Origin of the sequence: Gemmiger formicilis, assembly GCF_018784445.1 — a bacterium.
GTDB lineage: Bacteria > Bacillota > Clostridia > Oscillospirales > Ruminococcaceae > Gemmiger.
This window is the reverse complement of record NZ_WQOH01000100.1, coordinates 115,344-172,725: the sequence shown is the minus strand read 5'-3', so window position 1 is coordinate 172,725 and position 57,382 is coordinate 115,344. Positions and strand designations below refer to the sequence as shown.

The 57,382-nt window shown below is 47.4% G+C and carries 51 protein-coding genes and 4 pseudogenes; 50 read left to right on the top strand and 5 right to left on the bottom strand.

Annotation, left to right across the window (positions count from 1 at the left end; all coding sequences use genetic code 11):
- From GPK89_RS16115 to GPK89_RS15935, 38 genes and pseudogenes are all read left to right on the top strand, one after another.
- Window positions 1–485, top strand: a pseudogene (locus GPK89_RS16115) (virulence-associated E family protein); the annotation flags it as partial.
- Window positions 486–737: 252 nt separating this feature from the next.
- Complete coding sequence (locus GPK89_RS16110; RefSeq protein ID WP_195308984.1) at window positions 738–926, top strand: transposon-encoded TnpW family protein; 189 nt, start codon at window positions 738–740, stop codon at window positions 924–926.
- A gap of 30 nt (window positions 927–956) precedes the next feature.
- A pseudogene (locus tag GPK89_RS16105) lies at window positions 957–1,769 on the top strand (VirD4-like conjugal transfer protein, CD1115 family); the annotation flags it as partial.
- A 208-nt stretch (window positions 1,770–1,977) separates the two neighbouring features.
- Complete coding sequence (locus GPK89_RS16100; protein ID WP_002576404.1) at window positions 1,978–2,193, top strand: Maff2 family mobile element protein; 216 nt, start codon at window positions 1,978–1,980, stop codon at window positions 2,191–2,193.
- A gap of 306 nt (window positions 2,194–2,499) precedes the next feature.
- On the top strand, window positions 2,500–3,366 hold the full coding sequence (locus GPK89_RS16095) for a VirB6/TrbL-like conjugal transfer protein, CD1112 family (RefSeq protein ID WP_005929916.1): 867 nt from the start codon (window positions 2,500–2,502) through the stop codon (window positions 3,364–3,366).
- A 17-nt stretch (window positions 3,367–3,383) separates the two neighbouring features.
- The gene (locus GPK89_RS16090; protein WP_002576402.1) at window positions 3,384–3,776 is read left to right on the top strand and encodes a PrgI family protein; all 393 of its coding nucleotides are present in this window, start codon (window positions 3,384–3,386) and stop codon (window positions 3,774–3,776) included.
- 19 nt (window positions 3,777–3,795) lie between these two features.
- Window positions 3,796–6,183, top strand: a complete 2,388-nt coding sequence (locus GPK89_RS16085) for a VirB4-like conjugal transfer ATPase, CD1110 family (protein WP_117963970.1) — start codon at window positions 3,796–3,798, stop codon at window positions 6,181–6,183.
- A gap of 3 nt (window positions 6,184–6,186) precedes the next feature.
- Entirely contained in the window at window positions 6,187–7,956 is a 1,770-nt protein-coding gene (locus GPK89_RS16080) for a C40 family peptidase (RefSeq protein ID WP_215694682.1), read from the top strand.
- Between the two features lie 35 nt (window positions 7,957–7,991).
- Window positions 7,992–8,243 (top strand): DUF4315 family protein, encoded by a 252-nt coding sequence (locus tag GPK89_RS16075; RefSeq protein ID WP_013274293.1) that lies wholly within the window; start codon window positions 7,992–7,994, stop codon window positions 8,241–8,243.
- On the top strand, window positions 8,240–9,403 hold the full coding sequence (locus tag GPK89_RS16070) for a CD1107 family mobile element protein (RefSeq protein ID WP_215694681.1): 1,164 nt from the start codon (window positions 8,240–8,242) through the stop codon (window positions 9,401–9,403). The genes GPK89_RS16075 and GPK89_RS16070 overlap by 4 nt, the downstream gene beginning before the upstream one ends.
- A gap of 170 nt (window positions 9,404–9,573) precedes the next feature.
- Entirely contained in the window at window positions 9,574–9,735 is a 162-nt protein-coding gene (locus GPK89_RS16065) for a hypothetical protein (RefSeq protein WP_215694679.1), read from the top strand.
- A 56-nt stretch (window positions 9,736–9,791) separates the two neighbouring features.
- The gene (locus tag GPK89_RS16060) at window positions 9,792–10,004 is read left to right on the top strand and encodes a DUF6199 family natural product biosynthesis protein (RefSeq protein ID WP_215694677.1); all 213 of its coding nucleotides are present in this window, start codon (window positions 9,792–9,794) and stop codon (window positions 10,002–10,004) included.
- 102 nt (window positions 10,005–10,106) lie between these two features.
- Window positions 10,107–12,185, top strand: a complete 2,079-nt coding sequence (locus GPK89_RS16055) for a DNA topoisomerase 3 (protein WP_215694675.1) — start codon at window positions 10,107–10,109, stop codon at window positions 12,183–12,185.
- Window positions 12,182–13,069: an LPD16 domain-containing protein gene (locus GPK89_RS16050; protein WP_215694673.1), complete on the top strand. Its 888-nt coding sequence runs from the start codon at window positions 12,182–12,184 to the stop codon at window positions 13,067–13,069. The genes GPK89_RS16055 and GPK89_RS16050 overlap by 4 nt, the downstream gene beginning before the upstream one ends.
- The gene (locus tag GPK89_RS16045; RefSeq protein WP_008396497.1) at window positions 13,066–13,374 is read left to right on the top strand and encodes a hypothetical protein; all 309 of its coding nucleotides are present in this window, start codon (window positions 13,066–13,068) and stop codon (window positions 13,372–13,374) included. Before GPK89_RS16050 ends, GPK89_RS16045 begins: the two co-directional genes overlap by 4 nt.
- Window positions 13,361–13,954 carry a YodL domain-containing protein gene (locus GPK89_RS16040; RefSeq protein WP_117526373.1) on the top strand — a complete coding sequence of 198 codons (594 nt, stop codon included), beginning with the start codon at window positions 13,361–13,363 and terminating at the stop codon, window positions 13,952–13,954. The genes GPK89_RS16045 and GPK89_RS16040 overlap by 14 nt, the downstream gene beginning before the upstream one ends.
- A complete protein-coding gene (locus GPK89_RS16035) occupies window positions 13,955–14,161 on the top strand; it encodes a transposon-transfer assisting family protein (RefSeq protein ID WP_005929883.1) in 207 nt (68 codons plus the stop codon).
- 802 nt (window positions 14,162–14,963) lie between these two features.
- Window positions 14,964–15,308, top strand: coding sequence for a TnpV protein (locus tag GPK89_RS16440; RefSeq protein WP_252261728.1), 345 nt, complete (start codon window positions 14,964–14,966; stop codon window positions 15,306–15,308).
- Between the two features lie 5 nt (window positions 15,309–15,313).
- A pseudogene (locus tag GPK89_RS16030) lies at window positions 15,314–19,612 on the top strand (DEAD/DEAH box helicase family protein); the annotation flags it as partial.
- A 720-nt stretch (window positions 19,613–20,332) separates the two neighbouring features.
- Complete coding sequence (gene ltrA, locus GPK89_RS16025; protein ID WP_242960739.1) at window positions 20,333–22,249, top strand: group II intron reverse transcriptase/maturase; 1,917 nt, start codon at window positions 20,333–20,335, stop codon at window positions 22,247–22,249.
- A 209-nt stretch (window positions 22,250–22,458) separates the two neighbouring features.
- Window positions 22,459–24,393 (top strand): annotated as a pseudogene (locus tag GPK89_RS16020) (helicase-related protein); the annotation flags it as partial.
- On the top strand, window positions 24,390–24,722 hold the full coding sequence (locus tag GPK89_RS16015) for a plasmid mobilization protein (RefSeq protein WP_002576391.1): 333 nt from the start codon (window positions 24,390–24,392) through the stop codon (window positions 24,720–24,722). The pseudogene GPK89_RS16020 and the gene GPK89_RS16015, both read left to right, overlap by 4 nt.
- A gap of 154 nt (window positions 24,723–24,876) precedes the next feature.
- The gene (locus tag GPK89_RS16010) at window positions 24,877–25,182 is read left to right on the top strand and encodes a hypothetical protein (protein WP_112120970.1); all 306 of its coding nucleotides are present in this window, start codon (window positions 24,877–24,879) and stop codon (window positions 25,180–25,182) included.
- Window positions 25,183–25,198: 16 nt separating this feature from the next.
- Window positions 25,199–25,468, top strand: a complete 270-nt coding sequence (locus tag GPK89_RS16005) for a hypothetical protein (RefSeq protein WP_008396502.1) — start codon at window positions 25,199–25,201, stop codon at window positions 25,466–25,468.
- A gap of 59 nt (window positions 25,469–25,527) precedes the next feature.
- The gene (locus GPK89_RS16000; RefSeq protein WP_215694671.1) at window positions 25,528–26,994 is read left to right on the top strand and encodes a relaxase/mobilization nuclease domain-containing protein; all 1,467 of its coding nucleotides are present in this window, start codon (window positions 25,528–25,530) and stop codon (window positions 26,992–26,994) included.
- 309 nt (window positions 26,995–27,303) lie between these two features.
- On the top strand, window positions 27,304–27,540 hold the full coding sequence (locus GPK89_RS15995) for a helix-turn-helix domain-containing protein (protein WP_215694669.1): 237 nt from the start codon (window positions 27,304–27,306) through the stop codon (window positions 27,538–27,540).
- A 13-nt stretch (window positions 27,541–27,553) separates the two neighbouring features.
- Window positions 27,554–27,976: a BREX-3 system P-loop-containing protein BrxF gene (gene brxF / locus GPK89_RS15990; RefSeq protein WP_215694667.1), complete on the top strand. Its 423-nt coding sequence runs from the start codon at window positions 27,554–27,556 to the stop codon at window positions 27,974–27,976.
- Between the two features lie 13 nt (window positions 27,977–27,989).
- Complete coding sequence (locus tag GPK89_RS15985; RefSeq protein WP_215694665.1) at window positions 27,990–31,664, top strand: DUF6079 family protein; 3,675 nt, start codon at window positions 27,990–27,992, stop codon at window positions 31,662–31,664.
- 53 nt (window positions 31,665–31,717) lie between these two features.
- Entirely contained in the window at window positions 31,718–34,291 is a 2,574-nt protein-coding gene (locus GPK89_RS15980) for a DNA methyltransferase (protein WP_215694663.1), read from the top strand.
- 15 nt (window positions 34,292–34,306) lie between these two features.
- Window positions 34,307–35,296: a nucleotidyltransferase domain-containing protein gene (locus GPK89_RS15975; protein WP_215694661.1), complete on the top strand. Its 990-nt coding sequence runs from the start codon at window positions 34,307–34,309 to the stop codon at window positions 35,294–35,296.
- 14 nt (window positions 35,297–35,310) lie between these two features.
- Window positions 35,311–35,868, top strand: coding sequence for a hypothetical protein (locus GPK89_RS15970; protein ID WP_178669692.1), 558 nt, complete (start codon window positions 35,311–35,313; stop codon window positions 35,866–35,868).
- A gap of 4 nt (window positions 35,869–35,872) precedes the next feature.
- Window positions 35,873–38,545 carry a DEAD/DEAH box helicase gene (locus GPK89_RS15965; protein WP_215694659.1) on the top strand — a complete coding sequence of 891 codons (2,673 nt, stop codon included), beginning with the start codon at window positions 35,873–35,875 and terminating at the stop codon, window positions 38,543–38,545.
- Between the two features lie 3 nt (window positions 38,546–38,548).
- Window positions 38,549–40,009, top strand: a complete 1,461-nt coding sequence (locus GPK89_RS15960; RefSeq protein ID WP_215694657.1) for a PglZ domain-containing protein — start codon at window positions 38,549–38,551, stop codon at window positions 40,007–40,009.
- Window positions 40,002–40,706, top strand: coding sequence for a hypothetical protein (locus GPK89_RS15955; protein ID WP_178669689.1), 705 nt, complete (start codon window positions 40,002–40,004; stop codon window positions 40,704–40,706). The genes GPK89_RS15960 and GPK89_RS15955 overlap by 8 nt, the downstream gene beginning before the upstream one ends.
- A gap of 28 nt (window positions 40,707–40,734) precedes the next feature.
- A complete protein-coding gene (locus tag GPK89_RS15950; RefSeq protein ID WP_215694655.1) occupies window positions 40,735–41,073 on the top strand; it encodes a hypothetical protein in 339 nt (112 codons plus the stop codon).
- Window positions 41,074–41,104: 31 nt separating this feature from the next.
- Window positions 41,105–41,923 carry a hypothetical protein gene (locus GPK89_RS15945; protein WP_215694653.1) on the top strand — a complete coding sequence of 273 codons (819 nt, stop codon included), beginning with the start codon at window positions 41,105–41,107 and terminating at the stop codon, window positions 41,921–41,923.
- An 18-nt stretch (window positions 41,924–41,941) separates the two neighbouring features.
- The gene (locus GPK89_RS15940; protein ID WP_117964040.1) at window positions 41,942–42,370 is read left to right on the top strand and encodes an MmcQ/YjbR family DNA-binding protein; all 429 of its coding nucleotides are present in this window, start codon (window positions 41,942–41,944) and stop codon (window positions 42,368–42,370) included.
- Complete coding sequence (locus tag GPK89_RS15935; protein WP_117964039.1) at window positions 42,339–42,770, top strand: hypothetical protein; 432 nt, start codon at window positions 42,339–42,341, stop codon at window positions 42,768–42,770. The genes GPK89_RS15940 and GPK89_RS15935 overlap by 32 nt, the downstream gene beginning before the upstream one ends.
- Before the next feature lie 71 nt (window positions 42,771–42,841).
- On the opposite strand, the gene GPK89_RS15930 is transcribed toward GPK89_RS15935, so the two are convergent.
- Both GPK89_RS15930 and GPK89_RS15925 read right to left on the bottom strand, forming a co-directional pair.
- Complete coding sequence (locus GPK89_RS15930; RefSeq protein WP_257360077.1) at window positions 42,842–43,354, bottom strand: ImmA/IrrE family metallo-endopeptidase; 513 nt, start codon at window positions 43,352–43,354, stop codon at window positions 42,842–42,844.
- Between the two features lie 45 nt (window positions 43,355–43,399).
- The gene (locus tag GPK89_RS15925; protein WP_002576372.1) at window positions 43,400–43,816 is read right to left on the bottom strand and encodes a helix-turn-helix domain-containing protein; all 417 of its coding nucleotides are present in this window, start codon (window positions 43,814–43,816) and stop codon (window positions 43,400–43,402) included.
- Between the two features lie 201 nt (window positions 43,817–44,017).
- Here GPK89_RS15925 and GPK89_RS15920 point away from each other — a divergent pair, with 201 nt between their 5' ends.
- The 4 genes from GPK89_RS15920 to GPK89_RS15905 all read left to right on the top strand — a co-directional run bounded on the left by GPK89_RS15920 (window position 44,018) and on the right by GPK89_RS15905 (window position 47,087).
- On the top strand, window positions 44,018–45,253 hold the full coding sequence (locus GPK89_RS15920; protein ID WP_215694651.1) for a DNA polymerase Y family protein: 1,236 nt from the start codon (window positions 44,018–44,020) through the stop codon (window positions 45,251–45,253).
- A gap of 81 nt (window positions 45,254–45,334) precedes the next feature.
- The gene (locus GPK89_RS15915; RefSeq protein ID WP_013274265.1) at window positions 45,335–45,595 is read left to right on the top strand and encodes a hypothetical protein; all 261 of its coding nucleotides are present in this window, start codon (window positions 45,335–45,337) and stop codon (window positions 45,593–45,595) included.
- Window positions 45,592–46,323 (top strand): ImmA/IrrE family metallo-endopeptidase, encoded by a 732-nt coding sequence (locus GPK89_RS15910; protein ID WP_215694649.1) that lies wholly within the window; start codon window positions 45,592–45,594, stop codon window positions 46,321–46,323. Before GPK89_RS15915 ends, GPK89_RS15910 begins: the two co-directional genes overlap by 4 nt.
- Window positions 46,324–46,796: 473 nt before the next feature.
- Entirely contained in the window at window positions 46,797–47,087 is a 291-nt protein-coding gene (locus GPK89_RS15905) for a helix-turn-helix domain-containing protein (protein WP_002576367.1), read from the top strand.
- Window positions 47,088–47,351: 264 nt separating this feature from the next.
- Here the strand turns inward: GPK89_RS15905 and GPK89_RS15900 are convergent, their stop codons facing one another.
- A complete protein-coding gene (locus tag GPK89_RS15900; protein WP_430750614.1) occupies window positions 47,352–47,522 on the bottom strand; it encodes a hypothetical protein in 171 nt (56 codons plus the stop codon).
- Window positions 47,523–47,706: 184 nt separating this feature from the next.
- Between GPK89_RS15900 and GPK89_RS15895 the strand changes: the two genes are divergently transcribed.
- The 6 genes from GPK89_RS15895 to GPK89_RS15870 all read left to right on the top strand — a co-directional run bounded on the left by GPK89_RS15895 (window position 47,707) and on the right by GPK89_RS15870 (window position 53,321).
- Entirely contained in the window at window positions 47,707–48,858 is a 1,152-nt protein-coding gene (locus tag GPK89_RS15895; protein WP_147601752.1) for an AAA family ATPase, read from the top strand.
- 12 nt (window positions 48,859–48,870) lie between these two features.
- On the top strand, window positions 48,871–49,389 hold the full coding sequence (locus GPK89_RS15890) for a hypothetical protein (protein ID WP_002576365.1): 519 nt from the start codon (window positions 48,871–48,873) through the stop codon (window positions 49,387–49,389).
- A 648-nt stretch (window positions 49,390–50,037) separates the two neighbouring features.
- On the top strand, window positions 50,038–50,460 hold the full coding sequence (locus GPK89_RS15885; protein WP_002576364.1) for a type II toxin-antitoxin system PemK/MazF family toxin: 423 nt from the start codon (window positions 50,038–50,040) through the stop codon (window positions 50,458–50,460).
- Complete coding sequence (locus GPK89_RS15880) at window positions 50,453–50,683, top strand: hypothetical protein (RefSeq protein WP_002576363.1); 231 nt, start codon at window positions 50,453–50,455, stop codon at window positions 50,681–50,683. The genes GPK89_RS15885 and GPK89_RS15880 overlap by 8 nt, the downstream gene beginning before the upstream one ends.
- A 71-nt stretch (window positions 50,684–50,754) precedes the next feature.
- Window positions 50,755–51,963, top strand: coding sequence for a tyrosine-type recombinase/integrase (locus GPK89_RS15875; protein WP_002576362.1), 1,209 nt, complete (start codon window positions 50,755–50,757; stop codon window positions 51,961–51,963).
- 146 nt (window positions 51,964–52,109) lie between these two features.
- On the top strand, window positions 52,110–53,321 hold the full coding sequence (locus tag GPK89_RS15870) for a tyrosine-type recombinase/integrase (protein WP_215694647.1): 1,212 nt from the start codon (window positions 52,110–52,112) through the stop codon (window positions 53,319–53,321).
- A gap of 395 nt (window positions 53,322–53,716) precedes the next feature.
- On the opposite strand, the gene GPK89_RS15865 is transcribed toward GPK89_RS15870, so the two are convergent.
- Both GPK89_RS15865 and GPK89_RS15860 read right to left on the bottom strand, forming a co-directional pair.
- Entirely contained in the window at window positions 53,717–54,778 is a 1,062-nt protein-coding gene (locus GPK89_RS15865) for a tyrosine-type recombinase/integrase (RefSeq protein WP_215694645.1), read from the bottom strand.
- Window positions 54,779–54,843: 65 nt separating this feature from the next.
- Window positions 54,844–55,446, bottom strand: a complete 603-nt coding sequence (locus GPK89_RS15860; RefSeq protein WP_215694643.1) for a helix-turn-helix domain-containing protein — start codon at window positions 55,444–55,446, stop codon at window positions 54,844–54,846.
- 163 nt (window positions 55,447–55,609) lie between these two features.
- Between GPK89_RS15860 and GPK89_RS15855 the strand changes: the two genes are divergently transcribed.
- Together GPK89_RS15855 and GPK89_RS15850 are read left to right on the top strand one after the other, a co-directional pair.
- The gene (locus tag GPK89_RS15855; RefSeq protein WP_176858033.1) at window positions 55,610–55,849 is read left to right on the top strand and encodes a hypothetical protein; all 240 of its coding nucleotides are present in this window, start codon (window positions 55,610–55,612) and stop codon (window positions 55,847–55,849) included.
- Window positions 55,850–55,991: 142 nt separating this feature from the next.
- Window positions 55,992–56,954 carry an AAA family ATPase gene (locus GPK89_RS15850; protein ID WP_215694641.1) on the top strand — a complete coding sequence of 321 codons (963 nt, stop codon included), beginning with the start codon at window positions 55,992–55,994 and terminating at the stop codon, window positions 56,952–56,954.
- Window positions 56,955–57,382: the final 428 nt, after the last annotated feature.

Below are 57,382 nucleotides of genomic sequence, written 5' to 3'. Positions count from 1 at the left end.
TGCATATCCTCGACAATGAGGAAGAATCCAGAGCCTACATTCATCAGATGTGGGCAGAAGCAATGGCGATCTACCGAAGCGGAGACTTCAAGCTGCGGTTTAGCCCGACAATGAATGAGTATCTGAAAGCCCATCAAAGGGAGTTTATGCCGGAGGACACCAAAGCCGGACAGATACTTGATTATCTGGACAGCTACAAAGGAAATGCGGTCTGCTCCAAACAGCTTTACCGAGAAGCATTGGGGCATGAGTATGACGAGCCGAAGCAATGGGAACTGCGAGAGATAAACGACATTATGAACAATGTTGTCAAAGGTTGGAAGTCTTTCAGCAATCCGAGACACTTTCCGAAGCCGTATCTTCGTCAGAAAGGTTGGGAGCGTGAGTTGCCCGACAACGGAGAAGCTGACAACGGGGACGGAAAATTTATTCCTCTCTCCGATGCGGAGCTTAAACAGATGGAGCTGCCGGAGGGATGGCGATAGAAAATTGCTATCCTGTTGTCGGCTTGTTGCCGAGCCGGTTGTCAATCCCGTTGTCGGGCAAAATCCGAAAAAGCCTTGTCCAGACTGGACTTTTCTCTCTCTGACAACCATGACAACCAAGATTTCAAAGAAAAAGTAAATAGTAAGTAATAAGAGCCGCCCGATAAGATAAAAGGTTTTTCAATGTCCGTTGTCAGGACTTCGTTGTCAGCCTTTCCTTGTCGGGCATTTTTCATTCATAGGAGGTATTGAATGACAGAAAACAGAAACACAGCAGCACAGACCACCGCACAGCACACCGCACCCACCGTCAGAAAGCAGATAAACGGCACGACCTATATTGTCCGTGTCCACTTCAACGAGAACGCCAGAGAGACGATGGAGGACAAAATCAAGCGACTGCTTCGCAACGAGATTCAGCAAAATGTAACTTGTTTGTGAATTTGATGAAAAAGTCCTTGACTTTTCGTCTCTGGCAAGACCTTAAAGTCGATTCTGGTGAGCTGCGGTGCACGTCTGGCTCCCTTCGATATTGAGGAAGTCCGCGATATCACCATGTACGATGAGCTGTCGCTGGATACGGTGGGAGATAAGAAAACGGCTCTGTTCCTCATTATGAGCGATACAGACCCGACTTTTAATTTCCTGATTTCGATGATCTATACACAGCTGTTTAACCTGCTGTGCGAGAAAGCGGATGATATTTACGGGGGCAGATTGCCGGTGCATGTGCGCTGCCTGATTGATGAGTGTGCGAACATTGGTCAGATTCCAAATCTGGAAAAGCTGGTAGCCACCATCCGATCAAGAGAAATCTCGGCATGTCTGGTACTTCAGGCACAGAGCCAGTTGAAGGCAATCTACAAGGACAATGCCGATACCATCATCGGCAATATGGATTCTCGTATTTTCCTTGGCGGTTCGGAGCCGACTACGCTGAAAGAGCTGAATCAGGCATTGGGAAAAGAAACGATTGATCTGTACAACACTTCCGATACCAGAGGCAACAGCCCATCTTACGGCACCAATTACCAAAAGGTTGGGCATGACCTGGCTTCGGTGGATGAACTGGCTGTGCTGGATGGCGGAAAGTGCATTTTGCAGCTGCGCGGTGTCAGACCGTTCAAGTCAGATAAATACGATCTGACCCAGCATCCGAACTACAAGCTCACTGCCGGTGCTGATAAGAAAAACACGTTCAGCATCGAGACGTTTCTCGATCATCGGCTGAAGCTCAAGCCCGGTGATAAGTACGAAGTAGTTGATGCAGATCATGCCAAATAAGTTTGTTCCGGTGACGAAGATGTCATGGGTACGCTGCTGGTAACAGAATAAGATAAGGGGCGGCGAGCTGCCGCCTCTTTACATAGCCAGGTTTCTGATTGGGATTGGAGACCTGGCTATATGTTTGCCCATTTGCAGGTGCACATGCAGATGGAAAATCACTATTCATTAGCCCGCAAGGGCGCATCGTACAAGGAGGTACACATTTATGGCATTTTTCAACAGCGCAGTAACCGTTCTTCAGACTCTTGTCATCGCACTGGGTGCCGGTCTCGGCATCTGGGGAGCCATCAACCTGCTGGAGGGCTACGGCAACGACAACCCCGGTGCCAAATCCCAGGGTATGAAACAGCTGATGGCTGGCGGCGGCGTGGCACTGATCGGTACGACTCTGGTGCCGCTGCTTTCCGGTCTGTTCGGTTAAGCAAAAGCTGTCGGAGCGAAGATTCCGGCCGGGCGGCGAAAGCTGCCTGTTACATAGTCAGGTGCAGGCAATCTCCGCAGCTGGCTATTTTCTGCGCTCTCTGGCAGGTGCACATGTTGGAAGTATGGCGCAGAACCGCAGTTTAGAATCGCACCGGCGGATAGGCCGGACAAGTTACAGGAGGACAAATCTATGGCGTTTCTTACTACAACTGCATCGGCACTGTCTCTTTTCTCTCAGCTGTTCATGCTTCTGTCCCGGATGGCGAAGCTGTTCGGCGTGTTTGCGTAAGGAAGGAGGCGGCTCATGCAGAGTATCCTTGAACAGATCACAGATTGGCTCAAGAGCATGATCATCAGCGGTATCATGGGAAATCTTTCAGGGATGTTCGATTCGGTCAACCAGCAGGTTGGACAGATCGCAGGCGATGTGGGAACCACACCGGCGAACTTTTCACCTGCTGTTTTTTCTATGATCCGCAACATCTCGGAATCCGTGATCCTGCCCATTGCCGGAATGGTGCTGACTTTCATCGCCTGTTATGAGCTGATCCAGATGCTCATTGAGCATAACAATCTGGCAAATTTCGAGACATGGACATTTTTCAAATGGGTCTTTAAGACCTTTCTGGCAGTGACCCTGATCTCGAACACATTCAATATCACGATGGCTGTCTTTGATGTGGCGCAGCAAGTGATCTCCCGAAGCGGCGGGCTGATTTCCGGCAGTACGTCCGTCAGCGATGCGACCCTGACAGCAATGCAGGCCACGCTGGAAGGCATGGACTTAGGACCGCTGCTGGGACTGTATTTGCAGACCTTTGTGGTTCAGGTCACGATGCTGGCGTTGTCGGCTATCATCTTTGTCATCGTGTATGGCCGAATGGTGGAAATATATCTCATGGTGAGCCTTGCGCCGATTCCGTTCGCAACCTTTGGAAACCATGAGCAGAGCCATACCGGTCAAAACTATCTGCGCTCCCTGTTTGCACTGGGATTCCAGGGCTTTCTTATCATGATCTGTGTAGGCATCTATGCAGTTCTGATTCAGAACCTGTCCTTTTCGGATAACATCATCAGCAGCATTTGGGGCGTTTTGGGCTATACGGTTTTGCTGGCATTTACGCTGTTTAAGACGGGAAGCCTCGCGAAATCCGTGTTTGCAGCGCACTAAGAGAGGAGGAATGATTCATGGCATCTTATATTTCTGTGCCGCGAGACCTTTCAAAGGTCAAGACCAAGGTCTTTATGAACCTGACCAAACGGCAGATTCTCTGCTTCGGAGCCGGTGCGCTGATTGGCGTTCCGGTTTTCTTTTTGCTCAAATCCAGCGGAAATCTGAGCCTTGCTGCACTTGGCATGATGGCAGTGATGCTGCCGCTCTTCTTTCTTGCCATGTACGAGAAAGACGGTCAGCCGCTGGAAGTGGTGGCAAAGCATTTCTATGAGGCGAAGTTCAAGAGGCCGAAAACGCGGCCTTACAAAACGAAAAATTACTATGCACTGCTGGTTCAGCAGGCAGACGTGGAAATGGAGGTAAATCGCATTGTTCAAAATTCTCGAAAAGCTGACAGCGAAGAATAAAAAGCAGGATGACATCCGAATGCCGTCTCATCTGTCAGCCGCAGAGCAAAAACAGGTGCAGACGGTGATTGATCGTGCAAGGGGTGACCGCACGGTTCCGCACTCGGCACAGGAGAGCATTCCTTTTCAGCGGATGTTCCCGGACGGTATTTGCCGTGTGACGGACAATTACTACACCAAAACCATTCAGTTTCAGGACATCAATTACCAGCTGGCGCAGCAGGAAGATCAGACGGCTATCTTTGAGGAATGGTGCAGCTTCCTGAACTTCTTTGATTCCAGCATCCGCTTTGAGCTTTCTTTTATGAATATGGCTACGGATGCCTCGAATTTTGAGAAGATGGTGCGCATCCCGTACCAGAAGGATCATTTCAATCCGGTGCGCACGGAGTACAGCACCATGCTGCGTCGCCAGCTTGCCCAAGGTAACAACGGCCTGACCAAGACGAAGTATCTGACGTTTGGCATTGAGGCGGAATCCATGAAACAGGCAAAGCCGAGGCTTATCCACATCGAGATCGACCTGATGAACAACTTCAAACGCTTGGGTGTCCGGGCAAAATTGCTGAACGGCAAGGAACGGCTTCATCTGATGCACGATATGTTCCACATGGGTGACCATGACCGATTTAATTTCGATTGGAAGTGGTTGCCGGAGAGCGGACTGTCGGTAAAGGACTTTATTGCACCGACCGGGTTTGCCTTTCCGAAGAACCGCATTTTTCAGATGGGCGGGATGTATGGCTCCATGTCCTATCTCCAGATCACGGCTTCCGACCTGTCGGACCAGCTGCTGAAAGATTTTCTGGATATGGAATCCAGCCAGATTGTGACCATGCACATTCAGTCGGTAGACCAGAACAAAGCAATCAAGTCCATTAAGCACACCATTACGGAGCTGGATCGTTCCAAGATTGAGGAACAGAAGAAAGCTGTCCGTTCCGGTTACGATATGGACATCATTCCGTCAGATTTGGCAACTTACGGTAAGGACGCAAAGGCACTGCTGAAGGAGTTGCAGAGCCAGAATGAGCGTATGTTCCTGCTGACCTTTCTGGTGATGAACACCGGCGAGACGGAGCAGGAGCTGGAAACCAATGTGTTTCAGGCTTCCAGCATCGCACAGAAGTACAACTGCAACCTGCGCCGTCTGGACTTTCAGCAGGAGCAGGGGCTGATGAGCTGCCTGCCGCTGGCACAGAACCTGATTGAGATTCAGCGCAGCATGACTACCAGCAGCACGGCAATTTTCGTGCCGTTTACTACCCAGGAACTGTTTCAGACCGGGAAAGAAGCTCTGTACTATGGGCTGAATGCTTTGTCCAACAACCTGATTATGGTTGACCGGAAAAAGCTCAAGAATCCCAACGGGCTGATTCTGGGTACCCCCGGTTCCGGTAAATCCTTTTCTGCCAAGAGAGAAATCGCCAATGCGTTCCTGGTGACGGATGACGATGTAATCGTGTGCGATCCGGAAGCCGAGTATACGGCACTGGTGCAGAAATTTGAGGGGCAGGTCATTAAAATCAGCCCTTCCAGCACGCAGTATATCAATCCGATGGACATCAATGCGAATTATTCAGAAGAGGATAATCCGATTGCCCTGAAAGCAGATTTCATCCTGTCTCTGTGCGAGCTGATCGTGGGCGGCAAGGAAGGCTTGCAGCCGGTAGAAAAGACGGTCATCGACCGCTGCGTTCATCAGATTTACCAGACCTATTTTGAGAATCCGGTGCCGGAGAACATGCCGGTGTTGCAGGACTTGTACGAGGCACTGCTCCGGCAGGATGAAAAGGAAGCACACCATGTGGCAACGGCACTGGAAATCTATGTGACCGGTTCGCTGAACCTGTTTAACCACCGCACCAATGTAGATATCAATAACCGGCTGGTCTGCTATGACATCAAGGAGCTGGGCAAGCAGCTGAAAAAGATCGGGATGCTGGTGGTGCAGGATCAGGTCTGGGGGCGAGTGACCGCCAACCGTAATGCCGGTAAAGCCACCCGCTACTATATGGACGAGTTCCATCTACTTTTGAAAGAAGAGCAGACAGCGGCCTACAGCGTGGAAATCTGGAAGCGATTTCGTAAATGGGGCGGTATTCCCACCGGCATCACCCAGAATGTGAAAGACCTGCTTTCTTCCCGCGAAGTGACGAACATTTTTGAAAACAGCGACTTCATTTATATGCTGAATCAGGCAGCCGGTGACCGTCAGATTCTGGCGGATCAGCTGAATATCAGCCCGCACCAGCTGTCCTATGTGACCCACTCCGGCGAAGGTGAAGGACTGCTGTTCTACGGAAATGTGATTTTGCCGTTCGTTGATCGTTTCCCGACCGATCTGGAACTGTACCGGATTATGACGACAAAATTAACCGAAGTGCAGGAAGCGAAGGAGGCGTAAGCGATGGCTGGCAAGAAAAATCCGAATCTCGGAGACAAGCTGAGGCAGGAGCGCGAGGGTGCGGAGAACACCCTTCGCGATTCCAGAAACAAAACTGCCGATAGCAGTACGGGAGACAGCAGCAAGAAAAAAGCGGAACACCGCAGGCAGATTCGTCACGAGGCCGATCTTGTCAAGATGCGCAGTAAGAAGCTGAAATCGGAGCAGGATGTAAAGGCAAAGAGGAATGCAGCGGCTCCCAGGAAAAAAGGCGAAAAGCCAAAGAAGCCGGGGAATCTTGCGGCAGATGCACTTTCAGCCAAAGCGCATCAGAGTGTGCGCAATGCCGACCAGGATAATAATTCCGGCGTGGAGGCAGCGCATTTTACCGAAGGTTCAGCGGAAGGAGCAGCCCGCGCTGGTTCCCGGTTCCAATATGGTCGAAAGCTGCGGAAGTACAAAAAGCTGGAGCGGTTGGAGAAAAAGGCAGATAAAGATGCCGTAGATTCCATCTTTACGGAACGTATGAAGTCTGATCCGCAGGCTGCCTCCAATTTCTTTTCCAGATGGCGGCAGAAGCAGGCCATCAAAAAAGAGTATGCCGCTGCGAAGGCAGGTGCGGCCGCTGCGGAGAACACAGCAGCTGGCACAGCCAAAGCTGCGCAGGGTACTGCCAGCATGACGGAAAAGGCGTTTCAGTTTGTGCAGAGCCACTCGTATATCATCATCGGTATCGCGGCCGTGGGACTGCTTGTTTTGGTGATTGCCGGGTCGGTATCGTCCTGCTCTGTCTTGATCAATGGCGGCGGCAATGTGGTGCTGGGGACTTCCTACACAGCGGAAGATGAAGATTTGAAAGGCGTGGAGACGGATTATACCAAGCTGGAAGATAAACTTCGCAAACAAATCGACCGCATTGAAACCGACCATCCGGGCTATGACGAGTATCGCTACAATCTGGCAGAGATTGGTCACAATCCCTATGAGCTTGCTTCTCTGCTAACCGTAGAATTTGAAAACTACACGAGAAGCCAGGTGCAGGCGCGGCTCCAGAGTATTTTTGAAGCGCAGTATGAGCTGAAGCTGGAGGAAAAGGTGGAAATCCGGACGAGGAAAGAAACCCGTGTGGGCTATCGCTACAATCCGCTCACCGGAACCGGACACACCTACACCTATCAGGTAACGGTACAGTATGAGTATAAAATCCTCAATGTAACGCTGCTCAATCGGGGTGTGGACTATGTTGCCAGAAATTCCGGCCTTACAGATGACCAGCTGCAACGCTACGAAGTCACATTGGAGTGCCGAGGCAATCGGGATGACCTGTTTGCAGGCATTGCCTTTGCAACGCCGGATGGCGCAGGTTTCAGCGGAGAATATCAGGATTACGACATTCCGGGCGAAGCTCTGACGGATGAAAAATTCCGGAAGATGATTACCGAAGCAGAGAAATATCTCGGTTATCCCTATGTCTGGGGCGGCAGCTCGCCGAGTACCAGTTTTGACTGTTCCGGCTTTGTCAGCTGGGTCATCAACCACTGCGGAAATGGCTGGAATGTAGGCAGGCAGACGGCCAACGGTCTGATTGGGAAATGTGACATTATCCCGAAGAGTGAAGCAAAGCCCGGAGACCTGATCTTCTTCCAGAAAACCTACAACACCAGCGGAGCGTCCCATGTGGGCATTTATGTCGGCAACGGGATGATGATCCACTGCGGCAACCCAATTTCCTATGCTTCCATTGAGACGAGCTACTGGCGGCAGCACTATTACTGCATGGGAAGAATTCGATAAAAACAGGGCGTTTATTCGCCCGGAAAGGAAACGATATGAGCTTGAAACTGGAAAAGATTGCTGCGGAGCGGGAGAAAGCCCGCAGAAAACGCGATGAGTGGGAGGAGCGCAGAAAGGAATGGGACAGAAAGTACCACGAACAGGAAAACAGCGAAATCTGTGAAATGGTACATGCCCAGAGCCTGACCCCGGAACAGCTGGCAGTCATCATTCAGATGGCGCAGGCTGCGGTTCCCAACCCGGAGAACCTGAAACTGGATGAGAAAGAAACGGAGGATATGGAATGAAAAAGATGATGGCAATGCTGCTTGCCAGCGTGATGGCGGCAGGAACCTTTACGACTACTGCGTTTGCCTATACGGGCGATGATGTGCAGAAGAACACATCTGTCAGTACCGCTGCGCAGGAAGCGGATGCAGCAGAAAGCGCAAATGCAGGGAAAACGGACAATACCGACAGCATCGAAATCGACCCGGACATGCAGGTGCTGCCGGATGGCTATGAGGTCTCTACGGATGCGAATGGGAACCTGATCGTTACGGTGGGCGGCAAGGAATACAACATCGGCAGCGAAAAGTCCCAAAAGCAGATGGGTACGGTGGTGCCGGGTATCACCAGCCTGCATTTCCGTTCCGGTCCCGGCATGGATCAGGAGATTATCGGATATCTGCATTCCGGCGATACGGTGGAGATTGTCGAAAAATGCGGTGACTGGTATAAGGTGAACTTCAACGGCAAAACCGGGTATGCACATGGAAAGTACCTGAATGTCACGGATTCCGCAAAAGACAGCAGCATGTTCAGTGAAGATGCTCTGAAGCTGTTTCTGGATCTGATGCAGGGCGGAATGTCATCCGAGGATGAGAAGGAATCCAGTGCAGCTTTGACTCCGGAAGGTAATATGACGCTGGTGGATGATATCGGTGAGGAAGAAGATAAATCCAGCCAGCAGTTCATCACGCTGGTGACAAAGGCGGGCAACACCTTCTATCTGATTATCGACCGCGATAAAGACGGCAACCAGAATGTGCATTTCCTGAATATGGTGGATGAGGCCGATCTGCTTGCTCTGATGGATGAAGAGGAAGCCGCCAAGTATCAGGAGAAGGAACCGGAAGTCACGGAACCTGCGGAAACCGAAAAGCCGCAGGAGACGGAACCTGCACCGGAAGAGCAAAAAACAGAGGGCGAGCAGAAGAAAGCTTCCCCGCTCCCGATGATTATGCTGCTTCTGTTTGTGATCGGTGCAGCCGGTGTCGGCGGTTATCTTTATGTTAAGATGAAGGGCGTAAAGCCTGCGTCCAAGAAAAATCAGTCGGACCCGGATGCGGATTATCACGATGAGGATGAAGACGTACTCCAGCTGCCGGAGGATGATGGTGACGAGGGCGAAGAAGTGGATGTCAACGAGGATTACGAAGCAGAATCGGACGATGAACCTGTCTGATTAACGCAGCGTTGACCGGTGGGGCGGCTGAGAAGCCGTCCCTTTTACATAGCCAAATGGTTTGTGGATGAACTATTTTGAGCCATGAAGCTATGGAATCTGTAGGCGATATCTGATAAAATAGAAAGTAAAAACAGCTCAACAACTCGGAATTTATGGAGGTATATATTATGAGAGTAAACATCTCAATCATTCTAATGGTAATTGCAGCGTTGGTCGGTTTTTTCTTTGGTGCTGGAATGAACGAAGCAATGCGTGGAGCAATACTACTTTCAATGATTACAGGTTTTGCTTGCACTATTAATGCTATTGAAAAGAACAAGAAGGACTGACAACTCCCTGTTTTGAGAATTTATAAAATCGAGATTTGATAAAGGAGATGGCAAATATGTGGTGGTCTATTGGTGGTGGAATCATAATCTTTGCGTTAGGTATGTTTATCTTCTTAAAGCCGGGCTTAATATGGAAATTAACAGAAGAATGGAAATCTTATCGTGCAGATGAACCATCTGAGTTCTATTTGAAAGCCACAAAAATCAGTGGTGCTTTATTTGCCCTATTTGGAATTATTATGATTATGCTTCCATTTATTTTGGAGTGACAATTTCAAGTTTGTAGACCTAAAACAGAATACCGTTCCTTACATAGCAGTCATGTGCTTCGGTGCCTGGCTGCTAATTTTTTGCGAAAGGAGCAGTATCGAATGAAGCTTGTATTAGCGGAAAAGCCCTCAGTTGCCATGAGCCTCTCGAAGGTGATCGGATCAAATCAGCGCGGGAACGGTTATATGGAGGGCAATGGTTACCTTGTCAGCTGGTGTGTGGGGCATCTGGTGGAACTTTCCCAGCCGGAAGCCTATGATGAAAAATATGCTAAGTGGAGATATGATGATCTTCCAATTTTGCCGGAACATTGGCAGTATCAGGTGTCCGCCAGCACGAAAAAGCAGTTTGGAATCCTGAAAAAGCTCATGCAGAGGAAAGATGTGGAGAGCCTGATCTGTGCAACTGACGCAGGGCGTGAGGGAGAACTGATTTTCCGATTGGTTTACCATCAGTGCGGCTGCAAAAAGCCGGTAGAACGCCTGTGGATTTCCTCAATGGAGGACAGTGCTATCCGGGAAGGCTTTCAGAAGCTCAGACCGGGAACAGAATATGATGCCTTATATGAGGCGGCTTTATGCCGGGAGCGTGCCGACTGGATTGTCGGAATCAACGCAACCCGGCTTTTTTCATGCCTGTATGGGCAGACCCTGAATGTGGGGCGCGTGATGACACCAACGCTTGCGATGGTGGTTATGCGGGATGCAGCTATTCGGGCGTTCAAGCCGGAACCATTCTACTCGGCAGAATTGAAATTCCGGGATTTTCAAGCGGGTGGTGAGCGGATGAAAGCAAAAGCAGATGCAGAAAAACTGGTGGCAGAGTGCTGTCAGGCGGGTAGTGCCATCATTACCAAGGTGGAGCAGAAAGAAAAATCAGAGAAGCCCCCGGCCTTGTTTGATCTGACATCGCTTCAGAGAGAAGCAAACCGGCAGCTGGGATTCACTGCCCAGCAGACCTTGGATTACACGCAGGCTCTGTACGAGAAGAAACTCGTGACCTATCCCCGTACCGACAGCCGGTATCTGACGGATGATATGGCACCGCTTGTGCCGGAACTTGTTTCCGTGATTCAGCAGAGCTTTCAGATTCAGCCGGATGCACCGGCACCGGTGAATACAGCACAGGTCATCAATACCAAGAAAGTTACCGATCACCATGCTATTATCCCTACAAAAACAGCGGCGGGTTATGACATTTCCTCTCTTCCCAGTGGAGAACAGGCGATTCTTACCATGCTGACGGTGCGGCTGATTTGCGCGGTAGGCACTCCCTGCCGCTATGCAGAGACCATAGTAGAAGCCGAGTGCGCCGGTCAGAAGTTCCGCACGAAAGGCAAAACAGTCACGGATATGGGCTGGAGGCAATATGCAGGAAAGGCAGTTGAAGATGCTGAGAAGAATGCAGAGGCAGGTGAACTTCCGATACTTTCGGAAGGCATGACACTGGAACTTGCCGGTGTCGATCTGAAAGAGGGCAAGACCAGCCCGCCTAAGAGATTTACCGAAGATCTTCTGCTTTCAGCGATGGAGAGTGCCAGCTCGGATGAATTTCCGGCTGGTGTAGAGCGAAAAGGCATCGGCACACCAGCTACACGCGCTGCCATCATCGAAAAACTGGTGCAGAAAGGCTTTATCGAGCGTAGGGGTGATAAGAAAATGAAATACCTTTGCTCTACGGACAAGGGAAATGCGCTGGTGACGGTGGTGCCGGAACAGATTCAGTCTCCATCCATGACGGCAGACTGGGAGGAAAAACTGCTGAAAATAGAACACGGCGAGTATGACAGCGATGCCTTTATGGGCGAAATCAGCAGCATGGTTAGCGGACTTGTTAAAACCTACGAGGATGTAAAAGGAGCCGATGTGCTGATGCAGCCGGAACGCAAGGTCATTGGTTCCTGTCCCGCCTGCGGCAGTGATGTCTGCGAAACGGCAAAAGGATGGTTTTGCAGGGATAAGAGCTGTAAATTTGCGCTCTGGAAGGAAAACAGGTTTTTTCAGACACTGGGAAAGCAGATGACAGAGGAACTGGCAAAGCAACTGGTAAATCGTGGAAAAGCACGGCTTACCCATTGCTATTCCAGGAAGTCCAATCGTTACTATGACACAACCGTTCATGTAGAGACCGGCGAGGACGGTGCAGCAGCATTTAAGCTGGAGTTTGGAGGTAAAAAATGAGCATGAAAATGATGAATGCAGCTTATCTGGTGGATAATGTCGCTCTGCTTTCCTTGCAGGAAAAGCAGGACGGCGTGGAATTCCATTGTTTTGATATGGACAGCAAGGTGCAGATTGCCGAGGGACACATTGGCTGGGATGTGTTGGATAAACAGCCGTTTTCTACGCTGGAAGAAAGCGCGAGGGTGGCAGCACTCAAGGAGATTCCCCAGCTGGACGGTCTTACCGTTGCGCCGGTAGCCCCGGAGATGCTGGAGCAGATGCGCGGCGGCAGAAAGGTTCTTTGGCAGATGAAAAAGGCTGATCCTGAACTGGAGAATGCTAAAAATATCCGGTTTATCACCAGCAGCTACGAGGATCGTTTCAAAATTCCGGATGGCAGTGCGGTAGAGATTGAGTATCCGAATCGGAAATTCTCAGCCCGCTGCGAATATATGGACGAATATCATCTGCGCCTGGGGTATGATGTTCTGCACATTTGCCAGCTGGCAGAAATGCTGGAACGCGGCGGTGGCACATGCCGCCCGGAGCTGTTGATTACGGAGGAACACAGCGCATGGGATTTGGGAAGCAAGGGCTTTCTTGCCATTCAGACCTGTGAGGACGGTTACGACTATACCTTATATCATAAGGACTTTACGGAAATTGACGGTGGACAGATCGACAACCCGGAAATCAGCATGAATGCAGCCAGAGACCAGATTCTTTCGGATTATGGGTTCGGTGGCCGCACCATGACGCGGATTGACTATGATGAACTTTGTGATCGTGCAGAGGAAGCGGAAATCAGCAGACGGGAATCTGTGCTGGGTAAACTCTCAGATTTGTCTTCCAGAACGGATACGCCGGTGAAAGCTGCCAAGGCGAAGGAGGCAGAGCGATGAAATACAAGCTTACGAAGGCAGAGCAGGAAACCGTCATCAATTTTGATAATGAACTGGATACCGCCAGCATTTATACCCATGACAGCCGCCTGATTAAGAAGCTTCGGGAACTGCGAAAACAGTATCCGGAGCAGTTTATTTTGGAGCACCGGGAGCATGGGTCGGTCACTTATACGATTCCGAAACGCTGCGTCGGTATCCGACCGCCTTATAGTGAAAAGCGGCGGGAACAGCAGCGGCAGGAAGCAAAGGAAAACGGCCTGCCGTTTATGGAGAAGGGAGAAATGAACGATGGCAAGAATTGAAAAATGGGATGAAGTGCATGGAACGCAGGCACCGGACGAAAGAATGATGGCATTTCTCGACAGTACTACCGACCAGTATGCGATTTTGCAGCTTCGCCGCAGCGAGGATACGGTATATGAACGCTTTTCGTCTATGCGCGAACTGGAACGGATGGGGCTGGAACCGGATATTGACCATTATGAGGTGGTTTATACGGCTCCGCTTCTTCCCTACAAGGATCAGAATACGATGTTGGAGGAACTGTATGCGAAATTCAATGTTTCCCGCCCTGATGATTTTACTGGTCATAGTCTTTCTGTGTCTGACATCGTGGCTTTACGGCAGAATGGTGTTGTAAGCTGTCACTATGTGGATTCCATCGGCTTCCAGGAACTGCCCGGATTTTTGAAACCGGAGAACTACCTGAAAGCCGCAGAAATGGCGATGGAGGACGATTACGGCATGATTGACGGCGTAATCAATAACGGAAAGAAGGAAGAACCGGTGGAGAAAGCATCGGTTCTGGACCAGCTGAAGGAAAAGCAGGAGGCTGTGCCGCCTGCGCCGCCTCGCAGGTGCTGCGAAGAAAAGGAGTTATAAATGCGTTTTACGGATGACGAATGGATGCTCATGATGCTTTACAGCCCTGGCACACGGACAGGGCTGATCGAAGAGCTTCAAAAGATGCAAAAAAGTCTGACGGGCAGAGACAGAAACCTGCGCAGGTGGACGGCCTCGCTGCTTGCAAAACTGGCAGAGATGACGGATGCAGAATATGAGGCGCTGGATTTGTATCCAGACGAATAAAGGAGAGGAGGAAAAAGACAGATGATGACGAAAACGGCTTATTATATGCAGATGGCGCAGGAAGCTGCGGCACAGATCACTGGTAGCAAAGAGCAGTGGACAGCGTTTCTGACCACATCCGCACGGCTTTATAAGTATCCTTTTGCGGAGCAGCTGATGATCTATAAGCAGAGACCAGAAGCGACGGCCTGTGCAGAGTACGATCTCTGGAATGATCGGATGAACCGCTATGTGAAGCGTGGCTCCAAGGGCATTGCTCTTTTGGACATGCGCGGCGAGCAGCCGAAACTGCGGTATGTATTTGATGTGGCAGATACCGGAGAACGGAAGAATTCCCGACCGGTACAGCTCTGGAAAATGAATGCGGAGCATGAGCAGCCAATCATTCGCGCACTGGATGCAGCATTTGATGTTCCTGCCGGTGCTGGGTCTCTGGAAAATCATATCATGGAAGCGGCAGAACGCCTTGCAAGGGATTACTGGGAGGAAAACCGCAGGCAGATCAGTGACATCGTTGCAGATTCCTATCTGGAAGGATATGATGAACTCAACATCGGAGCTTCCTTTAAGAGAGCTGCCGCTGTCAGCATCGCATATTCCGTCTTTACCCGGACGGTGGGCAATGCAGATGACTATTTTGAGCACGAGGATTTTCTGGATATCTTTGATTTTAATACGCAGGCTGCCGCCAATGTGCTTGGAACTGCGGTCAGCGAAATGTCCAGCCAGATCTTCCGGGAAATTGAACGCACGATCCGAACCTATGAAAGAGATAAGCAGGCAGAAAGGAGCCAAAACTATGATGGAGCTGAATTACACGAAGAACGGCGATTACCTGATTCCGGACATCCAGTTGTCGGTGCAGGAACAGAAGCCCCTGGGCAAGTACGGGAGGATGCGCAGAGCGTTTCTGCAGGAGAACAACACGCTGCTGTACAATCACCTGATCCTGACCGAGAAGCTGTACCCGCACCTGTGGGAGATTCAGGAGACCGCGACCGCACGGATGGAGCAGATGATGGCGGATCTTCTGAAAGCGAATCCGGCACCGGACAAGAAATCGAACCAGATGGCCTGGGTGCAGCACATGAACATGCTGAGAGCGCAGGCAGAGGAAGTTATTCTGACGGAATTTATCAACAGCTGAGCTTTATGAGTCTGTTTCAGTCCGAAGCAGAGCAGATTCAGAAAATTGATGCGGCGGCAGAAAATGCAGTCATAGAAGCGGAGAGCGAAAAGCCCTCCGCTTTTGTCATTTCTGAGGGTGAAATCGACCGGATGCTGCGGACAGGCTCTAACTTTGAAGGCGGAAAAATCCGTATTTATGCACTGTATCAGCAGCAAGGGGATGCGAAAGAACGAGCGGCATTTCTGAAAGCGGAATATGGTCTCGGTGGTCACAGCTATACCTTTATGGATGGCAGTCGTGGTTTTGCCGATTATAACGGGAAAGGCATTCTGCTTCGCAATTATGGCCATGACCGGGAAGTGCGCCTCACGTGGGCAGCGGTGGATAAGCGGTTAGACCGGCTTGTGGAAAATGATCAGTACCTGACCGCGCTGGAAATGGAAGAGTATCGGAAGCTGGAGCAGGAATACGGCGCGCCGCTTCCTATGCCGACTGCCGCCCATGTTTTTCCTCCAACACCACCGGAACGTTACGATACCGGAAATGAACGTGTGGACAATATGCTGAATACGGCTGCGGATATCTATGCCCGGAGTGAACTGGCAGCACCACAGCGGTTTACCGTGATGGAAACAGACGATGGCTATGCGGTCTGGGATGATATTCAGGATGGCATTCATGTAGAGCCGGATGGCGTCAGCGAAGAGTTTACCAGCGAATGGGAGGCGGAGACATACCGTCAGCAGCTGATTGAAAAAGTCCAGGAACGGGAAGCCAAAGACTGGCTCTATGTTGAGCAGAGTAAACAGAATTTGCAGCAGGACATTCCGTTCCCGGATACGGAATCCGAAGAAGCACCGGAACCGGCTCACGCAGAGACAGATCCTCTGGTGCTGGAAATGCAGGAACACGCCAGAGAACTTGCCAGAGAGTCAGGCTATGCACCGAATGAACGATTTGTGGTCACGATGACCGGCGAGAATTTCCCGGATTCTAAGGATGCGTTTGCCATCTGGGATTATGTTAAAGAAGAGTATTACGGATATTCGGACGGAAAAGTGCAGACATTTGCCGATTATGTGAGTGCATCAGAGGCGTTGCAGGAGATTCGCGGCAGGAACATGGAGGCTGAAAAAGAGCCTGCAACTGTGCAGCCAGAACCCGCAGCTCCGGTGCAGCCGGATTATCGCGTTGGCGATACGCTGTATCTGGACGGAAAGGCATTTACGATTGAAAAAGTCGGGCTTTTCGATGTGGAACTTCGAGACCCGGATTCCGTGTATCCGATCTTCCGCTCGGAAAGCAAGGAAAATCTGGCAAGAATTTTGGGGCATGAGGAAAATGTTCACCTGCACAATCTGGTGGTTGATCTGAATTCTGGAAAAAAAGAAGCGTTCCGGGCAGGGCATGAAGCAAAACATGCGGAGAACTACCGCATCAACAGCTTTCACCTCGGCGAAGGCAGTCCTAAGCAGAAATTCCGTGCCAACATGGATGCCATCTACACGCTGAAAGCCTTAGAAAATCAGCATAGGGATGCGACACCGGAGGAACAGGAAACGCTGGCCAATTATGTCGGCTGGGGTGGGCTGGCAGATGCCTTTGACGCAGAGAAAACTGCCTGGACAGGCGAATATAAGGAGCTGAAAGCAGCTCTTACGGAAGAAGAATATGCCGCAGCCAGGGCTTCGACTCTGAATGCGCATTACACCAGCCCTACCGTGATCCGTGCAATCTATGAGGCATTGGACGGTATGGGATTTGAGAAAGGCAATATTCTGGAACCGTCGATGGGTGTCGGCAACTTCTTCGGTATGCTGCCGGATTCCATGCTGGGAAGCAGACTGTATGGTGTGGAACTGGATTCCATCACCGGGCGCATTGCGCAGAAATTGTATCCGCAGGCAGAAATCAAGGTGGCAGGCTTTGAAACCACCGACCGGCGCGACTTCTATGATCTGGCCGTGGGCAATGTGCCATTTGGCAACTACCGTGTCAGCGATAAACCCTATGATAAGCTCGGTTTTTCTATCCACAACTATTTCTTTGCCAAGGCATTGGATCAGGTTCGTCCCGGTGGCATCGTGGCCTTTGTTACCAGCCGCTATACGATGGATTCCAAGAATCCGGACGCACGAAAGTATCTGGCGCAGCGGGCAGAACTGCTGGGAGCCATCCGACTTCCCAATAACGCATTCCGTGCCAATGCCGGTACAGATGTAGTGTCGGATATCATTTTCCTGCAAAAGAGAGACCATCCCATTGATATCGAACCGGATTGGGTGCATCTGGGGCTGACATCGGAGGGCATAACCCTCAACAACTACTTCGTGGATCATCCGGAAATGGTGCTGGGCGAGATTACAACGGAAAGTACCCAGTACGGCAAGGAAGAATGTACGGTCATTCCGATTCCGGATGCGGATCTGGGAGACCAGCTGCATGAGGCTGTGCAGCACATCGGCGGTCATTATGAAGCACAGGAGCTGGTACCGGAGGAAGAACTGTCCTTGCAGGGCGAAACCATTCCGGCAGACCCCAATGTAAAGAACTTCTCCTATGCAGTGGTGGATGGGGATGTCTACTTCCGTGAGAACAGTATCATGCGGAAGGCTGACCTTTCTGCGACAGCCACCGGCAGGATCAAAGGCATGGTGGAGCTTCGCACCATTGTGCAGGAACTGATAGACTATCAGCTGAACGATTATCCGGAGGACGCGATTGCCCAGAAACAGCGGGAACTGAATGTAGCCTATGACCGATTCGCCGATCAGTATGGGCTTATCAACTCCCGTGCAAATGCGCAGGCTTTTTCAGAAGATTCGTCTTATTATCTGCTCTGCTCTCTGGAAAATGTAGATGAAAACGGCAGGCTGGAATCCAAGGCGGATATGTTCACCAAACGGACGATTCGACCGGAACGGGCTGTTACCAGCGTAGATACTCCGGCAGAGGCTCTGGCAATCTCCATCGGAGAGCGCGGCAAAGTGGATTTGCCCTATATGTCGGAGCTTTTAGGTACACCGGGAGAATTTGAAAAAATCCAGCAGGAACTGCATGGTGTCATTTTCAAAGACTCGATGACGCAGGGCGGCGAGGAAACCGGCTGGGTGACGGCTGATGAATATCTGTCCGGCAATGTCCGGGAAAAACTCCGCGTGGCAGAACTGGCTGCGGCTTCTGACCCTGCCTTTGCGGTAAACACGGAATATTTGAAGAAAGCACAGCCGAAAGACCTGGATGCGTCGGAGATTGATGTGCGCCTTGGTGCCACATGGGTCAATCGGGATTATATCCAGCAGTTTATGGAAGAAACCTTTGAACCGCCGTTCTATCTGCGCAGAAATATTGAAGTGAAATTCTCTCCCATGACGGCAGAATGGCAGATCACCGGTAAGAGTACACCGAGCCGGAATGATGTTCATGCCTATATGACCTACGGCACCAGCCGTGCCAATGCCTATCGAATTCTGGAGGATACGCTGAATCTGCGGGATATTCGTATTTACGATACCGTGGAGGATGCAGACGGCAAGCAGAAGCGGGTTCTGAATAAAAAGGAGACCACCCTCGCCCAGCAGAAACAGCAGGCCATTAAGGATGCGTTCCAGAACTGGGTGTGGAAAGACCCTTATCGCCGTGCGGACCTGGTGGAAAAGTATAACGAGCTGTTCAACAGTACCCGTCCTCGTGAGTACGATGGCTCCCACATCCGCTTTGGCGGCATGAATCCGGAAATCCGGCTGCGGGAACACCAGCAGAATGCCATTGCTCATGTGCTGTACGGTGGCAATACACTGCTGGCCCACGAAGTGGGTGCCGGTAAGACTTTCGAGATGGCCGCTTCTGCTATGGAGGCAAAACGGCTGGGACTGTGCCAGAAATCCATGTTTGTCGTTCCGAATCATTTGACCCTTCAGTGGGCAAACGAGTTCCTGCGCCTGTATCCGAGTGCAAAACTGCTGGTGGCAAGCAAAAAGGACTTTGAGACTGCCCGCAGAAAGAAGTTCTGCGCACGAATTGCTACTGGTGATTACGATGCAGTCATCATCGGGCATTCCCAGTTTGAGAAAATTCCGGTGTCCGCAGAACGGCAGGAGCGGATTTTGACTGCCCAGATTGATGAAATCGAAAACGCCATTGCTGAGATGAAATCCCAGAATGGCGAACGTTTCTCCATCAAACAGATGGAAAAGACCCGGAAAGGATTGGAGGCGAGATTGGAGAAACTCCGGGCAACCGACCGAAAAGACGATGTGATTACCTTTGAGCAGCTGGGCGTAGACCGACTGTTTGTAGACGAAGCACATGCCTTTAAGAATCGTGCGAAACGTTGTGCATAAGCCCTTGTTGACAGCAAGGACGAAAAGCACCATGTGATTGCACTTAGCAATAAGAAAATATCACAGAGAACTTTAATCTCAAAATCAGGGGTGAAATTCCTCTGCCGTACAGAACCAATGTCGAGGAACAAAGTTCCAGAGAATAGGTCAAAATTCAAGACAGTACGAGAGCTAATACTCCACTGTGCGTTGCCACCTGTAAGTGTGCATTGTACAGAGCGTGGTGAAGGCGTAACCTGAAAACCTAAACCTCTGCAAAGAGGCATGGACAATAATGGTGCGGGCTTCCAAAACCCATGGCTATCCGTTAGGGAAAGCTATGCAGCATCGTAAGAGTTGACTCCATCCGAAAGGGTGAACCTTGGAAAAAGTGTGTGTGGCTGGTTTTTCCGTACACGCCCTGTGGGATGAAATCCCCATCAGGAACCGTGCAGCAACTGTGGTTCAAAGCACGGTTAGATTTTCCCGGTGTAAGGTAGCGGCCTAAGGGTTTCAGAATAAGGATAGAGATTAGGGAACGTTTGAGAGCCTATTGTTGGAGCGTTACAGCGCATTGAAAACAACAGGAAGTCAGCCGTATCATAGTAGTCTGGGCTGGGTAATGCCAGTCATACGGAATTGAAATATTCCATGGCGAAGGATACGAGTCAAATCGATTTGTAAATTTCACAAAACGAAAATCCTATAACTCCCTGAAAGATGGGTGACGAACTGCGAGGTGAAAACCTTGTGCATTTGAACGTCAGATTTTCAACGGAAACGGAACTTAAAAAGATTCAGGATTTTCTCTATGAGAAGTCCGGTCAAGGAGTATCGTTCACCGGTCTGGTGGAAGCGATGGCTAATGAAGTGACCATTGTAACTGCCGTCCACAATATCAAGTCCAACAAAGGCAGCAGAACTGCTGGCGTGGATAAGATAAAAATGGACAAATACCTTCAAATGCCCAAAGATGAGCTTATTTTATTGATTCAATCGAGTTTTCGCAACTACCGCCCCAAACCAGCCCGCCGTGAATATATCGAAAAGAGTAACGGCAAGAAAAGACCGCTGGGTATCCCCACTGTATTGGACAGGATCATACAGGAGTGCGTGCGTATCATTATCGAGCCGATCTGTGAAGCGAGATTTTATCCGCAAAGCTACGGCTTTCGCCCCTATCGGGCACAGAAACACGCAATCCGGGGTATCATCAATGTCATAAATGCTGGATGTAAATCGCCCGACCAACCCGTGTGGGCTATTGAGGGTGACATCAAGGGATGCTTCGACAATATCAATCACCGCCTGCTGCTCCAAAAACTCTGGAGAATCGGTATCCATGACAAGCGTGTGCTGAAAATTATCAGTCAGATGCTAAAAGCTGGATATATGGAAAATGACCTGTTTCATGCAACAGAGCTTGGTACACCGCAGGGAGGAATCCTCTCACCGCTTTTATCTAATGTTTATCTCAACGATTTCGATTGGTATGTTGGTCGTATGTATATGGAGCCGCACAGACAGTGCAAGCATAAAGGCAACGACACAAGGCGTTTGAAATGGGCTGGTGTAACGCCAAAGTACAATTATCGCTACGCCGATGATTGGGTGATTCTGACGTCAACGGAGAAGGAAGCACTCCGCTTGAAACGTGTCTTGACAAAATATTTTCGGAACAGAATGAAACTCGAATTGTCGCAGGAAAAGACCTATGTAACAGACCTGCGGACAAACGGTATACACTTTCTTGGCTTTGTGGTAAAGGCCGAACGAAAACGGAAAACTCCTGACCCGGCAACATGGACGAAACATCTGGTTGGAAAGCCGCTGCCGGATATGGAACGGTTAGGAAAGAAGATTAAGAAACTGCTCGAAGAAGTGCACCGCATAGAACTTTGTCAAAAAGTCAATGTGCAGGCTGCGCAAATTCAGTACGTCAACTCTGTCATTATGGGTATGGCACAGTACTTGCAGACATCCATCTGCTCTCATGCCTACCATGCGATAGACCGCAGAGTAAACAACGCTGCACTGACTGTATGGAAAAAGCTGTACCCCAAACGGTACAACTCCATGCAGGTGCCGCTGAAGGTGCTTTGCAATCTTCCTGACCGACACAAGGGCTACGACAGTAAGACATTTGCTGTATGGGTCGAAGGAAAATGGTTTGGTATAACTTATGCGTTCATCACGCATAGTCACTATGAACCCAAGCCATTTGACCAGAAAATGACGCCGTATACAGTGGAAGGGCGCAGACGGTATGTGAGCTATCGTGCTAAGCACAAGCCACTGCCATGTGACCGTCCATCCGTTAACTCCCCGAACGATATTGCAATGTCAGCATACGCAAAGGGAAGGATGAATTTTGAGTATTATATGAACCGGGAGTATGCTTACAGCAGGGACAAAGGAAAATGTAAATGCTGTGGAAATGCCTTCTCACCCGTGCTTCAAAAGCATTGTCACCACGTTAAAAACAAGCTTCCACTTGATAGAATCAATAAAGTGCCAAATCTGGTTTGGCTGTGTGAACCATGCCACCGCATGGTTCACAACAGTCCAATACCGCCTGAACTTGATGCAAAGACGGTAGGCAAAATCATGAAATACCGCGAAAAACTTAAACTGTGAAATTTACAACCACTCTGTGTCCGTGAGAACACAGCAGTGTTGAAATCTGAAGGAAGAAAGTAAATCGATTTGATGGTACGCCGGGTGCGCTGAAAGGTGCACGCCCGGCGTGAGGTGGGGGAAAACTTGGAGATTACTTCAAAAAGTTACCTATCACAACAAAGCAGACTACTCTGCGGACTGCTTCGTAGCCGCAGAGGTGCTGCACATTGTTCCTCTACACAAAAATGCGCAATGTTGCAGGCTTGTCCACATCGGAAGCGCAGAAATCTTCGGATATGTTTATGAAGTGCCAATATATGGACGAGTTGACAGGCGGGCGCGGCATCATTTTTGCGACCGGCACCCCGGTCAGTAACAGCATGACGGAGCTTTACACCATGATGCGGTATCTCCAGTACGGCACATTGCAGCAGAAAGGGCTGACCCATTTCGACAGCTGGGCTTCTACCTTTGGTGAGACCACCACGGCCATTGAGCTGGCACCGGAAGGAACCGGATACCGGGCAAGAACGAGATTTGCAAAATTCTTCAACCTGCCGGAGCTGATGAACATGTTCAAGGAAGTGGCGGATATCAAGACTTCCGATCAGCTGCATCTGCCGGTGCCGGAGGCAAAATTTGAAACCGTGGTAGTGCAGCCTTCGGAGCATCAGCAGGCGATGGTGGCGGAGCTTTCGGAACGGGCGGCGGCTGTGCATTCCGGTGTGGTAGACCCATCGGTCGATAACATGCTGAAAATCACATCGGATGGCAGAAAGCTGGGACTGGATCAGCGATTGATGAATCCGCTCCTGCCGGATGACCCAAATAGCAAGCTCAACGCCTGTGTGCGGAATGTGCTTCGGATTTATGAGGAAGGACAGTCGGATAAGCTGACCCAGTTGCTGTTCTGCGACCTCAGCACGCCGAAGAACGATGGAACCTTCAATGTCTATGAGGATATCCGCGCCAAACTAATTCAGTCCGGTGTGCCGGAAGAAGAAATCGCATTTATTCATGATGCCGATACTGAGGCAAAAAAGAAAGATTTGTTTGCCAAAGTGCGTACCGGACAGGTACGGGTATTGTTAGGTTCGACACAGAAGATGGGTGCAGGCACGAACGTGCAGGACAGGCTGGTGGCCGTGCATCATCTGGATGTGGGCTGGCGGCCTGCGGATATGACCCAGCGAAATGGTCGTATCATCCGTCAGGGAAACCGAAACAAAGAAGTGCAGGTTTATCAGTATGTGACGGAAGGAACTTTTGATGCCTACCTCTATCAGACACTGGAGAATAAGCAGAAATTTATCAGCCAGATCATGACCAGCAAATCTCCGGTACGTTCCTGTGATGATGTGGATGAGCAGGCTCTTTCCTATGCAGAGATCAAGGCACTTTGTGCCGGAGACCCGCAAATCAAGGAGAAAATGGACTTGGATGTAGATGTTGCAAGGCTGAAAGTATTGAAGGCGGATCATCAGAGCCAGCAGTACCGATTGGAAGATAAATTGATGAAATATTTCCCTGCGGAGATTGAGAAAACGCAAGGGTTCATCAAGGGCTTTCAGTCGGATATTCGGACGGTGGCGGCACATCCGCTGCCGGAAGAGGAGTTCTGCGGTATGGAGGTGAATGGCACACAATTTACTGAAAAAGCCGAGGCCGGTGAAGCAATTCTTGTGGTCTGTAAAGCCAATCAGAGTTTGGAGCCGGTGCCGCTTGGCAGCTATCGCGGTTTCAAGATGGAGTTGTCATATGACAGCTTCCAGAAAGAGTATCAGGTGCTGCTGAAAGGCGAGATGACCCACCGGGTGCCCATCGGCACCAGTGCTGCGGGCAATATCCAGCGTTTGGATAATGCTCTTGCCGGGATTCCTGCAAGGCTGGAGAAGGCGGAACAGCAGCTGGACAATCTTAGGAGCCAGCAGGAAGCTGCGCAGGCCGAGCTTGGAAAGCCGTTCCCCCAGGAGGCAGAACTGGCGGAAAAGAGTGCAAGACTGGCAGAACTGGACGCACTGCTGAATATGGATGACCGTGAAAATGATGATCCAGACCGTGAGAGAACAACGGAAAAGCCGTCTGTCCTGGCAGAGCTGCGTGACCGTGCAGGGTGCATTCCGCCGATGACACATCGAAATGATGAGGAGGTGGCACTATGAGTGTTCGGGAACACTGGATCAATGTCCGGGTAAACCCGGAAGAGCTGGCGAGGATTCGTGAAAAGCAGAAAGAATTGGGGATTCGGAATACCGGTGCCTATATGAGAAAAATGGCGATGGACGGGTACTGCGTAAATCTTGATTTGTCGGATGTGGCGCAGGTATCCACACTTCTTCGCCGATGCAGCAACAACCTGAACCAGTATGCAAAACGCGCCAATGAATCTGGAAGCATCTATGCGGAGGATATCCGGGATTTGCAGAAGCGACTGGATGAACTCTGGGAGATGCAAAAGCTGATCTTAAAGAGGCTTTCTGGTATTCGATGACGGCGCAAACGTGCGGAATTTCTATTGCACATGGCACAGATGAAACAGTCTGTGTCATTACATATTTTTTGCAGGTCTTCCTGTTGACATCGTGGTGTTTGACAAGCGGGTACGATAAAATGAAGATGAAAAGAAAAGCGAAGGGGTGAAATCCATGAAGATCGTATGTTTTTTGTTGAAGCTGGTGCTGAAAATCCTGTTGCTGCCGGTTGCATTTCTGCTGCGATTTCTGTGCTTTATCTGGAATCTGCTGATGCAGCTATCCCTGTGGGTACTTTCGCCGGTTATGCTTTTCGTTCTTGGCTGCGGCATTTATTCTGTGGTTCGGGCGAGCTGGACGGATGTGTTCCTGCTGACCCTGATTGAGATGGGACTGTTCGCAGCTGCGGTTGGAGCGGGCGGCATCATGGAACTGATGGAACGGCTGTGCGAGTGTGTAGAGGATGTTTTGACAATTTGAGTTCAGGAGGGATTCGATGGATATTCAGTTTATGAAAGATTATTATGATTTACGGTACGAGGAAACAGATGGAGAGAATCATTTTGTGGAAGAGACTGCTTATCAGGAAAAACAGTCTGAGCAATCGAAGATGGAAGACCAGCTGATGGAAATGGTGGGCGGCAGCGAATCTAATGTGTGGAAGCTGTACGAAAGCATCATGTGTGTCTATTTCGATATGGAAGAGATCATCAAGCAGGCCGTTTATTTGCAGGGAGCTTATGACCGAGAACGGATGCTAAAATGAGAATATTGGATTGGTAAGAGCTGCCTTTGGGTGGCTCTTTTTAGATGGAGGAATAAGGAATGGCGGCTACAAGACTAATCGCGCTGCATATCAATAAAGGAAAGACGGTAGCGCAGTGTCTGGCTGACCGTACTGATTATTCTGAGAATGCAGCAAAGACGGAAGATGGAAAATATATCAGCGCGTATGCCTGTGATGCAAAGACCTGTGATGAAGAATTTCTGCTTTCCAAACGGCAGTATGAGCATATCACCGGTAGAACCCAGGCGCATGATGTGATTGCATATCAGATTCGGCAATCTTTTAAGCCCGGAGAAATCACGCCGGAGGAGGCGAACAAGGTTGGATATGAGACGGCCATGCGCTTTACTAAGGGAAAACATGCCTTTATCGTGGCTACCCATGTTGATCGTGCACACATTCATAACCACATTATTTTTAATTCGACTACATTAGACAGCACCAGAAAATTCCGAGATTTTCGCTTATCAGGTCTTGCACTGGCAAGGCTCAGTGATATCGTCTGCCTGGAACACCGGTTGTCGGTCATTATTCGGAAGCCCTATGGAGAGCGGCAGAAGAGAACGGAATACCCAGAGAAAAAATCGCAACGAGATGAAATCTGCGAGGCCATTGATGCAGCATTGGCAAGACATCCAAAAGACTTCCGGGAACTGATTGGAATTTTGCAGGAAGCAGGGTACGAGTATAAAGACGGAAAACAGCCTGCCCTGCGGGGAAAAGGCCACGCCAGATTTGCTCGTTTCCGCTCTCTTGGCAAAGGATATTCGGTTGAGGAACTCTGCGAAGTGATTGCCGGGAATGCGGTTCACAGAAGCAAATTTGCAGAGAAAACCCGCACAAGCGCACGGTCTGCTCAGGTGCATCAGAAGGCAGAGCTGTCGTTCCTTATTGATGTCCGTGCCAAAATGCAAGCAGGCAAAGGCGCGGGATATGCGCGTTGGGCGAAAGTATTCAATCTGAAGCAGATGGCAAAAGCCATGATGTTCATGGAAGAGCATGGAATCAAGAGCTATGCAGAGCTGAAGGAAAAGGCGGATGGAATTTCTGAAAAATGCGATGCGCTGCTGGAATCTGTAAAGGCGGATGAGGCACGGATGTCAGAAGTGTCGGTGCTGCGGAAGCATCTAATCAATTATGCCAAGACAAAAGATGTCTTTGCTGCATATAAGGCATCCGGCTACAATCGGGAGTTCTATGAAGCTCATCGGGATTCGCTGGCCTTACGCAGCGCAGCGAAAAAGGCGTTTGATGCCTATAAGAAAGAGAACGGTTCTGACAAAAAGCTCCCGCGCATCAGCGAGCTGAACGCAGAGTATGCAATGCTTCTGGAACGAAAGAAAAGCTCCTATGCAGAGTACCGCAAGACCAAATCGGAAATGCAGGATTGGCTTGTGGCACAGAAAATCGTGCAGGAAATCCTAAAAGAGGACGAGCAGAAAAAAGAGCAGACGCATGAGCAGGAAGTGCGGCAGGAAGAAGAAAATAGACAAAGCAGTCGATGATGGAAAGTCCGGTGCAGTGTGGGTGTAATGCTCATGCTGCACCGGGCTTTTTTTCTTTGGCAGGAACTGCCGTTAAAGCATCCGAAACGGATGCGCAGCCCGATGCCGCAGGCAGCGTTCTAAGGGGATTGGGGAGTCTCCCCAACAAGCAGAAAATCGCTTTCGTGTCACGAAAGCCCTGCTTGCAGAAGAGTGAAAAGTGTTTTGAACGCACGATTTTCTGTTTACTTAGAAGATGATAAGTGCTATACTTGAAAATAGAGAAATTATACCCATGGGCAGGTTGTTTTTAAGCAGGAGGCAAAGACGATGGCGGTATCATATAACAAGTTGTTTAAGCTGTTGATTGACAAGAAAATGAAGAAGAAAGAGCTGTGCGAGCTTGCCGGAGTCAGCGCAAGTACTATTGGAAAAATGGGGCGCGGAGAACCTGTTTCTATTGAAATGGTAGAAAAAATCTGTCTTGCATTAGGATGTACGGCTGACGATGTGTTAGATTTCATCCAAGAGAGTCCAGATAATGGGACAGCTGATAATGTAGAATAAGGATGGTGGCCGAATGGGAAGGATAATACAGTATCGGCTGCTCCAATCCGAAAATCAAACAGGAATGATGCGACCAGTTGTCTACTGTGATGAAAAATACTGCGAAAGTTTGCAGCAGGTTTCATTAAATGAGAAAATTGCGGCTCTGCTCATAAAAATTAAACCGGAACGAAGAACCATGAGGATTGAAAGATGCTTTCAGGAAGTTCTTGCAAATATTCCGGAAAACAGTTGTATTCGAGACTTTGATGTGCTGTTCAATCCAGCATACAAGATAGATGTTTTGCAGCTTCTTACAATTGCGAATCGAAGCAAGCCTTTTTCTGTTTTGTGGCCGGGAACCATGATAGACGGAAAATTGGTTTATGCGGAAGATAGATATGCGGACTATAAAGAATACGATGTAGAACGATACGACATAACCTGTGTCGTTTAAGGGAGGATAAAAAGTGAAGTACTCAGACTTGATCAGCTTCAACCCGATTGAGGATGTCATTCAGCTTACTACGGCGGATGATGCGAACCGGGCGAAAGAGTATGTGAAATCTTATGTTATGTCTGATACCATGGCGGCAAATCTGAAAAGCCCGGTATTGGATCAGCTTCAGATGGACGAAGTGGTTGATAACAAGGGTGTTCTTGTTGTTGGTAACTATGGTACTGGTAAATCACACTTGATGAGCGTGATTTCTTCTATTGCCAAGGATGCGGATAACCTTCAGTATCTCCAGAATAAAAACTTTGCAAAAGAGATGGAGTGCATCGCAGGCAAGTTTGAAGTACTTCGCATTGAAATCGGCGGCGTAACGATGTCGCTACGTGAAATTCTGTTTGGCTTCATCGAAGACGATTTTGCGGCACGAGGAATTGATTTTGAAGTGCCGGATTTTGATACAGTCCGCGATAATAAAAAGCTGATTCGAGATATGATGATGGCCTTCTCCGCAAAGTATCCGGATAAGGGATATCTGATTGTTGTGGATGAGTTCCTGAGCTATCTGACTTCCCGTGACGAGCGGCAAATTGTCCTCGACCTTGAGTTTTTCCGCGCACTTGGCGAGATGTGCTCCAAGAGCAAACTGCGCGTAATTTTTGGTGTGCAGGAGAAGATTTTTGATAATCCGCGATTCAGCTTTGTGTCGGATACACTGAAACATGTGTCGGATCGTTTTACGCAGATTGTCATCACCAAAGAGGCAACATCTTATGTTGTGTCTGAGCGTATCTTGAAGAAAACGCCTGAGCAGAAGGCTTTGATTCGCAAGCATTTGGAGAAATTCTCAATGCTTTATACTGGTATGTCTTCCCGGATGGACGAGTTTGTAGATCTGTTCCCAATTCATCCGTCCTATATTGATGTGTTCAATAAGATTTACCTGATTGAGAATCGACATATCCTGAAAAACATCTCGATGACGATTCGCGATATTTTTAACCGCGATGTGCCAGAAAATGAGCCTGGCATCATCTCTTTTGATAATTATTGGCCTGCAATCAAATCCAATGGATTGCTCAAGAGTGATGTGACCATCAACCGCGTTGTTACTGCCAGCGGACAGCTGGAGGATATCATTAACCGTGCGTTCCCTAAGGCAGCATACAAGCCGCTGGCAATTAAAATTATCTATGCACTGAGTGTCCATCGCCTGACTACGAATGGCTTGGATGTGCATTTCGGACTGACGGCAGAGAATCTGAAAGATGATCTTTGCCTGTTCCTGCCGATGCCGGAGCAGGATGCAGACTTCCTGTTGGCTCTGATTAAGACTACGCTGAAGGATATCATGACCACGGTATCCGGTCAGTTCATTATCTACAACGATGCCAATAACCAGTATTACATTGATGTGGATAAGGTCGTTGACTATGATGAGAAGATCAAACAAAAGGCTTCCATCATGGCAGATGGCGAACTGAATCGCTATTTTTATCAGCTGATTTACAGCTGCCTCGATTGGGATGCAAAGCAGTATGTTCCTGGATTTGAGATTTATCAGCGTGACCTGAACTGGGATAGTCATAACATTTTCCGTGAAGGCTATCTGTTCCTCGGTCTGCCGGGAGAGCGCAGCACTGCGCAGCCGGAACGGGATTTCTATATCCATATTATGCCGCCATACAGCAGCGGCAGTATTGCTGTGAAAAATTTGGAGGATGAAGTTTATTTCTTCTTCAAATCCACTGCGGAGTTCAAGGAGATTCTGGGCTTCTTCTCTGCTGCCAATGCACAGGCACAGATCAGTGAAGGCAAAGATAAGGATGCCTATCTGAGCAAAGCGGCGATGATCCGCAAAAAGCTGATTAAGTATCTGAGTGAAAATAAGAACACCTGCTTTGATATCCAGTATAAGGGGCAGAAGCGGCAGATGATCGAAGTGCTCCGTGGACGCTATAACCGAGATATGGACTTTAAGGACACCGTTGATTTGGCGGCTTCCCTGTGTCTGGATGAATATTTCTGCGGCAAATATCCGGATTGTCCTATGATGAAAACAAAGGTAACTCGGAAAAACATGGCAGAAAATGTACGGCAGGCATTTGATTATTTTGCTGGTCGTAAAACGCAGACGGCAACCTTGATGCTCCAGAGCTTTGGCGTTCTGGATGGCGATAAGATTCGACCGGAAGGTTCCAAGTATGCAGCTTACTACATTGACCAGCTGAAACAGCTGCCGCCGCAGGGCGTTATCAATTATTCGGATATCTTTAATGTCAAATACGATGATCAGTATGAAGATAAACATTTCAAGATCAACTATCTTTTTACACCGATCATCTTCCTGTCCATGGTGTATGCGGGCTATGCAACGATGACTCTGCGCAATGGCACTGTTTTGAGTGCATCGAATCTGGATACTGTACCTCGCATTGGTGTTCTGGACTTGTATGAGTTCAAATATCTGGCACGGCCTGCGCAGATGGCAATGGCAGAGCTGAAAAAGCTTTTTGATGTGCTGGAAATCAATCCGGTTCTGCTGGACAACCCGAATGACCGTGATGAGGGAGTAAAACAACTGCTGAAAAAAGCGCAGGAAACGAGCAACTCTGCTGTTCTTGCGAACCAGAAGCTGAACAATGGATTTGAGCTTTGGAATGAACCGCTTGTGGATGCGCAGCATTTGATCGCTATGCAGAAAGCCTGTGCAGCAGTTAAGGATGAATTCAGCAATTATTCTGCTCGGTTCAATACTCCGGCGAAGCTGAACAACTTCAAGCTGACCTTTGAGGAAATTGATAAGCTGGCGGAGCAGATTACACTGATCAAAGCGATTGCGGAATATGTGACTTTCAAAACGGATTGCGCAAACAATGTTTCCTATCTGAGTAACATTGAGTTCATCGACCTTGGCGCAAACTTCAAACAAAAACTGGAAGCTGCAAAAGACGAATTCCGTTCTGCACGCGATAGCATTCTGACCGGTACATCCGGAGATGCAGCTGCACAGAAGGTAAATGCTGCTCTTGAAAAGGTTAAAGAAGAGTATATCGGCATTTATTTTGAAGAACACAAGAAAAAACGCCTGGACATTGACGATGCAAAACGACGCGGTAAATTACAGGAGAGTTCCGTACTGGCAAATCTGCGTAAGTTGCGTGGCGTTGAAATCCTTTCGGCAGCCAAACTGACAAAGATCGAGCAGGACATGGCTAACTTGAAAGTCTGCTATGAGCTGACACCGACTGAGCTGAAAACAACTCATATCTGCCCGCATTGCCATTATAACCTTGGTGATCAAGTGCCGAATGTAGCGGGCCAGCTGGATAATCTGGATATTCGGATTGATGATCTGGTGACGGAGTGGACGCAGACTCTGTTGAATACGATTTCTGACCCGATTGTGGCAAGCCAGAAAGAGTACCTGAGTGCAGAACAGCAGAAAGCGATTGATGATTTTATTACATCCGGTACTTTGCCGAAGCGTGTTGACGATTTCTTCATCAAGGCGATTCAGGCATTGCTGAAGGGCTTTGAACCTGTGGTAGTGGATGCAAAAGATTTGATGGATAAGCTGACGAAGCTGCCGCCAATGGATGAAGCTACTTTCAAACAGAAGCTGAATGAGCTGATTGCTGGCTATACCAAGGGCAAAGACGAAGGTAAACTCCGCATTATTGTCAAATAAGATTGTGCAAGTGCCGCTTGCACAATTTAGAAAACGAAAGTGAGAAAACAGCTATGGAACGCAGAAAGCTGACCAAAGAAGATATAGATAAAGTGCGCAATATTGAGGGATTCCCCATCGGTACGGATGAGGATATTATTGCTCTCTCGGATGCGCCGTTTTATACCGCCTGCCCGAATCCGTTTATCGAGGAGTTTATCAAGGAGTATGGTGCTCCGTATGATGAGGCAACGGACGATTATCACAGGGAGCCGTTTGCAGCAGATGTGAGTGAAGGTAAGAATGACCCGTTGTATACGGTACATACATATCACACAAAGGTGCCGTACAAAGCCATTATGAATTATATTCTTCATTATTCAAATCCTGGTGATATTGTGTTCGATGGCTTTTCTGGAACAGGCATGACAGGAGTGGCCGCAAAAGCATGTGGGCATCTTTCAATGCAGGATAGAATGAAATTTGCACAAAATGTTAAGGAAGCAAAATTTGGATGCAGAAAAGCTGTTCTTATTGATTTGGCACCAGCAGCAACACACATTTCCAACCGTTATAATACAGGATTTAGACAAGAAGCTTTAGAGAAAGAAGGCGAGAATCTTCTCGACAGACTCAATAAAGAATGCGGCTGGATGTATAAAACAAAGCATGTCGCTCCTTCAGATGGACAGCTATCAATGACATTTGATGGGCAGGAAGCGACTATTGATTATACAGTTTGGTCCGATGTAATGATCTGTCCGCATTGCGGTAGAGAATTCATTTTCTGGGATGTAGCGGTGTTTAGAAATGAGAAAAGAATGCTTGAGAAGTTCCGTTGCCCAGGATGCGGAGCTGAGTTGACGAAAAAAAGCAGTATAGTAGCGAAAGAAACTGTATTTGATAGTATTCAAAATAAGACTGTTAGCATACCAAAGCAAATTCCGGTTTTAATACGATATACGACACAGGATGGAAAACACTGGGAGAAGAAACCGGATGAGGATGACTTGAAGGTAATTGAAAAAATCAATTCTCTCACGATTCCGTATTGGTATCCTACTGATGCCGTAAAGAAAGGAGATAAGACACAAGAGGCAATCAATAAGGGAATTACATCTGTAGATTTTTTCTTTCAAAAAAGAAATCTATATGCATTATCTTTGATTTGGGCTAATGCAAGTAATGAAATGAAGTTTATTATTACAGCATTCATTCTCAGAGCCACAAAAATGAACAAAGTACATATGCATAATTTCTTGTTTGGCGGCGGTGGTTGGAATGCTGGATATTTAACGGGAGTGATCTATTTCCCGTCTCTTTCAGTGGAGACATCTATAATAGAGTTGCTAAAAGAAAGGCTCAAAAATGTCTCGAAGGCATTTGCAGAAGTGCCAACTGGATCAGAAGCTATTATTTCAACACAATCAGCGTCTATGTTGGAGAATATACCCAATGACAGCATTGATTATATATTTACCGACCCTCCTTTCGGCGATAACTTAATGTACTCGGAATTAAATTCAATTTGGGAATCATGGTTGCGTGTTTATACGAATAATGAGCCGGAAGCGGTCATGAATCGAACGCAGGGAAAGCAACTTGCTTTCTATCAGGAAGCTATGACAAAGTGCTTTTCGGAGTTTGAAAGAATTCTAAAGCCAAATCGCTGGATGACTGTAGAATTCCATAATTCGAAGAATGCGGTTTGGAATTCTATTCAAACATCATTGAATAGGGCTGGATTTATCATTGCTGATGTCCGTACACTTAATAAAAATCAAGGCAGCTTTAATCAGGTCAAAGGGGCATCCCAAGCAATAAAGCAGGATCTTGTTATTTCGGCTTATAAACCGAAAGAAAGCTTTAGAAAGGATTTTCAACTTCATGCTGGTTCGGTAGACACTGCATGGGATTTTGTGCGCCAACACCTTGCAAATATTCCGGTGGTTGTTGTGAAGAATGATCATATTGAAGTGGTTGCTGAGCGTCAGGCATACCTGCTCTTTGACCGCATGGTTGCATACCATATCATGCAGGGTATCCCTGTGCCGCTGGATGCTACCGACTTTTACCGTGGCTTGGATGAGAAATTCCTGAAACGCGATAATATGTACTTCCTGCCGGATCAAGTCAACGAGTACGATACTGCACGTATTACGACCGAAGTAGAGAATATCCAGTTCGAGATGTTTGTGACGAATGAGAAGTCTGCCATTTCGTGGCTGTATCAGCAGCTGGATGAGCAGTTCTGCGGTCCGCAGACCTACGCAGAGCTTCAGCCGAAGTTCATGCAGGAAGTTAAGGCGGTTGATAAGTATGAGCAGATGCCGGAGCTTGCTACCATTCTGGAAGAGAACTTCCTGCAAGACGAGAAAGGCCGTTGGTACATCCCTGATGTGACCAAGGAAGGCGATTTGGTCAAGCTGCGTGAGAAGAATCTGTGGAAGGAATTTGAAGGTTACATGAACAGCAAGGGTAAGCTGAAGCTGTTCCGCTCGGAGGCCATCCGTGTGGGATTCTCGCGCCTTTGGAAAGAAAAGAACTATAAAGCCATCGTTGATATCGCAGAACGTCTGCCGGAGCAGACCATTCAGGAGGATTCCAACCTGCTGATGTACTATGATATCAGCCTTGGGCGTGTTTGATAGGAGGGATTTAGTTTGAAATTTACGGAATCTATGCTGACGAATTATTCTCAGCCTCTCAGTGCAACTGAGGATGGACAGTGCAAGAACGCAATCCGTATGGTAGCCGATGCGTTGAAAACACTTGGATTTACCGATGATAATGCGGCCATTACACCGCTGTATACTGATACGTTTGCGTATTCTTTGCAGATGCGCCGTTCATCGGATTCGCGTAATATCAAGCTGTTCGTACAAGGTTCCTATGCAAACAATACAAATGTCCGCACTGAGAGCGATGTAGATGTTGCGGTGATTCAGGAAGAAACATTTTTGCCGGAGTATCGGAAGGATTCTGTATATCCACAAAGTGGAGCAGATTACGGATTTACTCCTGCGCCAGCGGCGGCAAAGACTTTTAAGGACGAAGTACAAGAGGCATTGAAGTGTAAATTCGGCACTGATGTTGAGAGAAAGAACAAATCCATAAAGGTTCATGGTAATACATATCGCAAGGATGCTGATACTGTTCCCTGTCGTCGATATCGTGACTATCGCCAAGATTATAGGCGTGATGCAAGTAACTTTGTGGGTGGTGTTGTTATTTATCCTGATAATGGTGGCATGATCATCAATTACCCGGAGCAGCATATTGCAAACGGTCGGAAGAAAAATAACGATACGAACCATCATTATAAGAAAATGGTGCGCATTATGAAGAAAATGCGCTATCTAATGGAAGATAGCTATATTACAGCATATAGCAGTGTGGCAAAAAATGTCAGTTCGTTTATGCTTGAATCGCTACTTTGGAATATTGAGGATTCCTGGTATCGTACCTACTGCGGGACCTACCGTAAGGTGTATGCATTCAGTCAGCTGATTGCAACATTACAAAATCGAAAGAATGATTTTGGGGGATACAAAGAAGCAAATGGAATAAAGGAGTTATGTCCGAAACCGAGTGACTATACGAATCTGTGTAACTTTATAGATCAGTTGGCTTCTTTTTACGAGTATGAGTAAGGAGATGGCAGCGAATGAACGAACGGATACAAAAACTTATAAAACCAGGAATAATCATAGCTGCTCTTACATTTGCGATTTGTTGCTTAATTAAGAAGCCGCAGGAATTTGGAGACTATACATCTAACGTTAGTTATGCTGTGACTGTGGTGACGCTCATCTTTTATATTTATGAAAAATGGGCGTGGCAAATTATTCCTTGGAATCGGCCTCCAGTTTTGAAAAAACAGTATAGCGGAACTATTCGTTATACATTTAAGGGAACAGCAGGCGAAAAACCAATCGGTATTCAGATTAAACAGACATGGTTGGGGATTGATATAAAGACTAACACGGATATAAATTCAAGTGTCACGATTACAGCAGCGATTGTGAGTGAATTCGGACAAGATATTTTGTACTACACCTATATGACAAATCCGTCTGCTGCAACGCAGAAGAGTAATCCGATTCAACATGGTACATGCAGAATGGTACTTGAAGGTGATAACAAAACTATCCGTGGAAAGTACTGGACTTCGAGCAACACAACAGGCGATATTGAATGGAAAGCAGTAGAAAAGAGGAAATGATGTAATGCACGCAACAGGTGATTTCGTTTTTGACACAATAGAAAAAGCAAATGTGCAGGTTTTGGAGAAGATCGAAGCATGGGGCTATATTTCTTATAAGGTCTTTAACCCAGCAACCGGTCGGGTGTATAAGGCAAATGAGGAACAGCTTAGCTCATCGGGCAGTACGATGCAGTATGATGAAAATTATCTGCGCTATGTTACGCTGCTCTCTAAAATCAAAAACGAAACTGCCGGTGGCTTTCTTTCTTCTCTTGCCAGCGGAATTATTCCCTTGCCGCACCAGCTCCATGTGTTGAACCGTGCAATGGAGACCAACAACATTCGCTATATTCTGGCGGATGAAGTTGGTCTTGGTAAGACGATTGAAGCTGGTATGATCATCCGTGAATTGAAGAGCCGTGGTCTTGTTAGTAGGATTCTCGTTGTTTGCCCGACTGGTCTGGTGACCCAGTGGGCAAGCGAGATGCAGGAAAAGTTCCATGAGAAATTTCAAGTAATTTTGCCATCCGATTATGATACGATTCGCCGCCTGACGGATAATGATGATGTGTATGGTCAGTTCGATCAGGTGATTTCCCCGATGGATTCTATTAAGCCGATTGAAAAACACGCCGGTTGGAGTGAGGAAAAGGTTGAAAAGTACAACGAGGAACGAATCTATTCCATCATCAACAGTGGATGGGATTTGATCATCATAGATGAGGCGCATCGTGTGGCTGGCTCCTCCGGCGAAGTGGCTCGCTACAAGCTGGGCAATCTGTTGGCACAGGCAAGCCCATATCTGCTGCTGTTGTCAGCAACACCGCATAATGGCAAAACTGAGCCGTTTTTGCGGCTGATTCGTTTGCTGGATGCGGATGCTTTCCCGAATGCCAAATCTATTGTCCGAGAACAGGTTGCTCCATTCCTGATCCGCACGGAAAAGCGCGAGGCCATTGACAATAATGGTAATCTGCTGTTCAAGAACCGTATCACGCATCTTGTGACGATTTCATGGGACGAACGCAATAATTTACAGCGGGAACTGTATGAGATGGTCAGCTCCTATGTCGCAAAGACCTATAACAAAGCACTGCGCAATCGCAAGAAAAATATGTGCCTGATCTTCCTGTTGATTATCATGCAGCGCATGGTGACGAGCAGTACTGCGGCCATTCGACAGAGCTTGGAGCGCAGATTAAATGTTCTTCTGGAGCAGCGCACCTGCGTTGGTAATTTAAGGGAAGAAGATTTGGATGAACTGAACATCGAGGATGGTGTTGAGGATGCTCTCGAAGCGATTTCTCTGGACATGGAGTTGGAAATCGAAGAGCTGAAGCAGATTATCTCCCTTGCAAAACAAGCACAGTTCCAGAATCAGGATGCAAAAGTGGAGCCGCTGTTGAATGAGATTGATGCTATTTTGAGTGAGGATCGCACACAAAAGGTTATTATTTTTACAGAATTTGTTGCTACGCAGACTTATTTGCAGGAGCTGCTTGTGAATAGAGGCTATACGGTAACGATTCTAAACGGCGGCATGAGCATTGACGAACGAAATGCTGCCATGCAGGAGTTTAAGACCAGTACCAGTATTTTCATTTCGACAGATGCCGGTGGCGAAGGTCTGAACTTGCAGTTTGCCAATATTATCATCAACTATGACCTTCCGTGGAACCCAATGAAAATCGAGCAGCGATGTGGTCGTGTTGATCGTATTGGTCAGCAGAGAGATGTGCATATTTATAACTTTATTGTGGGCGAAACAGTAGAAAACCGTGTTCGTGAAGTGCTGGAAGAAAAACTGTCCGTTATTCTGAAAGAAATGGGCGTTGATAAGTATTCCGATGTTCTGGACAGCGAAGTAGCAGAATGCGACTTTACGGATGTATATATGCGCTCCATTGGTCATGCTTCACAGGTAGAGAAGAATCTGTACCCAGTTGAGGCAGAGATGAAGCAGCAGCTTACGAATGCGCAGAAATATAAAGATGTGATCCGAGAAGAGAAAGACTTGACAAAACTTGTCGGAACAGAGTCGAATTTCGATGTAGACAGTGCGCTCCGCACAATGCTGACCTATTATGAGTGCTGGCAGGGGCATGACCAGCGTTTGATTGACCGCATCAGCATTGCAGATGAAGAAATCACACAGCATTTGAAGACGGAGTTGGTGCAGGATCGGACGGCACCGCTTATGTCCATCCAGATTGACAACTTCCCCAATGAGGAAGGCTATTTTATGCTTTGGGAGCTGTCTATCTCTGAAAAAGAGAGCGGAAAGCGGATTTTGCCGATATTTGTCAACAGCGCAATGGTATTGCGACCGATGGCAGGAAAGCGTATTATGGATGTTTTCCTCGATGGAAACAGCAAGCTCCGGGTTTCGTCTGCGTCGAATGTGGATGCGGAAATTTATTCTAAGCTTGAAAAAAGTTGCATGGATTTTGCCTATGACACATTTGTTGAATTAAAAGAGAAGCAGATGCAGCAGAATGAGGAGAGTTTCAAGAAATATATGTATGCTTTGGAGCTGAGGCAAGAGGCTGCGGAACATATTGGGATTGAGAATATCCGGAGAAGCCGCCTGCAAAAGCTGCAAAAAGAAAAGGCAAACATTGAAGCACAGCACAGGAAAGGCTCACAGGTATATCCGGATTTTAGGTTAATTATGATGGCAAGATTGGAGGCGTAACAGATGTTTGGAGACTATGTGTTTGAAAAAACAGCTGCACAGTATACGAAAAAAATGATGCTCGTTGATGCAGATCATCTGGAAGAAAAAGCGCATTATAGCGCGGTGTTTCAGGCACATGGCTTCAGGACTGTTGTGTATACTGATGATTTGAACTTCCGGGTTAATAATACAAGCCTTCTAAATGGAGAGGAAAAGCTTGCGATTCTGGTGCAGCCGGGTGTTTATGTGCCATATGATATTCGGAAAAAATGCCGGGAGGAAGAAATTTCGTTCGAGTCATTATTTCCAAAGTTGAATAGCGCAGTTTTGCGAGAAAGCAAAAATCTGGATTTGGAACTGCTTACGCTGGCATATCAGACTGATTTTGAGGAATACCATGAACGGAAACAGACGGAAATGTTTCTTCGCCTCAAAATGTATGCTCAGAAAAATGTTGAGCTATATTTGAGAGATTTATACGAATGTGCATTAAACCAAGCGAAAAGTGTTGAAGATTATAGGGCTTGGTTTGAACTTGCGGAGAAAAAAGCAACGATTGATGTAACCGCAGCAGAACACAATGTTGACATTGATACTTCGGAATTGAATCGGGCGTTCTGCGCCTATGCGATGAAAAATTTTGGAAAGCTGTCTTCGGAAATCAACCTGGAATCACCGGTCATGGTAAGCAGTGTCATGGATTATATCCATGACCATAGTGAAAAGGCTGCCATTATCGTAATGGATGGTATGTCAGAATTTGACTGGACGATATTGAAAAGATCGTTTGCGGGAATTTGTTATCGCCAAAGTGCTGCCTTTGCCATGATTCCATCTACGACATCTATTTCTCGCCAATGCCTACTGAGTGGAAAATATCCCAGTCAGCTGATTGAACCGTGGAAGCAAAGTAAAGAGAAGAATGAATTTTACGAATGCGCAAGAAAATATGGGTATAAGGACAATCAGATAGGCTACGAACGAGGGTATGATGCAAGCTTTTCGGCGTTTGTAAAGTGTGGGGCTGTCATCATTCTTGATATTGATGAATTGGTTCATGCCCAATATCAGGGACGCATTGGAATGTTGAATGATGATACGGTGCTGATGAAACAAAATAAGCTTGCTGAGTTGACCAAAAGATTGTTGCAGGATGGCTTTGATGTCTATATTACAGCAGATCATGGAAACACGCCTTGTACAGGATTGGGACGATTGACCGGCTCTGGCGTTGAAGTCGAAACAAGAAGCCACAAAATGGTGGTCTTGAAGGATTTTGCTAATAAAGACAGTTTGATAGAACGATACGGCCTTTTGGAATATCCGAAATACTACTTGCCCAAAGATTATGACTATCTAATCTGCAATGTAGGGGATTCTTTGGATATCAAAGGTGAAAATGTAATGACGCATGGCGGGATTTCGCTTGACGAAGTGGTGGTTCCGTTCATAATCGCGAGGACGGAGGATTATCATGGCTAAAATGGTTGGTTTGTCAAGGAAACTGAAATTACCTTGGCTGAAATATACGGTTGATTTAGTGGCGGACGGCACAGCGGAATCGGAGATTAAAGATAAGCTCAATGAGTATTTGAGCTATGAGATTGATAGCCCAACGGTTCTTCGTAAGACCAGAGAGATTTTGATGAACATCTGGGTTTATGACAATCCATACAGCTCCTGCTTAAAAAGCGAGGCAGTACAGCTGATAGAAAAGTATCCGGAATATGCGGTGAGTATCAACTGGTGCATGATGTTGGCGGCATATCCGGTGTTTCTTGATATGTGCAAACTTATTGGAAAAATGTCGGAATTTCAGGATGAAATAACACTTGCCCAGTTAAAGCAAAAGCTATTTGATGAGTGGGGAGAAAGAACAACCTTATATCATTCGATTGATAAATTGATTTCAACATTGAAGGAATTCGATGTGCTACGCTGTGAAAAACCGGGAAAGTATCACATCAACAGGATGACAGTAAATAATGAACAAGTCAGTGCATTTATGGCATATGCAGTGATGAATATTGATGACAGTGGATACTACTCTTTTCAGGAATTGAATGATTCAGTATATCTGTTTCCCTTTGAATATCATGTTGAAAAGGAAACTATTGTTTCAGATGACAGATTTTCAATCAGTACATTTGGTGGTGAGATTTCGATATCTTTAACTTGAAATGAAATATCCGGAAAAGGAGATTTTTATGGCTGATAATCGAAAGAAAGCCTCGATGTCACAGGTTCTGACAGATATAAAGCCTTACATAACGAAAAAGTTTATGGCGGCTCCCTGTGTTAAGGAGCAAGACATTCAGGCTATTTGTCAAATTCTCCTGCCCAGATACAAGAATGTACAGCTTATGCAGGGGCTGACCAACAACAAGCCGGATTTCAGAATTCAGGTAAAAGGTTTGTTCGGGACAGAAGAGAAACGGTTTGAAGTGGTTGGCGGTGATAAGAAAAGACCAGCAACCAAGAAGAAATCCGACCTGGGCTGGATTGATCGGCTGGAAGAAATAGATGCTGCATTAGATGATTTTTGATGGCGATGCAGTGTGGAGGAGGTGCGGCTAAGTGACCTGGGCTGAATATTATGAGCGATATGACGGATGGCAGGAAAGTACTCAGTATAGCCGTCTGGCCTCTATCAAGGACTTCGGACCGGATGGAAGTCCATCTGAGGAAATATGTGACTGCATTCAGTATGTGGATACGCGCACAGCGACCAGCATTCTTCGCAGAGCATTAGCAGCGGGAGTCCGGTTTCGAGCCGCGGAAGTTGCGGAGATTGCAGATAGCGGGCAAATCGAAGATGAAGAAGCACTGGAAAAGTTGATTCAGACAGCTGTGGATGCTTATACGGGGGAACAGCTGGATACGCTGCTGAGCTGTCTTCCTGATCCGGAACCGGTGTTTGAGTTGATTGATAAGATTACTTCCAAACCAACGCACTTTACAGAGGAGGATGTTCTGACACTGCTTCCTAATCTGCCAGATGAGGAATCCATCTATCAGTTGGTCAACTCGACAGATGCGATTTTCACAGAAAATGGGCTGAATGAGTTATGTGATTATGGTGTGGACGAGTCTCTGATTAGGAAGATTTCAAAGCGCAGTGGCATTCCGTATGCTGATCCGGATGAGCCTGACGAGGAAATTTCGCTTAAAGAGGCACAACCGAAGAAGCCGGGAATGTTCAGCAGTATACTAATGGGAATGGCTCTGGCTGGCAGTCCTAAGCCTAAAAATACAGGCAAATGCACGGGAGATTGTGCTCATTGTCCTCCCCACTATGGTTATCGCTATGGGCGATGGTATTATGGACATGGGCATACACATGGCTGCGAATTCTGTGGAAATGGAGGATGCAGTGGGAAGTGCAACATAGATTGACTTCGCTTGCAATGTGGAATGACACGCCAAGAATTATTTACATGGATACGCCAGCAGTACGGCACAGAGCCGGAATACCCCTGGCATGACTGGAATGCGGTGCTGCGGCACAACGACAATAACAAATGGTATGGTGTAGTTCTGGAAGTATCTGCTGATAAGTTGGGACTGCCGGAAGCAGGCATCATTGATGTTCTTAATGTGAAAAGTGATCCGCTGCTGATCGGCTCTCTTCGTGGGCAAGACGGCTATTTTCCAGCCTATCACATGAATAAGGAAAAATGGCTTAGTATTCAGCTTGGCAAACCAGAACTGGATGATGCCATCAAAGACCTGCTTTCTTTGAGCTATGAGCTGACGGCACCGAAGAAGCGCAAACCAAAGTCATCAGCAAAAAATCCGGGAGATTTCGCAAATGGCAAAGAAAAAGAAACTGACGAAGGCTGAGCGAAAGGAAGCCCGCCTCCGAAAAGGCAAGCAGTGGCTGCTCACCTATACCGGCTCACCGAAAAAGATGAACAAGCATTACCGGGAACGCTTTCATGTGGATGCTGTGACTGCCGCTAAAGATTTGCAGGAGCTTGGAGTCAATTATACACAAGAGCAGCTTGACCAGATTAAACAGGCTGAAGAACAGCGGCTTCGGCAGCGGAGAATGGAGCGGGAAGCGAAAGAACGGGAACGGCTGGGAGAACTGTATGAGGACTGCGATGGTCGTTTTGCCTTTATCGCCGGATATACAGATGGCGGCGCACCGTATGGTGTGATGTGGGAAGAAGTCGGCATTGATCCGGGACTGCCGTTCGAGGAAAAAGTGAAGCTCTATCACATGCAGATGTTAGGCTGATAATTGTGCAGACGGCATCTGCACAATTTGCAACAAAAAAGAGGAGCCGGTCAAGGCTCCTCGAAGATACGTTATTTCAAAAAGTTGCTTTTATGTTCCAGTGCGTGCAGATTATAGCCAAGTGTGGCCAGGTGTGCTACCTTCAGCGCAACCAGATTGATGTCAGTGGACATCGCGCTGGCGATCTGCTCGGCTGTGTATCCATACTCATAGATGTAACGAAGGACTTCGTTGCTGTCCATCAAGATCTCCGCTGCTACGATGTTCGCTTCATATTCCGGTTTGGATTTCATGTCGTAGAGCATGAACTCATGAATCGGGGTGGTTTTCGCCATATTCCGGTGAAGCTGATCATGCCCTAATTCATGTGCGCACACGATGCGCAGCATGTTTTCATCCAGACTGTTATTCAGGAAAATAAAGCGATTTCGCTTAATCACCCGGTACATTCCCTTCAGGGAACCAAAATTTTCGCAAAGCATAACATTGATACCAAGCTGCCTTGCAATTTCAAAAGGGTCTCTGGAACCACAGCGTTTTACCAGTTTCTCACCGACCCGTGAAAGCTGTTCCGCATTCATCATACCACCTCCAGTTTACAGTATAGCGAAAAGTGTGTACGATAAATATCACTGATCGGATTTTTTACGCCTCGTTTTCGGGGCGTATTTTTTATTGTTCTCTTTGGCAATCCAGTAGGCATCAGTCAGAGCTTTATAAGCTCCCTCGATGGCATCTTCACTTAATTCGCCGCCAGCAAACATACCGGTCACTTCGCTGACCAGTTCTTCAATATCTTTCGCTGCTTTTGCGCCGCCTTTTTCATGGGCTTCTACAACATAGGTGCCGCTGCTTCCCAGCAGATACTCAGTAGTAGTATTCAGCGCATCCGCGATTTTCTGGATCGTAACCATATTGGATGGTTTACGGCTGCCAAGCTCATAATTCTGAATTGTGCGGGCGGTTACACCGGCCTTCTCTGCAAGTTCTACCTGAGTTAAATTGGCTTCTGTTCTTTTTTCTTTCAACCTTTCTTTGAAGACCATAGGAATACCTCTTTCTTTTTTGATTACGAACACGAACACTTTTTCATAAAAATCTATTGACACGAAAAACTGTGCTTGCTATAATGACGGTGAAAACACGAAATATAATTCGTGTAATTATAGTATCACAAGAAATGCTGTGTGTCAATGCGTTCGTGAAAAGTTGTTCGTGCTTTCGCGAACGGAGAGGAGGAATACGAGATGCAAAGAGTGATCCTTCACTGTGATATGAATAATTTCTATGCCTCTGTCGAGTGTATGCTGAATCCGGAACTGAAGAACAAGCCGGTGGCAGTGTGTGGTTCTGTGGAGGAACGGCATGGTATTGTACTTGCGAAGAACTATGCAGCAAAGGCGTTTGGCGTTTCCACGGGAGAGGCAATCTGGCAAGCAAAGCAGAAGTGCCAGGATCTTGTGATCGTGGAGCCGCACTATGAGCAATATATAAAGTTTTCAAAGCTGGCTCGTGAAATATACGGTCGCTATACCGATCAGATCGAGCCGTATGGGATGGACGAATGCTGGCTGGATGTGACCGGAAGCGGCTGCATGGGAACCGGATTTGAAATTGCAGATGAGATTCGCAGAACCGTTAAGTTTGAACTGGGTCTTACGATTTCCGCAGGAGTGAGCTTCAATAAGATTTTTGCCAAGCTTGGGTCGGATATGAAAAAGCCGGATGCGATTACCTGTATTGAAGCAGATTCGTTCCGGGAGAAGATTTGGTGTCTTCCTGCCGCTGACTTGCTTGGAGTCGGCAGAGTGACCGAGAAAGTTCTATCTGGTTATGGAATTCATACGATTGGAGAGCTTGCTGCAACATCGGATGATTTCTTGAAGTGCCGCCTTGGAAAGAATGGACTGGCGATTAAGAAATATGCCAATGGGCTGGATGATTCACCGGTTATGCGTTCCGATTATGTCTCTCCGGTAAAAAGCATTGGGCACGGGATAACGACCATGCAGGATTTGGAGAATAACGCCGAAGTCTGGTGTGTCATGCTGGAGCTGGTGCAGGAGATCGGAACCAAGCTGCGAACGCATAAAAAGAAAGCAGGCGGAATTGCAATTTCCATCCGCAACAATGAGCTTTTCACGAAGGAGTGGCAGTGCCGGATTAGCATTCCGACACAAAGCCCTACCTATCTGGCGAAAACCGCATTTTCTTTGTTTGCAAAGAATTATCAGTGGGAACACCCGATTCGTTCGGTGACGGTTCGGGCAATCAACTTGTTTGAAGAGGATTGTCCGATACAATACGACCTATTCACAGATGTGAAATCACTGGATCGCCAGGAACGGCTGGACGCAGCGATTGAGCAGATTCGATTCCGATTCGGGAAAGATGCGATTAAAAATGGGGTACTTTTTCAGAAAAGCAAGATGCCGACAGAGCGAAAAGTGGATTTGGTCATGCCGACAGGAATGATTGGTTAATACAGCACCGGTAGAATCTGGTGAGTTCTTTGCTAAAAGAAGTCAACACATTCGCCGGTTTACAGAGGAGGAGCGTAGAATATGTCGGAACAGAAATGTAGAAAAGTATATGTACCTGTGAATTTGGATGTGGATGCAGAGGGAAATATCCGTCCGCGTCTGATTCGGTGGATTGACGGACGGGTGTATGAAATCGACCGATTGAAGCATAAGTGCCGGGCTGCTTCCACGAAGGTGGGTGGCTGCGGAATCCGCTATACGGTCATGATCGGTGGGCATGAGAGTTTCCTGTACAACGAAGATGAAAAATGGTTCGTTGAAGCAAAGGAGCCGTGCCTATGATCCTTTCGCAGAAAAACATAGAAGAAATCGCTGTTGCAGTGATAAGAGATTTTCAAAAGTCCTTTTTCGGCAGCGAAGCAGATGATCCGGCAAGATTCGCACTTCCGACACCCATTGACCAGTTTGCATCCGATTATCTGAACCTGAAGGTGTCATTCCAAAAGTTGTCCTCGGACGGAAGCATCTATGGTCTGACCGCGTATGTGGATACAGAATATCAGATAGAGGTTGATGGAAGTCAGAGGAGCATCTTCCTGAAAACTAATGATGTGGTTCTGGACAAGAGTTTCATTGAACCAGAGAATATTCGGAAACTCTGCGGAAAACGCAGATTTACGCTGGCGCATGAGTGCGCTCACCAGATACTGTTTCAGCTGGATTCCGATGACCGAAAGATAGCCTGTCATAAGAGACCGGAAGTGCGAGGAAATGGCTCTCGCGTTCTGAGAACGCAGGAGGACTGGAACGAGTGGCAGGCCAATTCGCTGGGAGCCGCCATTCTGATGCCCCAGTCAGAAGTAGATCGAGCGATGTGGTTCATTAACAGCAGAAAGCCTCTGACCTGTTATGGATGGCGTTTTTACGACAGTGACCAGGTGAAGATAGATACTTTCTGTGGTGTCTTTGGTGTTTCGAGATCAGCAGCAGCTATCCGCTTGGAACAACTGGGCTATCTGAACCGGAAAAAGGATTATGAATATCGTGATCCATTGGAGGTGTGGCCATGAGCAGGAATATCAGAGTATCGGAACCATCTGCGGAAATGCAGATTAAAATCATCCGGGCAAAGGATGCGATTGCTTCGCAAAAGCCCAGGACGGTCAGGTGTCCTTATTGCCGACACAATTCAATCATCGTCTTTGAGGATACCAGAGGACATGTGCAGACCAAATGCAAGGCCTGCGGACGCGAGACCGTCTTCAATGTTTTGGAGATGAGAAGATTACGGAGATTGCAGCTCTACTATTCGTCTTTGAATGGCTGAGATGACAATAAATAATCCTATTAACACAATTTTATAAGTCATAGCTGTGCTGTGGAGCCGCTGACAGGCGAAGTCTTCCGAATGCCGCATGAGACAGAATTATGGGATACCCATGTTCTGTTTTATCGGCACAGGATTTTTCTTCACCGTCATGCGGCTCCTTTTTTGACCTTCCGTCGGTCCGGTTCTGTACCGGCTGTGCGGAAGGAGAAACGTATGTATTTTGACGCAAAAGAGTTTGGTAAGAGACTTCACGATGTTCGCACTTCCCGTGGCATTACGCAGGAGGAACTGGCGGTTCGCCTGGGACTGGCAAGCAAGCAGCATGTCAGCCGCATGGAGAACGGTGAACGCAGCTGCTCCATTGACTTGCTGATTGAACTGTCCTGCATCCTCCATGTCAGCACGGATTATCTTCTGATGGGCAGCGAGCCAAGCAAAGAGGAAGTCAAAAATGATCTTCTTAGTATTATTTCGGAGCTGTCTACGATTGCGAAGAAAATCTAAAAAGTATTAGGCGCAATATAACTGCTGACGGCGTAGAATCATGGTGGCTAACTTGGTGGATACCTTGATGGGTGTCATCCTCTAAGTTATCATGGGTTGTATCATGGGTTGCGTCATAGGACTTATCATTGGCTGTACCCATGATAGAGTGAGCATGAGTGATTTGAGCACCCTCACTGCCGTGGGCAATAAGGTGGATACAAAGATTCAAAACTGTGTGTGGGATGTCCGGCGATTTATCTTGCTCACTAACTTGGTCATTGACTAAGTTTTTCTGACTAAGTTTTTCTGACTAAGTTGGTAATTTGCATTTTTCAAGATGACCCTGAAATCTGTTGCTGTTGAGAAAATTTCAGGATTATATGCCGCTGTATATCCAGGCGGCTTTTCGGTTTCCCTGACGATTTTGCGTAGGCCGCTTCCATGACGCTCCATGTATTTCATGCGGTGGAACGGGTCAGCAATCACAGGGCTTGCCACATTGAACGGATACTTTTTAGTGTCAAAAACAATTTAGAAAATAAAAACGGAAAATCCGTTGATATTTTCTGATTTGCGGCGTATAATAAGATTACAAGAAAATAAAAACGAAAAAACTGTTTTTAGAGGAGGACTACCTATGAAAATACTCCGCATCACCGCACAAGGACTCCCATTATTCAAAAAAGACTTGGATATTTGCTTTTATACGCAGCAACGTGTTTGCGAAGAGGACAAAGATAGTCTTTACCGTTTGACGGATAACTACTATCTCCACTCTGCCTGTGCTTTCATTGGAATTAACGCATCTGGCAAGACCTCGGTATTAAAGGTCATTAGCTTGGCCTTAAATATTGTGAAAAATGAGCCCATCAATCATGTGGAGGCAAAAAGCATTCTTGGCGGAACGAAGAAGGCTACAATCCGCACATATTTTTATGATAAGCGCAGCTACGTCTGCTGCTTGGAAACTGTAATTGCAGCAAAGAAGTCGAAAACAGGGGAATATGTGTATTCGATTTTGTCTGAAAGCCTTTGGGAAAAACCGATTGCAACCGTCAAGTCGAAAAAGTATCTGACAGATTTTACAGGAATGAAGCCTGTAGAGCAGCGCAATAGCGATGAAGCATACCTTTCTGATGATGTCAGCTTTGTCATTGCACATAATAAAAAAGCGAATGATACAGTGGAAATATTCAGCCTGCTTTCCTATACGAATGTGAATGTGCTTCCATTTACCGAAGATATTCCATTGGAGGTAATTGCATTTCTCGATCCGACCATTGAGAAATTGTGTTTTGAACAGACAGAGGGAAAAACATTTATCCACTTGAAGTTTAAGGATGAAGAAGAGATTATCCTGAATAATGCGGCAGACCTTGAGCAGTATCTGTCCTCTGGTACGATTAAGGGTATTATTACATTCTCGATGGTAAAGGAAGTTCTTCATTCAGGTGGTTATCTTCTGGTAGATGAAATAGAGAATCATTTCAACAAGGAAATTGTAACGACCTTAGTGCGCTTCTTTATGGACAGCCGACTGAACAAAAATGGCGGAACGCTTATTTTCACTACGCATTATCCGGAACTGCTGGACGAATATGACCGAAATGACGGAATTTGTATCGTTAGAAACCGTAATGGCATTACAGCAGAAAATCTGAGCTATATATTGAAACGTAATGATATTAAAAAGAGTGATGCTTACCAGAGCGGCTTCCTTGAGGGAACAACGCCAGCATATGAAGCGTATATGCGCTTGAAGAAAAGCCTGGCTGCTTCAATCAATTAAGGAGGCGGCAGAATGGAATTAGCAAAATACAAGGCGTGTATATGTGAAGGCTCTGCCGAAGAAGCTATTATCGACATACTGGTTGATAATGATCTTCTGATTTTCAACAGAGAAGAAATGTTGGAAGAACGTGTCATCCGTTGCAGAAGTGCTAAACGATTCGAGGAGCGATACTTACGGAAAGGATTCGATGAGCAGATTTCTGTGATACGGATTTTGGATTCTCGCAGAGAGGAATTTCGATTGAGTAAAGCATATGAGCAGAAAATTGACGTGGTAAATGTCATTACTGCTCCAGAAATTGAAATGCTGATTATTCATGCGGAAGGAGCATATGATCAGTTTAAGCGTTCTGGAAAAAAACCAAGCGAATTTTGTAAAATAAATCTTCGGATGCATGATGTGAAGTCGTATGATTTTGTGAAGCAGTATTTCAGTAATCCTCAGCTCTTGGTGAAAGCCATAAAAGAGTATCGCAGAACAGCAAATATCCCCAAAGGAGAATACAGCTTGTCTGATTTGCTGAGATGAGCGTTACTTTTTTGATACATTGGCCGTGACTCAAATGGTCACCAGGAGATAAACGGGTACCAGTTTATAGAAAACAGAATAGAATCGTCTTTGATGCCTCGTTGGGAAACCAACGGGGTATTTTTTTGCCTCAATCCGGCTGTATAGAACACTGAAAAAGTCAAAACGAACCGTATGTAGTCCTGCAAGGACAACCAAAGTGCGCCTACGAGGCCAACGCGAAACCGGAGGATTCTTGTTAAACTTACTTTGTAAGGACGAAAGTCCGGATGTCCCTTGAAAACTGAATACTCATTCTTCAGGTACATTCCTGTTTGGTCGAGCCTTCGACTGCACGCCATGAAGCCCATCGGGGCGATAGCGGTTTCGCAGAAGCAAATGCCGGATTGCAACCGGCGGCGGTGTTAAAGCCGGACAGGGACAATGATACTTCCGTAATTCGCGGTCCGGCCATAAGGAAGGCGGGATGGTTAAATTCCAATGGAGCAGTGAAGCACACTGCCGCCTGTGAGAAATCCTACATCTCTGGGGTGATAAGAAAAAGTACAGAGAAACCATATTTTCAGAAAGCGCTGCCGGGTGCTGTATCAGCATGATACCTGGCAGGCTTTATCCATATCAGTGTATGGAGATTGGAGACAACAGCATATGAAAGAAAACTGGGTTTATCGGCGAGGTGATTTATATCTCGCCAATCTCGGTGTTCCGGTCGGATCAAAGCAGGGCGGTGTTCGTCCTGTTGTGGTTCTTCAGAATGATGTCGGCAATTATTATGCGCCGACGATCACGATTGCTCCGCTGACATCGAAAATTGAGAAGAAGCGAAAACAGCCAACGCATTTCTTTCTCCGTAAAGCAAAGGGACTGGCAAAACCGTCTATGGTATTGGCAGAACAGCTCGACACCTGCGACAAGATATGCGTGATTCGCTATCTTGGGCGGGTAAGTAAGGGGCAGATGCGTGGGATTGATGAAGCTGTAAGGATTCAACTTGGATATTACATTCCGGAACAAGCAGAGAAAAAAAGACAGGGCAAATGCCGAAAGGATGGCGAAGAAGGCGATGGATAAACTGATTACAAGGAAAGAAGCAGCCAGTATACTGGGAATCAGCGTAAAAACACTGGATGCTGCAAGAACAGACGGTTTGATCTCCTATGTTCAGTATGTGGAAAACGGCTGCGTTTATTTCACGGAAGTGGGGATTCAGGAGTACATTGCAAAATGTACGCACCGTGCAAAACCGATGGAACGTGCTGCGACATATCGCAAACCTCGAAGCTTTCGGCGGTGAAAATCGACATCGTTGAGTATGGACGATGAATCCGCAATAATGAAAGCATCAACAGGATTGGAGGTAATGATATGGCGGCAAGAAGAATGATGCTTCCCGATTATGGTACGGTGAGTATGAAGGGAACGCAATATTATCGAACCCGTGTAACAGATCAGCAGGGACGGCGGGTTTCCTTATATGCAAGAACGAGAGAGGAACTGTACCAGAAGGAACAGGAAGCGATCCAGCAGATTGAGAACAAGACGTATCGCCGCAGTACACCTACAGTGGAGGAGTATTGCGAGAAATGGCTGCTGATGCAGTCGGCACAGATCAGGATGACAACGCTGATTGACTATACATCGAAAGTGAAGAACTACATCATCAAGCCATTGGGCGATATGCATATGGGAGATGTAACAGCAGATGACATTCGCCTGGCACTGTTGGCGGCATCGAAAAAGTCGGCATCCGTGTACAAATCAGTGAATGTTCTATATAAGTGTATTTTCACGGCAGCAATGGAGAGTAAGATCATTGATGAGAATCCGACCATCTATCTGAAGAAGAATGTGGGCGGGATTCCCCAGAAGGATCGCCTCCCGCTTACGGATGAGCAGGTGGATAAGCTGCTGGATGCCATTTACGGCTTACCGCCGTATGTGTTCGTGATGCTGGGGCTGTACGCAGGATTGCGGAGAGAAGAAATCCTCGGACTTCAATGGGATTCGGTGTATCTGGATTGCGAGGCTCCGTACCTTACCGTTCGGAGAGCCTGGCATACGGAGCATAATCGTCCGGTGATTCTGACAGAGCTGAAAACAAAGGCAGCGCATCGGAATGTCCCTCTGCCGGACAATCTTCTGGAATGTCTGAAAGAGGCGAAGAAGACATCGACATCGGATTTTGTGGTTGCAAACCGGGATGGAGACCCGTTGTCCTATACGCAGTTTAAGAGATTATGGCAGTATATCGTAACCCGTACCACCAAGGAACGCTGCTATTACCGCTATGAAGATGGCAAGAGGGTGAAGCATACGGTGAAGCCGGTTCTGGGACAAAAGGCAGCACACAATGGAAATGTGGTTTACAGTCTGGACTTTGAGGTGACTCCGCATCAGCTGCGGCACACCTACATTACGAATCTGATTCATGCTTCGGTTGATCCGAAGACGGTTCAGTATCTTGCTGGTCATGAAAGCAGCAAGATCACCATGGATATTTACGCCAAGGTGAAATATAATCGCCCAGAGCAGCTCGCAGGAGTGCTGGAAGATGCTTTTGCATCGTGGGATTAAGAGTAAATCAGAAAGAAATTAGGGCAGGGATGGTCAAAAATCCCTGCCCTTTTTACATACATTCGACATCCTTGAAGGAAGTGCTGTACGCCATGATAATAAAAGTGACAACACGCAATGTATGAAGATAGATAGGAGGAGAACACATGGCTAAAGGGAAAAAGCGTCCTGCTGAACTTCCGGAATACGGAACAGTGATGATGAAAGGGGTACAGTATTACCGCACCCGGATTACAGATGCAGACGGAAAGAGAGTGGCGATTTATGGGCTGACACGCGAAGAATTGTATGACCGGGTGGAAGATGCCCAGAAGAAAATCGCGGAAGTGGTTTTCCATAGAGAGAATCCGACCGTGGAAGAGTACTGTGAAAAATGGTTGCTGATGCGGTCTGGAACGGTAAGAACTAATACGTTGGAAGGATACGCACGGATGGTGAATCGGTACATCGTGGGTCCGATTGGACAGATGTATATGGACGAGGTGACCACAGATGACCTGCGGCTGCTGATGGTTCCGTTATCAAAAGGTTCTTCCGGAATGTATGGTCAGCTCAATATGCTGATTAAGAACATTTTTAATTCAGCAGAAGAGAGCAAGGTGATTAAAGAGAATCCATCCAAAACGATTTGCGCAAGAGGCGGAAAGCCAGCGAAACGGCGCGAGGCTTTGACGGATGAACAGACTGCCATTTTGCTGGATAGCATTCGTGAGCTTCCACCGTATGTCTTCGTGATGATCGGTTTGTACGCGGGATTGCGTAGAGAAGAGATCCTTGGATTAAAATGGGACTGCATATTCCTGGATGAAAAAACGCCGTACATTTCGGTAAGGCGTGCATGGCATGTGGAAGGCGGTGAGCCGGTAGTCAACACGCTATTGAAGACACCGGCAGCAAAACGAGATGTTCCGATTCCAAAATGCCTGGTAGCCTGTCTCAAGGAAGAAAGGGAAAAATCAGTATCGGAATATGTGATCTCGAATTCGAAGGGAACTGTTTTGACGGAAACACAGTTTGTGAGAGTCTGGAAGTACATAACAGTCCGTTCTACTGCAGAACGCTGTTATTACACTTATGTAAATGGACAGTCCATCAAGCATAGAATAAAGCCAAGGCTTGGTGAGCATCAGCCGAATAATCCCAAACTGGTGTATACGATGGACTTCAAGGTGACTCCGCACATGCTGCGGCACACCTACATCACCAATCTGATTTACAAAGGTGTTGATCCTAAGACGGTGCAGTATCTGGCAGGCCATGAGAACAGCAAAACGACTATGGACATCTATGCGAAAGTCAAGTATAATAAACCTGAGGAATTAAGCAGCGTTGTGAATGCTGCATTCGGGCTGCGTTAAACTGCACCAAAAATTTCGCGATTTCGTGGGTTTACCTATGGGTTTACTGAGAGAGGAAAGCCCGAAAAACCGCATGAATACTGGTCTTTTTGGATCAAGGTCAGGTGAACACGGCCTCAAAGCCGCTCGTCGCGCACCGCAGTTCAGCAAGCGCTGATTATCAGCAGTATTTGCGAACCTTTCAGAACGCTTCACAGCTTTTTTGCACGACTGTGTGCAGAAAATCGGAAGTGTCTGAAGCCGTGGAATGCAGCAAATCGCTTTGGAGCTTGCTGAAAAAGCAGCACACAATAAGCGAATATGCAGCAGACTTCCACAGCGCCATAAGTCTTATCGCAGGAGATGTTTTCCGCAAGGAGAATGTCTCCTGCTTTTTATTTGTAAAAAAGAAAGCCTTACACTGGACAAATCATGTTGATGCCATCAATGAGTGTCTGAATGTCCAAGTGGGTGTACACGCGCTCTGTCAGGCTCATAGCGCCGGAATGACCGGCAATCTTCTTTTGAATGGTAGGAGCAACCCCCGCATCGGCCATCATGGAAATGCAGGTATGGCGTGTGTCGTGGGGCGTGTGCTTCATGTCGTATTCTTCCATCAGCGGATCCCAATAGGTGTCGCAGTAGTTGAAGTAGTCAAGGTGCTGCCCCTCGGTAGTGCAGAGCAGATATTCGCAAGGAGAGCGCTCGAACCACGCTTCGTAGAATGGCAGCAGTTTGTCGGCAATCGGCACTTTGCGGACGCCGTTTTCGGTTTTGGCAGCAACTACATCAAAGTACTGTTCTTTCAGGTGGACATTCTCTTTCTTCAAATCGAGAAATTCCGAGATGCGGCAGGCATTGTAATTCAGCATCAAAATGATTTGGCAGTAAGGATTAGCCTCGTGCGCCCAAAGTCTTGCCAACTCGTCTTTGCTGAAGATGTTACGGTCGCGCTTGTTGGGGTTCTTGTTACGGTAGCCTGTCAGATCAACATACTGCGAATAATCTTTGTTGCAGATGTCGTTCTTCATGGCGTATTCGTACACTTGATTGAATAAGCCCTTTAACTTTTTGAGTGTGGGATAATTTTTGCCACAGGTGTCAACTACAAGCTGCAAATCACAGAGTTTGATCTCGCGGAAAGGCTTGTCATACAAGATACCACAGACCTTGTAGGAAGCCGTGTAGCCCTTTGCATTGGAGTCGGATATGGTGGGATACTTATACTTTGACCAGCGCTCGTAGACCTCGGAAAAGGTGACTTTAGCAACATTAACATCATAGGGATTCTGATTGTATTCAGCCAGCATTCTCAGACCCTCGGCGCGGGTTTCGGCATAGCCGATAATCTGAAAATCCTGAATCTGCCTGCCTTTGGTCTCGTCTAAACGCCAGCCGATGGTTTTGCGTACCATGTAAGGTTTTCTGCGTTTTCCGGACATTTTGACTACGCTGCCGTAGCCATTGGGTAGTCTCATGTTATTATCAAACTTCCTTTCGCTCAGGCAAATCTATGATAAAGAGGAATGACCTCTTATCAACATTATTTCAGACTGTCCAACTGTTCCTTGGTCATATTCTTTAATTCTGCCATGCCGTATTTGCTTAAATCGGCAGTGTACAAGGGCTTGTCGGTCAATGGGGTGTTGGCATATTGCGCAATTTTTTCGTTTGTGAAGCTGGTAAGGCGGCTGGGGTCATGCCAATAGTCCTCGCCCCAAGAACGCTCCGAGGAAAACTGTTCCAGCAAAAAGCAGAGCGTTTCGTTCAGAGTGGCATCCGGGTCTGTGGCGCGGAATTTCAGTGAAGCGGTAAAATTGCCGTCATCACAGCGCTCGTGGGTAATGTCAATGTCGAAGTGAAGTTCTTGCTTCTTGTTTAACTCATAAAGTACAGTAACCACATCGGCAAGGGTATTCAGCTTGATTTGCGGCTCGCTTACGCCCAGCAGATATGCGGGCGTTACGCCTAAAGCGTGTGCGATAGTGGTTACAGTATCCAGTAAAATCCGGCTTTCGCCGCTTTCGTAGCTTTGCACGGTGCGCAGACTTTTCCCTAAAAGCTGTGCAAGCTGGGTTTGTGTCAGATTCTTTTCTGAGCGGACAGCCTTGATTCGCTGCCCGATTTGTTCATTTGTAAGATTCATGGCTTCTCACCTCGCCTTAATACTACCATATACATGCGAAGAAATCAAGCATGTTTGAAAATTTATACGAAAATAATTTGCGTATACAATATTGACATATGCAATAATGCTGCGTATAATGAAATTGCTGAAAGGCAATCACAAGCAGAGGGAGGTGTAAGAAATGGTTGAGAGGCAGACCTATACGGCAATGCCGGCCTTTACCGGCAGAAATGTGCCTGTAACGGAAATTGCAAAAGCTATGCACAAGGACGCGCAGTATGTAAGAGTTGGCTTACAGCAGGGCGCATTCAAGTTTGGCTATGCAATCAAGCTGGACGGATCAAATGAGTATAACTATTACTGCCCTGACCGCAAGGTTTGGGAAGAAATCGGCTATTTCAATGCCGAGGGAAAAAGTTGAACAACAAAAAGAGCGTTTACCCGTGCAAGGGTAAACGCTCCCGATGAAAGACAGTACCAACAGCGGCTGCTGTGTGTAACTATCAGGCACCACTGATATTCTACCACAGCAGCCGCCATTTTTGAAGAAGAAAGTGGGGCTTATGCAAAGAAATCATGTAAAGCTGATCTCTATGGATACAATTCCGATAGAGGCAGTAAAATGGCTGCTGTATCCGTTTATCCCGCTGGGGAAAATCACAATTTTACAGGGCGACCCCGGCGAGGGAAAAACCACACTGGCGCTGCAAATTATTGCGGCGTTGACAACCGGCAAACCCGTGTGGGAGGGAGCGTCGCCGATGGAGCCTGTCAATATCATTTATCAGACGGCAGAGGACGGCTTATCCGATACCATCAAGCCGCGCCTTGTGGCAGCGGGCGCAGATTGTGCAAGGGTGATGGTAATTGACGATTTCGACAGGGTGCTGACACTGGACGATGACCGGCTGGAACAGGCAATAGAACAAACCGGCGCACGGTTGGTGGTGCTGGATCCGATTCAAGGATACATCGGTGCAAGCGTGGATATGCACCGCGCAAATGAAATCAGACCACTGATGTACAGAATTGCAAAGCTGGCTGAAAAGTATGGATGTGCCATTCTTCTGATTGGGCACATGAACAAGAACAGCGGCGAGAAATCCAGCTATCGCGGGTTAGGGTCTATTGATTTTCAGGCGGCTGCAAGGAGTGTGCTGGTAGTAGGGCGTATCAAAGATGACCCCACATTGCGTGTTGTCTGCCCGGCAAAAAGCTCACTGGCCCCGGAGGGCGGGGCTGTTGCCTTTCGTCTTGACCCAGAGCAGGGCTTTCAATGGGCAGGACCGTATGACATCAGTGTGGACGAACTGCTTTCCGGCAGCAGCCGAGGGCATAAGCTGCGCGAGGCGCAGAGCTTTTTGAAAGAAGTATTGGCGGACGGCCCGCTGCCGCAAACAGAGATTGAAGCAGCCGCACAACAGGCAGGAATACGCCCCAAGACCTTGCGCAATGCGCGATATGAATTAGGTGTGACCTCAACCAAAATCAGCAAACAGTGGGTATGGGCGCTGCCCGAAGCATAAAGGAAGAAGGCAAGATGCCCTTATCTTTAGGAACAGGGCATCTTGCCTTCTTGATGGAAAAATGCTTTTTCAGATGGCTTCGTACTGTGCTGTAGTGAGGCGGTACAGTACGAGCAAGCACGGCATTGTGATATCACAATATCAAAACGCCCTTGTTAGGGTGAACCCTAAGACCCTTTTACTGCAAATTGTTTGGCTGCTGATAAGCAATTTGAAAGGAAAAGAAGGGTGGGTTTTAGGGACATCCCTAACAAGTGGGCGTTTGGTGCAGCAAATGCCGTGCTTGCTCGTAGCATACCCACATACTGTGGCAATTTTATATTTGATTGACTGTCTAAATGAATGCGTTTTGAGAAGATGAAAACTAAAATAGAAATCGGATGTCATATTGTAGAAACAGATATAGTGTGATATACTATATACTGAAA

Bases quoted from the DNA above. Each gene is read 5' to 3' on its own strand.
- GPK89_RS16110 (WP_195308984.1), top strand. From the start codon at position 738: ATGACAGAAAACAGAAACACAGCAGCACAGACCACCGCACAGCACACC.
- GPK89_RS16100 (WP_002576404.1), top strand. From the start codon at position 1,978: ATGGCATTTTTCAACAGCGCAGTAACCGTTCTTCAGACTCTTGTCATC.
- GPK89_RS16095 (WP_005929916.1), top strand. From the start codon at position 2,500: ATGCAGAGTATCCTTGAACAGATCACAGATTGGCTCAAGAGCATGATC.
- GPK89_RS16090 (WP_002576402.1), top strand. From the start codon at position 3,384: ATGGCATCTTATATTTCTGTGCCGCGAGACCTTTCAAAGGTCAAGACC.
- GPK89_RS16085 (WP_117963970.1), top strand. From the start codon at position 3,796: ATGCCGTCTCATCTGTCAGCCGCAGAGCAAAAACAGGTGCAGACGGTG.
- GPK89_RS16080 (WP_215694682.1), top strand. From the start codon at position 6,187: ATGGCTGGCAAGAAAAATCCGAATCTCGGAGACAAGCTGAGGCAGGAG.
- GPK89_RS16075 (WP_013274293.1), top strand. From the start codon at position 7,992: ATGAGCTTGAAACTGGAAAAGATTGCTGCGGAGCGGGAGAAAGCCCGC.
- GPK89_RS16070 (WP_215694681.1), top strand. From the start codon at position 8,240: ATGAAAAAGATGATGGCAATGCTGCTTGCCAGCGTGATGGCGGCAGGA.
- GPK89_RS16065 (WP_215694679.1), top strand. From the start codon at position 9,574: ATGAGAGTAAACATCTCAATCATTCTAATGGTAATTGCAGCGTTGGTC.
- GPK89_RS16060 (WP_215694677.1), top strand. From the start codon at position 9,792: ATGTGGTGGTCTATTGGTGGTGGAATCATAATCTTTGCGTTAGGTATG.
- GPK89_RS16055 (WP_215694675.1), top strand. From the start codon at position 10,107: ATGAAGCTTGTATTAGCGGAAAAGCCCTCAGTTGCCATGAGCCTCTCG.
- GPK89_RS16050 (WP_215694673.1), top strand. From the start codon at position 12,182: ATGAGCATGAAAATGATGAATGCAGCTTATCTGGTGGATAATGTCGCT.
- GPK89_RS16045 (WP_008396497.1), top strand. From the start codon at position 13,066: ATGAAATACAAGCTTACGAAGGCAGAGCAGGAAACCGTCATCAATTTT.
- GPK89_RS16040 (WP_117526373.1), top strand. From the start codon at position 13,361: ATGGCAAGAATTGAAAAATGGGATGAAGTGCATGGAACGCAGGCACCG.
- GPK89_RS16035 (WP_005929883.1), top strand. From the start codon at position 13,955: ATGCGTTTTACGGATGACGAATGGATGCTCATGATGCTTTACAGCCCT.
- GPK89_RS16440 (WP_252261728.1), top strand. From the start codon at position 14,964: ATGGAGCTGAATTACACGAAGAACGGCGATTACCTGATTCCGGACATC.
- ltrA (WP_242960739.1), top strand. From the start codon at position 20,333: ATGGGTGACGAACTGCGAGGTGAAAACCTTGTGCATTTGAACGTCAGA.
- GPK89_RS16015 (WP_002576391.1), top strand. From the start codon at position 24,390: ATGAGTGTTCGGGAACACTGGATCAATGTCCGGGTAAACCCGGAAGAG.
- GPK89_RS16010 (WP_112120970.1), top strand. From the start codon at position 24,877: ATGAAGATCGTATGTTTTTTGTTGAAGCTGGTGCTGAAAATCCTGTTG.
- GPK89_RS16005 (WP_008396502.1), top strand. From the start codon at position 25,199: ATGGATATTCAGTTTATGAAAGATTATTATGATTTACGGTACGAGGAA.
- GPK89_RS16000 (WP_215694671.1), top strand. From the start codon at position 25,528: ATGGCGGCTACAAGACTAATCGCGCTGCATATCAATAAAGGAAAGACG.
- GPK89_RS15995 (WP_215694669.1), top strand. From the start codon at position 27,304: ATGGCGGTATCATATAACAAGTTGTTTAAGCTGTTGATTGACAAGAAA.
- brxF (WP_215694667.1), top strand. From the start codon at position 27,554: ATGGGAAGGATAATACAGTATCGGCTGCTCCAATCCGAAAATCAAACA.
- GPK89_RS15980 (WP_215694663.1), top strand. From the start codon at position 31,718: ATGGAACGCAGAAAGCTGACCAAAGAAGATATAGATAAAGTGCGCAAT.
- GPK89_RS15970 (WP_178669692.1), top strand. From the start codon at position 35,311: ATGAACGAACGGATACAAAAACTTATAAAACCAGGAATAATCATAGCT.
- GPK89_RS15965 (WP_215694659.1), top strand. From the start codon at position 35,873: ATGCACGCAACAGGTGATTTCGTTTTTGACACAATAGAAAAAGCAAAT.
- GPK89_RS15960 (WP_215694657.1), top strand. From the start codon at position 38,549: ATGTTTGGAGACTATGTGTTTGAAAAAACAGCTGCACAGTATACGAAA.
- GPK89_RS15955 (WP_178669689.1), top strand. From the start codon at position 40,002: ATGGCTAAAATGGTTGGTTTGTCAAGGAAACTGAAATTACCTTGGCTG.
- GPK89_RS15950 (WP_215694655.1), top strand. From the start codon at position 40,735: ATGGCTGATAATCGAAAGAAAGCCTCGATGTCACAGGTTCTGACAGAT.
- GPK89_RS15940 (WP_117964040.1), top strand. From the start codon at position 41,942: ATGACACGCCAAGAATTATTTACATGGATACGCCAGCAGTACGGCACA.
- GPK89_RS15935 (WP_117964039.1), top strand. From the start codon at position 42,339: ATGGCAAAGAAAAAGAAACTGACGAAGGCTGAGCGAAAGGAAGCCCGC.
- GPK89_RS15930 (WP_257360077.1), bottom strand. From the start codon at position 43,354: ATGATGAATGCGGAACAGCTTTCACGGGTCGGTGAGAAACTGGTAAAA.
- GPK89_RS15925 (WP_002576372.1), bottom strand. From the start codon at position 43,816: ATGGTCTTCAAAGAAAGGTTGAAAGAAAAAAGAACAGAAGCCAATTTA.
- GPK89_RS15920 (WP_215694651.1), top strand. From the start codon at position 44,018: ATGCAAAGAGTGATCCTTCACTGTGATATGAATAATTTCTATGCCTCT.
- GPK89_RS15915 (WP_013274265.1), top strand. From the start codon at position 45,335: ATGTCGGAACAGAAATGTAGAAAAGTATATGTACCTGTGAATTTGGAT.
- GPK89_RS15910 (WP_215694649.1), top strand. From the start codon at position 45,592: ATGATCCTTTCGCAGAAAAACATAGAAGAAATCGCTGTTGCAGTGATA.
- GPK89_RS15905 (WP_002576367.1), top strand. From the start codon at position 46,797: ATGTATTTTGACGCAAAAGAGTTTGGTAAGAGACTTCACGATGTTCGC.
- GPK89_RS15900 (WP_430750614.1), bottom strand. From the start codon at position 47,522: ATGGAGCGTCATGGAAGCGGCCTACGCAAAATCGTCAGGGAAACCGAA.
- GPK89_RS15895 (WP_147601752.1), top strand. From the start codon at position 47,707: ATGAAAATACTCCGCATCACCGCACAAGGACTCCCATTATTCAAAAAA.
- GPK89_RS15890 (WP_002576365.1), top strand. From the start codon at position 48,871: ATGGAATTAGCAAAATACAAGGCGTGTATATGTGAAGGCTCTGCCGAA.
- GPK89_RS15885 (WP_002576364.1), top strand. From the start codon at position 50,038: ATGAAAGAAAACTGGGTTTATCGGCGAGGTGATTTATATCTCGCCAAT.
- GPK89_RS15880 (WP_002576363.1), top strand. From the start codon at position 50,453: ATGGATAAACTGATTACAAGGAAAGAAGCAGCCAGTATACTGGGAATC.
- GPK89_RS15875 (WP_002576362.1), top strand. From the start codon at position 50,755: ATGGCGGCAAGAAGAATGATGCTTCCCGATTATGGTACGGTGAGTATG.
- GPK89_RS15870 (WP_215694647.1), top strand. From the start codon at position 52,110: ATGGCTAAAGGGAAAAAGCGTCCTGCTGAACTTCCGGAATACGGAACA.
- GPK89_RS15865 (WP_215694645.1), bottom strand. From the start codon at position 54,778: ATGAGACTACCCAATGGCTACGGCAGCGTAGTCAAAATGTCCGGAAAA.
- GPK89_RS15860 (WP_215694643.1), bottom strand. From the start codon at position 55,446: ATGAATCTTACAAATGAACAAATCGGGCAGCGAATCAAGGCTGTCCGC.
- GPK89_RS15855 (WP_176858033.1), top strand. From the start codon at position 55,610: ATGGTTGAGAGGCAGACCTATACGGCAATGCCGGCCTTTACCGGCAGA.
- GPK89_RS15850 (WP_215694641.1), top strand. From the start codon at position 55,992: ATGCAAAGAAATCATGTAAAGCTGATCTCTATGGATACAATTCCGATA.